This window comes from Acinetobacter courvalinii (assembly GCF_014635545.1).
GTDB classification, from domain to species: Bacteria; Pseudomonadota; Gammaproteobacteria; order Pseudomonadales; family Moraxellaceae; genus Acinetobacter; species Acinetobacter courvalinii.
Map to the genome: position 1 here is coordinate 230,686 of NZ_BMDA01000002.1, position 57,671 is coordinate 288,356.

Consider the following 57,671-nt stretch of genomic DNA (forward strand, 5'->3'; position numbering starts at 1 on the left):
AGACATCATCCATTCTCAATTTTGCTTTTCATTGGGTATGGATTTTAGCGCTAAAACATGAAAAGTGGATTGAAATAAGGCTAAGGTCTAATACAGCTGCATACGCTTTATTCACTTGTATTTCAGCCTATTTTAAAGCTGTAATCTAGCTGTTTGAATTTATGAAGAAAAAAATAAATATATGTGAAGTAAAACAGGATGTATCTGTGCGACTGAATGGGCAGAAAGTCGCCGATTGTGTGGTGATTAAATAGGCGACTTTAGTCTAAATCAACCGGAGACAGGCGGTTGATTCAGGAATTTTGCTTTAGAAATGGCCTGTCAGGGTCTGTTTGATCTTATCAATTGCATTGTTGGCCGGTTCGCTAGCTTCCACTGTTGGAATAGGTAAGGAGATCACTACTTCCAGTCCACCCTGTTCACGATTGCGAATACTGATCTGGCCCTGATGAATATCGACAATACGTTTCACAATGGCCAGTCCAAGGCCGCTCCCTTGGATGGTACGGGCAGAATTACCGCGAACAAACGGTTGCATCAGTTCTTCGACCTGATCCGGTGGAATCCCTTCACCATGATCTGCCACGGTAATCAGGATGTGATCATCAACATGGCTGGCGGACAATTCAATCGGTTCTGCACCATAACGTTTGGCATTATTGATCAGATTGGCAATCAGACGTTTCAGCGACAAACTGCGTGCAGCAATAATCGGAAGTTCCTGCGCCTCAAAACGAATATCCAGTGGCTTGAACTGCACCACCAGTTCTTGCAGCAGGCTATTCAGATTGGTCTCTGTGAGCTCTTCGTCAGAACCGTCACGCATATAGGAAATGAACTGATTCAGAATCGCGTCCATATCGTCGACATCGTAGATCAGGCCTTCGCGAAAAAACTCGTCAGGCAGCATTTCAGCCGTTAAACGAATACGGGTCAGCGGTGTACGTAAATCATGGGAAATACCCGCCAGCATGATTTGACGGTCACGCTCGGTTTGCTCCAGCGTATACACCATATGGTTAAAGGCCTGATTGACCTGACGGATTTCCAGTGGTCCGTGATTGGTATCGAGATAAGGGGCTTTACCGGTTTTACTGTAATTATTCGCAGTATTTTGCAGCCGACGCAAAGGCCGGTTCATTTGTCGCACCAGAATTAAAATAATAATGGACGATACAATCGGAACACCAAACAGCCAGCCAGCAATCAGCTCAACACTATAGTTGGTATAGGTTTTGAGTGGTTCTCTGACCCAGTTGCCATTCATTTCAGGCGTTTGAATCCAGATACGCGGTATCGGCTTGAATTTAAAATAAACCGTGACGTCTTTAACACCGAGTTCTTTGGCCAGCTTCTCTTCAATCTGGTTGGTAAAGAGTTCAGCCAGGAATTTATCTTCAACCCGGGGAAACTCTTTTGGATCGGTGACGTATTCAATCCCGATCCGGTTTTTCAACCAGGTATCCACATCGACTTCACTATCACGATGCAAAATCCGGATATCCGGATTATTCACCAGTTCCAGTTCAATCGCGAGATAGCGGGCATGTTGCTGTAATTCAGGAAGATAAAGGGTTCGCCAAAAGAACCACAAGGACATAAACAGACTGAAAAACACCATGAACAAGACCAGAATGGTAGTGCGCATGGCAGCGGAACGTGGTTTGATTTTATCTAAAAAACGTTCCCATTTGGTTCGGGGCCTTTCGGAATAAGCCGCGAACTCGGTAAACTCTTGTGGATCAATGGGTTCAAGTTTCAACGTTTAATTTCCCGAACTTACTCTGCACCATCTGGAACAAATACATAACCCACACCCCAAACGGTCTGGATGTAACGTGCACGGGCAGGGTTGTCTTCAATTAAACGGCGTAAGCGAGAGACTTGCACATCAATTGAGCGCTCCATTGCACCCCATTCACGGCCACGCGCCAGATTCATCAATTTATCGCGGGTTAAGGGTTCACGAGGATGCTGGACCAGTGCTTTCAATACTGCAAATTCGCCTGTCGTTAAGGTCACGACTTGGCCTTCACGGGTCAAGGTACGTGTCGAAAGGTCGAGTGACCATGGGCCAAAGCTGACCACTTCAACTTGCTGGCTTGGGGCACCTGGGACTTCACGCACTTGGCGACGTAACACGGCACGGATACGGGCCAGTAATTCATTTGGATTGAACGGTTTTGGCAGATAATCGTCAGCGCCTGCTTCCAGACCGGCAATACGGTCAGAATCGCTACCGCGTGCAGTGAGCATGATAATCGGAGTATCGATATTGGATTGGCGTAGGCGACGACAAATACTTAAACCATCTTCGACAGGGAGCATAAAGTCGAGCACGATTAAAGAGAACAGTTCACGTTGCAGTAAACGATCCATTTGTGTCGCATCATGAGCAGTTTTTACCACGAAACCCTTATCTTCGAGGAAGCGTTGTAAAAGCGTACGCAAGCGCACATCGTCATCGACCACTAAAATGCGTTCGACCCGGTCTGTCTCATGGTGTACGGTTTCCGTCGATTCAGCAGGTACAACTAAACTCATGATTGTGCTCCTTTATCGTTTATTGTCATCGTCTTTATGCAATGCGAATGTGAAATATCAATAGACCTTTGAGTATACGATTCATTGCACAGTTTTGGCTATGTTATAAAGCAACAAATATTGCCAATAAAATCAAGAGATAGATACCAAATATATACAGGCAGAATTATGACAAACAACCTATTTTTTCAATATTTAGGCAGAAAAAACAGCTGATTTGAGAAATATGCGACGATTTGCATAAAAGATTGAGTCCAGAGATTGTTGTCGAAGGGCGGGCCAATACTGCAATTAATCGCCTGTGAATAAAATTTATACAGGAATAAAACACAATATTCAAAAAAACAATGGTGGATTTTATAGCCATGAACTTTATAATCAGTGCTTTTAGAATTAACCCTTGTGGAATCAATCACGATGACTGACTTAGTTCAGCAGTTGGCAAATGAACTTGCCGTACGTCCAAACCAAGTAGAAGCTGCTATTCGTTTAATTGATGAAGGTGCTAGCGTTCCTTTTATTGCACGTTACCGTAAAGAAGTCACGCAAGGCTTAGACGATACGCAATTACGTCAACTCGATACACGTTTAACCTATTTACGTGATTTATTCGAGCGTCGTGAGAAGGTGATTCAATCTTTACAAGAACAAGATAAATTAAGCGATGATTTATTGGCACGCGTCAATGCGGCTGAAACGAAAAATGCATTAGAAGAAATTTATGCACCTTATCGTCCAAAACGCACCAGCAAATCATTTAAAGCCAAAGAAGCTGGTTTAGGTCCGATTGCTGAAAAAATTATTGCAGATCAAATTGATCCTGCAGAAGCACTGGCTGGTTTTAGTCATGAAGACTATCCTGATGTTGAAAGCCAGCTCGATGCGATCCAGCACATCCTGATTGATGACTGGGCACAAAATATCGCCTTAACCACTGAATTAAAACAAAATTTTGCTAAAACTGCAGTGTTGAAAAGTGCAGTCGCTTCTGATGAGAAAAAAGAAGTGGGCAAGAAATTCCGTGATTATTTTGACTTTTCGGAAAATCTCAATAAAGTCCCTTCACACCGTTTATTGGCAATGTTACGTGGCCGCCAGGAAAATGTACTGGGTCTAAAAGTAGATGGTGAAGACGATGCTCCATTGGCACGTATCGAGACAGAATATAATCTTGAGCAACTTCAGCCACAAAGCCGTCAGGATTATTTAAAGCAAACTGCTAAATTATTCTGGCTGGGTAAAGTTCGTCCGCAAATCGAACATTCATTATTAACAGATAAGCGTTTAGCTGCTGAAGCTGAAGCGATGGATGTGTTTGCTGAAAACTTGCGTCATTTATTGCTTTCTGCACCTGCAGGTAGCCGTACCACGTTAGGTGTAGATCCTGGTATCCGCACGGGCGTGAAACTTGCAGTGGTAAGCGATGCAGGGGATGTACTGGCGCATAGCACCATTTATCCATTTGCACCAAAAGAAGATAAAGAAGGTTCGCTGGCAGAACTTGCGCGTTTATGCCGAGAGTTCCACGTGGAACTTATTGCGATTGGTAACGGTACGGCAAGCCGTGAAACTGAAGCTTTGGTTGCAGAAATGATGGCAGCCAATGCAGATTTGAAATTGACACGTATCACCGTCAGTGAAGCAGGCGCATCGGTTTATTCTGCAAGTGAATTGGCATCACAAGAACTTCCTGAGCTTGATGTGTCGATTCGTGGCGCTGTGTCAATTGCACGCCGCCTACAAGATCCATTGGCTGAACTGGTTAAAATTGATCCGAAATCAATTGGTGTGGGTCAATATCAGCATGACGTGAACCAGACCGGTTTGGCAAAAACACTGGATGCTGTGGTTGAAGATTGTGTGAATGCCGTTGGTGTAGATGTGAATACGGCTTCTCCTGCAATTCTGGCTTATATTGCCGGTTTGAATAAGTCGATTGCGCAGCAAATCGTGGAATACCGTAAAGAAAATGGTCGCTTTGATAACCGTCAGGCCTTGAAAAAAGTACCACGTTTAGGCGAGCGTACCTTTGAACAGTCAGCAGGTTTCTTACGTGTTCAAAAGGGTTCAGAGCCGTTGGATGCTTCTGCGGTTCACCCGGAAAGTTATGGCTTGGTAGAAAAGATTGTTGCAGCAAAAGCAACGACGGTGAAAGACATTATTGGCAACACTGAAATCATTCGCCAAGTGAAGGCAGATGAGTTTGTTGATGACAAATTTGGTTTACCGACTATTCAGGACGTTCTGGCTGAATTGGAAAAACCGGGCCGTGATCCACGTCCAGAGTTCCGTACAGCCAAGTTCCGTGAAGACATTACTGAAGTTGCGCAACTGACCGAAGGCATGCAGCTTGAAGGTGTGGTGACCAATGTGACCAACTTTGGTGCCTTTGTCGATGTAGGTGTACACCAGGATGGTTTAGTACACATTTCTGAGTTGGCGAATGAATTTGTCTCTGATCCGCATAAAGTGGTGAAACCGGGCCAAATCGTACAGGTCCGTGTCATGCAGGTTGATGTGGAACGTAATCGTGTCAACTTGAGTATGCGTGCAGAAGGTTCTGCGCCAGCGAAGGCTTCACGTCCACAACGTGCAGCACAAGACCGTACCGAACGTGCAGAGCGTAAACCACAAGGCCAACGTCCTCCACGTAAAGAAGGTGACTTTAAGCGTCCGCAACAGAACAAGCCAAAAACTGAAAAACCACAAGAGCAAAAAATTGGTGGTTTAGGTGCCTTGTTATTACAAGCCGGGATTAAAGGTTCTAAATAAATTGATAATTCCTAAAAACCTCCTTCGGGAGGTTTTTTATTGCTGTTATTTATTTGTGAGCCGAATTATGGCAGATCTGACCTCTGCGGACATACAAGATGAGGCGAATCTTAAGATCAACAAAAATAGGCTGAAATCGATAAATAAATATACAACGTTATAACGTAACCAAACTTTAAACCTTGCACTTTGTCGGACAATATCATTCAAGCCTCGAAGTAGGGAAAACGCTTTCAGGCAGTAAAAATTAATTATTTTTTTATTATAAATGGTTACTTCATGACAAGTTTAGCACTGAAAAATAGATTCCATTTAAATGACCTCCTCTCCGGAGTTGTTGTTTTTCTCGTGGCCTTACCCTTATGTTTAGGGATTGCTTTAGCCTCCGGAGTACCGATTATTTCAGGCATTATTGCCGGAATTGTTGGCGGTATTATTGTCGGGCTGCTGAGTGGCTCTCACATTAGCGTTTCAGGTCCGGCGGCAGGACTGACTGCAGTCATTCTTGTGCAACTGGATCAATTAGGCGGCAATTATGCCGCTTTTTTATTGTGTATTGTCTTTGCCGGGATTTTACAGATTTTATTTGGGCTGTTTAAATTGGGCTTCTTTGCGAATTTTATTCCCAATAATGTGATTCTGGGATTACTGGCGGCCATTGGCGCAATTTTGATCGTAACCCAATTACCTTACTTATTCGGTTTATCCAGCTTCTCTTGGGACATGTTGTGGACCAGTACACCGAGCGCCTTGGTTCAGCATTTTGATCTGGGTGCGGCCTTAATTGGCCTGCTCAGTTTGTTTCTGATTCTGGCCTGGGATAGCAGTCCGCTTAAAAAGTTGGCCTTACCCTCGGCCCTGATCGCAGTTGTACTGGCTGCGGGTCTCAATTTTATTTTAATCAGTATCGGTTCGCCGTGGGCCGTACAAACCGATAACCTGATTCAGTTACCCAATATCCTGGAGGCGCCTCAGGAGGTGCTGGTTTTTCCTGACTTTGCTTATCTGGCGGAGCCGCTGATCTACACTGGAGCAGTCACTTTGGCCATCGTGGCCTCCCTGGAAACCTTACTCAATCTGGAAGCTGCCGATAAACTGGATTCACAAAAAAGATCGTCTCCACCCAATCGTGAACTATGGGCACAAGGAGCAGGCAATATCGTATCGGGTTTAATTGGTGGTATGCCCGTGACATCGGTGATTGTGCGTAGTTCAGTCAATGCCAATACAGGTGCACGTAGCAAATGTTCCACTATTTTTCATGGGATACTCCTGTTGCTGGCAATTTTGTTCTTCGTGCCATTGATGAACATGATTCCATTGTCTGCGCTGGCTGCTATCTTGATTGTAACGGGTTTTAAACTCACGCATCCCAAATTATTCAAACAGTTATATCAAAAAGGCTGGAAGCAGTTTTTACCGTTTATTATTACGCTGGTTGCAATTTTACTGACAGATTTGTTGACGGGCATCGTGATCGGCTTGCTCACCAGTAGCGGCTTCATTCTGTATGGTAATTTTAATAAAGGGGTGCGAGTCTATAAAGAGAAGCATTTGCATGGTATCGTGACGCGAATTGAACTACCTTCACAAGTGACCTTTCTGAACCGTTCTGCATTGATTTCAGCCTTGGAGCATGTACATAAACACCAGCAGCTGATTATTGATGCAACCCAGTGTGATTCGATTGATCCCGATATTTATCAAGTGATTCAGGACTATCAGAATGAAACTGCCAGTAAGCGTCAGATCGATCTAAAACTCATCGGATTTAAGCAACATTATCAGGATGTCGATGAGGCAGCGCTGGATATTTATATCAGTACCCGGGAACTGCAACGTAAATTAAGCCCGCAACAGGTCATCACCTTACTCAAAGAGGGCAATGAGCGTTTTGTCAAAAATGAACGCCTGCAACGGGATGTTTATCGCCAGATCCGGGTCACTGCGGATGAAGGACAACATCCGATAGCAGCGGTACTGGGCTGTATGGATTCGCGTGCACCAACCGAGATGATCTTTGATGTCGGGATTGGCGATTTATTCAGTTTAAGGATTGCAGGAAATATTGCGGGACAAAAAGTACTGGGTTCGCTTGAGTTTGCCTGTCAGGCCAAAGGCTCCAAGGTGATTCTGGTTTTGGGTCATACCGATTGTGGTGCTGTTACCAGTGCCTGCCAGTTACGTTTACAGCAGAAACGGGTTTCTGATGTGCAAGAGATGCCCCATATCCAGTATGTACTGGGGCCGTTGATGCATTCAGTTGATAGTGTCTATGACATTATGCAACCGCGCGATTTAAGTCGGGCTTTTATCAATCAGGTCACGGCAATGAATGTGCATTACAATATTCAATACATTACGGCGCATAGTCCGGTATTGAAAGACCTGCTGGATCGAGGCGAAATTGCAATAGTCGGTGCAATTTATGATGTGAAGACCGGACAGGTCGAGTTTCTGGATCGTTGATGCTTCATCTAAAAAAGCGCCTGTTCTCAGGCGCTTTTTTATTGATGCCATGATCAATCGATTGCATATACTGGATAAGACGTTTATTTGTTGAAAAGCAGAATAAACCCTGACCTACTGCTGTCATCGGCGTAGAATAGCCGGTATAAACAGCAATTTTATTCTATAAATTTCATGCAATCGCGCTAACCTGACATGATGCAAAAAATTCAAAGGAGGTCGTAATGTCGCGTAGACCTCGTGAACAAGTTGATTACCTCCATCTGGAAGAACTGGGTGGTCTGGAAATGTTGAAAGCAAGTTACTATCAGCAGGAATTTTCACGACATGTTCATGAAGGATTTTGTATTGGCGTGATCGAAGAGGGCGCACAGCGCTTTTATCGAACCGGTGGCAATCATGTGGCACCACAGGGCGATATTATTCTGGTCAATGCCGATGAAGTGCATACCGGATCTTCGGCGGTAGACACCGGCTGGCGCTATCGCGCAATCTATCCAACACCTGAAGTATTTAATGAACTCACCCGCGATCTGACGACGGTACACGGCACTGCACCTTGGTTCAGAGAAGCGGTATTGCATGATGAAGGATTGGCCCAGCAATTCCGTTTATTGTTTGATTTACTGGAACAACCGAACAATAGCTTGTTAAAACAGACCTTATTCTTGTCGACGATTGCATGGCTGGTGTCCAAATACAGTCAGGTCAAGCCGCATGTGACCGATTTGAGCAATGCCAAACAGCGAATCCTTAATATAAAAGAACTGATGGCAACGATGCCTGAGCAAGAGTTTTCCTTGGCTGAGCTAGCAGAAATGGCCAATCTGAGTCAGTGGCATTTCTTGAGACAATTTAAAAAACATGTCGGGTTGTCGCCGCATGCATGGCTGGTACAGGCACGGTTGCAGAAATCGCAAAGATTGTTAAGACAAGGACTGAATTTATCCGAAGTCTCACAACAATGTGGTTTCTCGGATCAGAGCCATTTTAGCCGTCATTTCCGTCAGACCTTTGGCATTACGCCCGGCGGTTATATTACCTATCTCAAATAAAACAGCAATTTTATGCAATTCTCCTGATGCAAATTTTGGCATAGTCATACGGTCTTTTATTAACCCTTGTGATTTTGATGTTAAGTGACAGCGTAACTGATGATACCCCCATGACCGTAACGCGGGCATTTTTTAATGGTGTCGTCAAAATACTACCGCTGTGTTTTGCGGTGTTACCGTGGGGCTTACTCGCGGGCTCTATGGCAATTCAGGCTGGGCTGACCACCTTACAGGCGGTGGGCATGTCTGCGCTGGTTTTTGCGGGTGCAGCACAGTTGATGACTTTGGGGCTGGTCATGGCAGGAACACCTGCTTTAACCATTATTATCTCCGTATTTTTAATCACCACCCAGCATTATCTGTATGCGCTCTATCTCCGTGAAGATATTTCCAGACAGCCATTGAAACATCGCTTAATGTTGGGATTTCTACTGACAGATGAACTGTTTGCGGTGAGTATTAAAAAGCAGCAGCATTATATTTATTATTTGCTGGGTGCAGGCAGTTGCTTTTATCTATGCTGGGTGTTGTTCAGCCTGTGTGGCGTATTGCTGGCAGCTTCAGTGCCCAATCTGGATCAATATCATCTCGATTTTTCCATTGTTGCGACCTTTATCGCCATCGTGATTCCATTTATTAAAAACCTGAATACGCTGGTCGGTGTGCTGGTCTCGGTTATGCTGACGGTTGTGTTCTTGAGTCTGGGCATTAAAAGTGCCGCCATCTTGGCGGGGGTGATTGGTATGTTAACTGCGACCTGTTTGCAGAATCTGCGGGAGCGTGCGGCATGAGTTGGTTTCTGCTGATTATTCTGGCCATTGTAGTTTTCATGAATCGCTATATTCTGCTGGAACCGAATATTCCATTACGCTTACCGAAATGGTTCCAGCAATCCTTGCAGTATTCTGCACCGTGTTTATTGACCGCGATTGCCACGCCGATTGTATTTATGGATGAGCATGGGGCTTTCCGTAGTACTTTACTCAACCCCTATTTTCTGGCGACGCTGCTGACCATTGTAATTGCCTACAAGGTCAAGCATACCTTGTTGACCATTATCCTGAGTCTGGCCTGTTTTTACGGGTTGGTATTTTGGTTGCATTAAACGCTTGGGCTGTTAAATAAAGTGCCCAAGCGTTTCATTTTGGGAATTAACGGGTGGTATAACCGCCATTGGCGAAAATGGTTTGGCCTGTAATCCACCAGCCCTCTGTGACCAGAAAGCGAACCAGCGGTTCAATATCTTCAATTTGGGTCAGTCCACCTAAAGCGGAAGCAGATTGATGATAGGCCACGGCTTCAGGTGCTTCCTGACCATAGAAAAATGGCGTATCCATCGGACCCGGCGCAACCGCAGTCACTGAAATGCCACGTTCACCAAACTCTTTGGATGCGGCTCGGGTGTAATGTTCTACCGGTGCTTTCAGACCTTCATAGGTGGAATAGAGACCGGTATAGGCAGCCAGTAAACTGGTCACAATACTACAGATTTTTCCGTGCGGATTGAGATGACGGCCTGCAGACTGAATGAAGAAATAGGCAATCTTGTTATTAATCTCATTCATCCCGTCAAATTCCTGTTCAGTCGTCTCCAGATACGGTTTTTTGAGCACGCGACCGACGGTATTGATGGCAATATCCACCCCGCCAAAGTTTTCTTTGGCAGTGATAAACAGGTGTTCAATATTCTGAATATCGGATAAATCTGCTTGCACCAAAACCGCTTTTGCCCCGAATGCCTGTACGGCTTTTAAGGTTTCTTCTGCATCTGCCTGTGTGGCTGCACTATTATAATGAATGAGCAAGTTTGCTCCTTGTTCTGCAAACTTGCGTGAAATCAAGCCTCCCAGGTTTTTAGCGCCGCCCGTAATCAAGACGGTTTTTCCGGCTAGCGTATGTTGTGACATCTCTCTCTCCTGATTGTTGTGTATGAAAATCATGCTAATGCAATTTATTTGTTTGAAATAGTTGTTAGTATTGAACTGATTGTGCAGAAAAGTTGAATAATAAAATGGATAAGATTGAGCGCTTAAAAATCTTTTGTTTAGTGGCAGAGAAGCAATCTTTTGCACAAGCTGCACTGCAACTGGGATTGCCCCGCTCCAATGTGACCTATGCCATACAGGCGCTTGAAAAAGAATATGAAGTACTGCTGTTCTATCGCACCACTCGTAAAGTCGCTTTAACCCATGAGGGGAGTCTGTTTTATCAGGAAGCCATGCGTCTGGTGACGCAATTAAAAGAGCTGAATCGCTTTAAGACGCATGTGCGTAGTACGGAAGGCAAGATTAGCATTGGCATGCCGAAACGCTTGGCCACTCAGCTGTTGATTCCGCATTTAGGTTCTTTTTATCAGCGCTATCCCAAGGTCAAAGTACTGGTGAATGGTAGTGATGACTTTTCCAATCTGATTGAACAGCAACTGGATTGTGTGGTGCGGGTGGGACAGGTACAAGACCAATATCTGCTGATCAGGCCCATCACACAAACCCATATCTGGACACTGGCAGCACCTGCTTATCTAGCCGAATTTGGTGAACCCAAAAGCGTTGAGGAACTGCAGCAGCATTATGCCGTGGACTACCATGTGGCGAAACATTATCGGGAATGGAGTGAATTGGTATTTCGGGATCAGCGTCTGAGAATGCCTTACCGTTTACTGATTGAAAATACCGAAGCCTATATTCAGGCAGGCTTAGCAGGGATCGGGATTATCCAGATTCCTGAATTTGATGCTGCACCCTATGTACGGCAAGGTGTGTTACAGCGTTTATTTGTAGAGGTTCCGGACTTGCAATTACCGGTCAATATTTTATTGACGGATCGCCAGTATCGTCCTCAATATTTTCAGGATTTTATTGATTGGTTAGAGGAATTATTAAAGCAGCAGCTATAGGCATTGATCTGCTCACGATAAAAATTCATAAGACATAAAAAAAGCATACCTGAGTATGCTCTTTTTATTTTGGCAAAGATTAATAGAGACCGAGCAAGAAACCAACACCTAAAGTGAAGAAGCTAAATAGCCAGATCCAGCCAAACGAGTAACGTAAATGACGTCCCATATCCGTCCCGGCCAGACCCATGGCCAGCCATGTTGCTGGTGAGAATGGGCTAACGAAGGTACCGGCATTATTGCCAATGGCCATGGCATACACCACTGAATCGGCAGTCACACCAGCGGTTGCAGTCACTTCCTGAACAATCGGCAAGAGGGCAAAATAGTAAGCATCGGTGCTGGTAAACAGGTCCATTGGCACACCTAGGATACCGACCAGAATATGCAGGCTACCGACCCAAGTCGTTGGTAAAATATGAATCAGATCCAGTGCGATTGACTTCAACATGCCTGATTCGGAGAGAATTCCCAAAAAGGCGCCAGCAGCAAAAATAATCGCAACCATGCTTAAGGCTTGAGGTGCATGTCGGCTGATCACCGCCATTTGTTCTCTTGGTTTAGGGAAGTTCACCAATAATACGAGCGATAAGGCAATCATAAAGACGTAGGGTGCCGAGAACAGACCAAACGCCAGACAGATAACCGCAAGAATAACCAGAGCGATGTTAAACCAGAACTTTTTAGGTTTGACTTGTTCTTGTACATCTTCCGCCATATCGGCTGCCATGCAGTCCTGTTCAAAAGGTGTGGTACCTAAGGCTTGTGCTGCCAGGATACGTTTTTTTTCACGTAAGCCCATCAATACGGCAAAGCCCATCATACCCAGAATACCAATTACCTGTACCGGGATCAGGCTCTGCCAGAGTGCGGCGGCTTCAATGCCAGTCACGGCAGATGCACGACCTAAAGGGCCACCCCACGGCACCATATTCATAATGCCCATACTGCCGGCCATGAGTAACAGCATCAGATAAGGACTCATCCCCAGTTTGCGATAGAGCGGCAGTAAGGCAGGAATAATAATCAGAAAAGTGGCCGCCCCGGAACCGTCCAGATGCACGATAGCAGCAATCAAGGTGGTCATCACCGCAACAATCACCACATTACCGCGGGTCAGACGCACCATGTTGCGGATCATGGGATCAAAAACATGTAACTCTTTTAAAATACTGAAAAACAAAATGGCAAATAAAAACATGGTGGCCACTTTGCTGACTTTTAATAAACCTGCTTCAAAGAAGCCGGAAATCTCGCTAATCGAAAAGCCAGCAATGAGTGCCCCAATAAGCGGAACAATCGACATTGCAACAATTGGACTGGTTTTACCCGACATGAGTAACGCGACAATCGTTACAATAATTAGAATACCTATCAGCGTAAGCATTATTTACTCCCTTAAGTCGTAACCTCTTGCCATAAAAAAAGTGTTAAAAGTACACCAAAAAATAAAAAACAAAGCGCCGTCCATTATGCATAAAAACTTAAATTACGCTTAAACTTCAGCAGAAAAACTAAACGAAATGCTGGATAAGTGAGCAAATTGTTTAATTTTATCTAAAAATAGTTGTAAAGGAAACTGGAAAACTGACTGAAAAGTAGTGGAGTTTTTATCATTTTTTGCGCTTATTCAGCAGCGAAAAATGTCGGAAGAGGGGGAGAAAAAGCCAAAGTTGATCCAGGCTTCATGGCTGTCTTGTTTAAACCAGCTCAGGTCGAGAAAGGAAAAGACTTTGACAGATTCAATGCGTTGCTTTAAAAATTAGAGTAATTACTCTAATTTTAGAAAATACGATGCAGATTGGTCGACAGCACTGGATGAACCGGACTTCTGGTGATTTAGGATTAAAAGATCGCATAACCTTGCTGAGTCACAGTTTACTGCCAGTCATTCAGCAAACCATTAAAAGCTATGCTCTAGCCCACCATAAACAGCGCAACAGAATGCAACAATTGAGTATCGAAGATCTGGTATTGCCCGATAGCTCAGATGTACAACAGGCCTTGGCCCAGATGCAGTCTTGTAGTGCTGAGGCCTTACAGAATCACTGTCTGCGTACATGGTGTTACGCCATTGCCTTTGCCAAAATGCAACGACTGCAATGTGATGCTGAGCTGTTGGCAGTTTCATGCCTGTTACACGATTTGGGAATGACAACACAACATTATCAGCATCATGCACATTGCCGTTGCTTTGCCGGGCAAGGAGCCTATGCTGCGAAAGACTGGTCAATTCAACAAGGCTGGGACATGGGGCGCGCTGATCAGCTGTTTGATGTGATCAGTCTGCATATGAACCCCCATGTCGCCCTTGAGCAGGGGCTTGAGGCTCATTTATTACAACAGGCTGCCAGCTGCGACGTCATTGGTAGCCGTGGTTTTGAATTTTCCAAACAGTTTAGACAGCAATTACAGCAACATTATCCGCGCCTCGATTTTAACCGGATCATGATTGAATTTACCCAGCGGGAAGCTGAACAGCGACCCCGTTCTCGCACCGCCATGCTGGTCCAGAGTGGATTTAAGCAGTTGGTAAATTCAAATCCTTATTTAAAATAAGTCCAAAATAAAAAACCACTTTTGCCTGAACAAAAGTGGTTTTGCTAGTTAAGCTTGAATGTAGTTAGTGGTCATGTTCCAGATATTCAGGCTTTTTCGGTAAGGCCCAGCTACAGAAGAAACAGATCATCAGCATGATAATCACATAAATAAAGAAGATGTTTTCAATACCTGCATCTTTAAATAGCAACGCCACCGATGGTGCTGAACCACCAAACAAGGCATTACCGACGGCATAAGAGAAACCGACACCTAAGGCACGCACATGTGGAGGGAACATTTCTGCTTTGACCAAACCACTGATTGAGGTGTAGAAGCTCAGCAGCATCATCAGGAAAATCAGTAATAAGGTGATAATGACAGGCGAGTCAGCAAAGCTACGCATACCGGTGACCATCACCGGATAGATAAAGATCGCGCTGAGTAAACTGAAAGCCAGCATGGATGCACGACGGCCAATACGGTCTGAAAGCATCCCAAACAACGGTTGCGCCAACATAAACACAAACAAGGCTGTGGTCATAATGAAACCGACAGTTTTGCCATCCATCCCGATGTTGGTGAGATAGGTTTTAGAATACACCGTAACCACATAGAAGGTCAGTGAACCTGCAGAGGTATAACCGACTACCAGCAAGAAGGTTTTCCAGTGCTGTTTCAGTAAGGCAACCAGACTACCGGATTCCTCACGTTCCGCATCTTCATGCGATAAAGTTTCTTCTAAACGGCTTCGTGCCAGTAAAGACAAGATTGCCGCAATACCCCCAATCACGAATGGAATACGCCAGCCGCCATCATTCAATTGCTGTTCGGTCATAAAGCCAAGCAGGATGACCCCGAGTAAGCTGGCGAGTAGCTGACCACCGGATAAGGTGACGTATTGAAACGAAGCAAAGAAACCGCGTTGACCTTTTAAGCCCAGTTCACTCATATAGGTAGCGACGGCACCATATTCACCACCGACCGAAAGGCCTTGTAATAAACGAACCATCAGTAGCAGGAAAGGGGCCCACATACCCACCTGATCATAGGTCGGCAAGGCTGCAAACAGGAATGAACTCAGTGCCATCAGACAGATTGAAATCACCATGGACTGTTTGCGACCGTGACGGTCAGCGATCCGTCCGAATAACCAGCTGCCGATTGGTCGCATAAAGAAGCTGGCTGCAAATACACCCCATACATAAATCGCTTTAGTGGTTGGATCCATATCCGGTGCAGTTAATGCATGCGTAAAATAAGCAGCAAAGACGGCATAGATATAGAAATCAAACCATTCAACCAAGTTCCCTGATGCCGCACCGACGATACCTTTGATACGACTTCTTCTTTCTTCCTTGCTATATACCTGACTCATATACGTTCCTTTTCACCAAGCAAGATTCTGTAACTGAATCTTTACAGAATGTTATATACCGCTAAAGAAGCATGAAAATGACACTATTTTGTATGTTTTTTATGAATATATTTTTATCTAGAGAGAATAACTATGATTCTGAGCTAACTCATTGACAGATATACATTGTCAGAATGGTCAATGTATAGGTTTTAATCTTTTTAAAAGCAGAGAATTAAGTATTTATAAGAGACAATATTTGCATTCGCCTGATTCAGTTTATGTAAATGATCTGTAATAGAGCCATTTTGGTGCAATCTATCTTGAGCATTTTTTTAGATGATTGGATGGCTGTGTGGAGATTAAATCTTGATCGATGCATTAAGACATGAATATCCATTCATTAAGCTATAAACAGGCCGAGTCGTTAGAACTGATGATTAAAGCAGCAAAGCTGTGGATAAGTTTCAGTTTATACACACAGTCAATCCGTGTTGTTTTTAATCGTATTTTCACCCGTCCTGATTTTTTGCTTTTGGCTTATGCCGTCCTAGAGCAGCAAGCTATTTTGGAATAACACTTAGTCCAGCACTGGAATAATGCAGTCTGCTCTGAATGGACAGGGCTCTCCCTGCGTAAATTGAGTCAGCATGCTTCTGATCTGATAAAGCTGGGCAATTTTTTCATCAATCAAGTTGAGCTTTTCTTGAAGAAGGGTCTGGACCTGTGCCGCAGGAATTTCCTCTTGCGCCGTCATATTTAAAATTTGCTTGATTTCATTCAGGGTGTAGCCCAGATTTTTGGCAGAACGAATCAGTTGTAGCTGTTGCAGCGTCTGTTCCGGATAATCTTTATAGCCATTATTACAGGTCATGGACTGGATCAGCTGCATCTTTTCATAAAAGCGAATGGTGTCCCGGCTTAGGTTTGCCTGTTTTGCCAACTGTCCAATCAACATCTTGCGTATCCTTTATTGTTATAAAAAAAGCGGTATTAACCCCTTGACCATTGAGTGTACTCCATCCTTTAACCTGTGCCTACAGTCAATCAAATAGGCATAAAAAATGGACCATAATCACTTAAAAAATCAACAATATTGTCAAGTTGCACTGGTTGCTGGCGCGACAGGTTTTATTGGCCGCTATCTGATTCTGCAACTTTTGCAACAGGGACATTCAGTTTTCGCCCTGATCCGTAATCCGCTGGAGCAACAACAGGCCCTGATTCAATGGCTGCAACAAAAAAATGTTTCTTTGCAGCAACTGACTTTTATTCAAGGGGATGTGACTCAGGTAAATCTTGGTATTCAGCCGCAAGACTGGGAGAAATTAAAGTCCGTCAATACTTTATATAATAGTAGTGCCTTGTTTGCCTGGAATCTGGAGATGCAGCAGGCACGGGCAGTCAATGTTGATGGCGCACTGAATTTACTGGCCTGTGTACATCAGCATTGTGATTTAAAACGCGCTGTACATATGTCAGGATATATGCTGACGCTGCTTGATCACTTACGCCAGGCAGGCGTTTGTCTTGAACAGCCCGACCAGACTGACTGGCTCGCGGTATATCAGCGCTTAGGTGCCTATGAGGCCTCAAAGATAGAGGCTCATTTTGCCTGGATCCGCGCCGCACAACGCTTGTCGGTGGACTGGACCATTATCCATCCAGCAACGGTGTTGGGTGATGATGTCTCTGGCGAGATTCCGTTGAACCAGCCGATTGCGCAAATGATTGATTTGCTAAAACGCAAGAAAATGAGTGCACTGCCGGCAACCGCACAGCATTATCTGCCTTTGATCCGGGTCGATGATTTATGTCAGATCATGGTCAAGGCTTCGATGGATCAGGCGTTAGTAAATCAGTCGATGCTGGTAGTCAGCGAGCATGATCTGGCCCTACCGCAATTGACGGGCCTGATTGCAGCGCAGTTGCAGGTCAAGGCGCCTACACGCCATGTTCCGGTCGCTTTATTGAAACTGATTTTAAAGTGGCAATGGCTGGCGAAGAAGCTGGAAATGTCTCGGGAAATGTTAGATTTCCTTAGAACCGAACCTTTAGAACAAGCAGTGTTACAGCAGTTCAAACAGCGCTGGCAGCTTGCAACGGGTGATCTGGAAGGCGCAATTCGTAAAACCACGGATTGGGTCAGTCAGGCCCGTTAAACAGAGCTTTATTCAAAATAAAAACAGCCAGTCAAAGGACGGGCTGTTTTCTTAATGAACCGGCTAGAGGCTTACCAGTGTTCACCTGGGAACAGGCGGGCATAGGCACGTTGCACCAGATTAAGTTTTTCCTGTTTGCCCACAGATGCGGTAGAGCTTGGGAACAGGTTATAGCCAATCGACATCAGGATATTGTTGATGTCTGGTGCGATTGCATAGGTAATCGAAGCCAGGCGACCAAGATTGGTGGCGATTTTCTTCGGACGTTTCACGATGGCATAAGCAATCAGATCGGCAGCTTCTTCTGGTGAAAGCGTTGGGACATATTTATAGATTTTGGTCGGCGCAATCATTGGCGTACGGACCAAAGGCATATAAATAGAGGTAATCGCAATTTTATGTGCATGTACTTCTGCGGATAAGCAGCGGCTGAATGCATCTAAAGCTGCTTTTGATGCAACATAAGCCGAGAAGCGGGTCGCATTGGCAAGTACCCCGATCGAGCTGATATTGATGATCTGGCCATCTTTGCGCTGCATCATATGCGGCAGGATATTCAGAACCAGACGTACTGCACCGAAGTAGTTAAGCTGCATGGTGCGCTCGAAGTCATGAAAACGGTCAACCGATTCATGGACCGCTCGGCGGATGGAACGACCGGCATTATTTACAAGAATGTCGATGTGATCCACTGCAGCCAGAATTTCTTTTGAAACCGCATCAATGGATTCCATCTCGTTGAGATCACATGGAAACACAGACGCCTTTCCACCTTCAGCCTCGATCTCTGCTTTGACCTCATCTAACTTCTCCTTGGTGCGAGCGAGCAATAAGACATGGGCCCCAGCTTGCGCCAGGTATTTTGAAACCGTTAAACCAATACCACTTGATGCACCAGTGACAATGATTGTTTTACCGTCGACTTTTTGCTGAAAAAGTTTTTTGAGTTTTGCATTCATGTAAGTATCCTACATTCATCACGAATCATGCTGTTGTGTGCAATGCTGTCCTATACCGCTTAACACTGCAATTTATTTTGGTCTAATATTAACCGATCTTTTTTGTTTGTCTAGTGTAAATGTTTGAAAAATAATATCTTTTTTAGAGTAAAAGCTCTAAAACAAGGTGTTGTATTAGTTGAAAAATCGAGCATATTTTTTTAGTTTTGCACAAAAAATAAGCCCCATTTTCGGGGCTCATTGATTTCATTAAAATTAAACTTGGGCGAGGGCTTGTTCGAGATCGGCAATCAGGTCATCCACATGTTCGATACCAATCGACAAACGCACTAAATCTTCACTGACACCCGCTGATTTTAGCTCTTCTGCATTGAGTTGGCGGTGAGTTGTGGTCGCAGGATGGCAGGCCAGACTTTTGGCGTCGCCAATGTTGACCAGACGGGTAAACAGTTGCAAGGCATCAATAAAGCGAGTACCGCCTTTTAAGCCATCTTGCACACCAAAGGACAGGATGGCAGAAGGTTTACCTTTCACATACTTTTGCGCCAAATGGTGCTGTGGATGATCTTTCAGACCCGCATAATTGACCCATTTTACTTTTGGATGCTGTTTTAAATATTCAGCAATCTTGATGGCATTTTCAGTATGTCGTTCCATGCGCAAGTTTAAAGTTTCCAGTCCTTGCAGGATCAGGAATACGCTCAGCGGACTAATGGCTGCGCCAGTATTGCGTAATGGTACTACCCGCGCACGGGCAATATAAGCAGCTTCTCCCAATACTTCGACATAATTGACACCATGATAGCTTGGGTCTGGCGTGTTTAATGCTTTGAAGCGTTCAGGATATTTGCCCCAAGGAAATTTACCGCTATCGACAATCACACCACCGATGCTATTGCCGTGACCGCCGATATATTTGGTCAGGGAATGAATCACAATATCTGCACCAAATTCAAAAGGTTTAAGCAGTGCAGGTGTTGCTACCGTATTATCGACAATCACAGGCACACCATACTCATGCGCAATCTTGGCAATGGCTTCAAGATCGATGATATTGCCGAGCGGATTACCGATCGATTCCACAAACACCAGTTTGGTTTTGTCATCAATAATTTGACGCAGCGCTTCCGGATTCTGATAGTCAAAGAAACGCACTTCAATGCCTTGCTTCGGCAAGGTGTGGGCAAATAGGTTATAGGTTCCGCCATATAAGGTGGAGACCGAGGCGATATTGTCGCCTGCTTCGGCAATGGTCTGAATTGCGTAGGTAATCGCAGCCATGCCTGAGGCCAGCGCCAACGCCCCAATCCCGCCCTCCAGTGCTGCAATACGTTGTTCAAGCACGGCAGTGGTCGGGTTCATAATCCGGGTATAGATATTACCCTGAACTTTTAAATCAAATAGGTCTGCACCATGCTGTGTATTATCAAAGGCATAAGAGGTGGTTTGATAGATCGGCACGGCCACAGCCTTAGTGGTAGCCTCTGGTGAATATCCCGCATGAATGGTTAAAGTTTCATCTTTATAGGTCATGATGACTTCATCTACGTGAGTTAAATAATCATCGAGTCTAGCCGATATTTTATCCAGAAGGGTGCATAAATTTTGCGCTGTATAGCATTTTTAGTGATATAGCAGGATTAATCCAGAGCAGATCAATTTTTTATCTGCTGTAAATCATTCAAGACTGTAATGTCTTGAAAAAGAAAATCCTTTGTTGAAGCCAAACAAATGTCAACTTAACTTCAAGTCAAGGGGGTTTCAGCGTATAATATGCCAGATATTTTTTCGCTTATTTGCGATGTACTGGTTTTTCAATTGAGGAGTCCTGCGTGGCCCAATATATTTATACGATGAACCGAGTGTCTAAAATGGTTCCGCCGAAGCGCGAAATCTTAAAAGACATCTCTTTATCATTTTTCCCAGGCGCAAAGATTGGTGTGCTTGGTTTGAACGGTGCAGGTAAGTCAACCCTTCTCCGTATTATGGCTGGCGTAGATAAAGATTTCTCAGGTGAAGCTCGTGCACAACCAGGAATCAAAATCGGTTACTTAGAACAAGAGCCACCACTTGATCCGACCAAAGACGTTCGTGGTAACGTTGAAGATGGTGTACGTGAAGCACTTGACGCTTTAGAACGTCTTGATCAGGTTTTTGCTGAATATGCTGAACCGGATGCAGATTTTGATGCACTTGCGAAAGAGCAAGAAAAATTGGAATCCATCATCCATGCATGGGATGCACATAACCTCAATAACCAGCTTGAAATTGCTGCGGATGCATTGAACCTTCCAGCATGGGATGCTGATGTATCCTTGCTTTCAGGTGGTGAGCGTCGTCGTGTTGCATTGTGCCGTTTATTGCTTTCCAAGCCAGACATGTTGCTTCTCGACGAACCGACCAACCATTTGGATGCTGAATCAGTATCTTGGTTAGAACGTTTCTTGAAAGATTTCCCTGGTACCATCGTTGCGATTACGCATGACCGTTATTTCTTGGATAACGTGGCTGAGTGGATTCTTGAACTTGACCGTGGACATGGTATTCCTTACCAAGGTAACTATTCTTCTTGGTTGGAACAAAAGAATGCCCGTCTAGAGCAGGAACAGAAACAAGAAGAATCTTTTGCTAAAGCATTGAAAAAAGAACTTGAATGGGTTCGTTCAAATGCCAAAGGCCAGCAAAAGAAAAACAAAGCGCGTATGGAACGTTTTGAAGAGCTTAACTCTAAAGAATTCCAGCAACGTAATGAAACCTCTGAAATCTACATTCCACCTGGCCCACGTCTGGGTAACAAGGTTGTGGAAGTGGAAGGGATCAGTAAATCATTCGATGGTCGCTTACTCTATGAAAACCTGACGTTCACTGTACCGCCTACAGCGATCGTGGGTATTGTTGGTCCAAACGGTGCGGGTAAAACCACCTTATTCCGTATGATGACGGGCGAACAGCAACCGGATACCGGTACTGTGACTTTAGGTGAGTCGGTTAAAGTGGCTTACGTAGGTCAGATTCGTGACACCTTGGATAACAACAAAACCGTTTGGGAAGAAGTTTCTGGCGGTTTAGATATCCTGAAAATCGGTGATTACGAAATTGCATCACGTGCTTATATCGGTCGCTTTAACTTTAAAGGTCAGGATCAGCAAAAACGTGTAGGTGAATTGTCGGGTGGTGAGCGTAACCGTTTACAACTTGCCAAGATCTTGCAGATGGGCGCAAACGTGATCTTACTGGATGAGCCATCGAACGACTTGGACATCGAAACTTTACGTGCACTTGAGGATGCCATTCTGGTATTCCCGGGTACGGTTATGGTGGTATCGCATGACCGTTGGTTCCTTGACCGTATTGCAACGCACATCTTATCGTTTGAGAACGAACAGCCAGAATTCTACACAGGTAACTATGCAGAATACGAAGCTTACCGTCAGTCACGTTTAGGTGATGATGCATCTCAAAAACGCACCAAATACAAAAAAATTACCGGTTAATTTCGGGTAAATCAAAAAACCAGCCTCCGGGCTGGTTTTTTATGGATAAAATCTCAAAAAATATTAAGAAATAGAAGTTAAAATTTTTATAAAGTGTTTGAATTTATACTTATATTTTTAATGTATTAAGATTAATATTATGTCTCCTTTTATTAAAAGGTAAATTTACCTTTCTGGAAAATCATGAAAAAAATTAAACTTTATACAATTGCTTTAGGGGTAGCTGTTGCTACGCAACTTACTGGATGCCTTTCAGTAAAATCTTATGTTGATCCTGCTTATAAGTCTGTGACCTATTCAGATATTAAAAGGCCCGCTCAACCTATTCCTGTGGTTTTAACGACCGAATTTCAGAGAAATGGCGTCGTCATCCCCAAAGCGGGTAAAGAACTACAATCAGCGGTTGAGCGTAGTTTAAGAGCAACCGGCATGTTTTCTCCAACGGCTCAGTTGAACGGCGAGAAGCAAGCAAAATTACAGTTAACCGCGAATAACGTGGCTGATTTAGGTGAGGCCGCTGGTAAGGGGGTTTTAACAGGACTGACTTTTGGTGCTGTTGGTAATGCGATTGCTGATAAATATGAATTTAAATTTAATTATATTGATGCTCAAGGTAAAGAAACGTCTCAACGTTATCCGCACATGATTTTAACAACAGTTGGAAATAAGAAAGCACCTGTTGAAAACGTACAACCAATGTCGATCAATGAAGCATTCAATAAAGTTGTTGATGATGTTGTAATACGTTTTTCTTCTGATTTACAAAAACAGCAATAAAAATCTGGCTTAAATAAATAAGTCTGTTGGAAGAATTTATTAGACAATTTTTAGATAAAAACCAGCCTGAGGGCTGGTTTTTTTATGTTCATTAAAAGTTGAGTGGATCAGCAGGGCATATAAAAAAAGCCAATGCTCAACGTTTAATTATTAAACTCACCCCGTAAATCGGCCCACATCAATGATGGAACCACTGTAATCACATCGAAAGTCATGGCAAAGGGATAAAGCACCATGCGGGTGGCTTTTTTTACCGGATGCTTTTTGGTAATTTTATTTTCCTGTTGCAGGATAATTGGATAAGGCTGCGCTAAGGTTTTCTGGATCTTGCGTGCTTCCGGTGCCTGATAGAGCTGGCCTTTAAAGAAAATATTAATATACGGATAAGGCGCGGTTTGCTGGTTATAAATGGTATTGAAATTCTGTCTAAAGCCCAGGGATTTTAATAGGTCCTTTTGTGTGTCATTCAAATCGACCATTCGCGTGTTATAGCGAATCTGTAACACACCCTGAAAATGACTTGGATCATCCATAGTCAGTACCAATGGCGAAGGGCTGGTCAGACTGCGTTGATCTGCTGGAATTGCATGTAGCAGTTTGGATAGCTCTGCGCTTCCGTCGGTCATTAAATAACTGAAATCCTTACCTACAAATACAATACCTTGTGCCTGCTGGTTTTGAACAGCTTGCCCTATGGCAATGATTTGATCTTTTGCTAAAGTCACTGTTTCGGTTCTTGTGGTTTCGTTCGGAAGTGCCTGTGACAGCAATGTCGTGGCACAGCCACTCAAATTTAGACAGGCGATTGCGATGAGGGCGGAACATAGTTTATGCATGGCAGGAACTCAAATCTGAAATTCATTTTTCTAAAGAAAAAACTTTTTTAAATCAGTCATAAATTGACCAAAAATTGTTTTGTAATTTTATTACATCGGCATGGCTTGCTATAGTGGCTTTATGCAATTTACTGTAAGGGTGTGCTGTTGCAACGTCCGCTGACTTTTATGACCCTGCTGTTAAGCTTGTTCATGTTCCAAGGTTTCTGGAATGTGGCAGCGGCTTTCTGCGAGCATGAAAAGTCGGGCCAGTACAGTGAGCTCAAGCATTTTGGGCATCATGCCCCTGAAAAGCGTCATGTTTCCGCAACGCATTCAGCTTCTGCTATTGAAGCGGATAACAATGTCGCCGCCTCTTTAAACTTGCAAGATCATCATGATCATTTACCGTCCTGTTCCTACGTGATGGTGATGCAAACACAGCAGCAGTGGCATGCCCCTGTTGTACGGATCCATGAAATCGAACACCACTATGACTGGTTTAACGCTTACCAGTCCCCGCATTTATCCGGCTTAAACCCACCTCCGATATTGACCTCGCTATAAGTGAGGTAGCCTAAAAACAACTCACTGGAAATATATCTATTTCAATGGGTTATTTGTCCTTAATCAAACGCTTGGCAAATTTGAACTTGCCTCGATAAATCATAGCTTCTTGAGATCTTCAGAATTTTTAGAACAGCGGTTTGGAATCAGGCGTTTATTGAAGATGAATTCACCCACACTCCATTTCTTAATGCTGGAAATGGAACATGAATCAACAGATTTAAATCAGGTGAATGTTATGTCTTTTAAATTAAATACAGTGCTATGTTTTTTGGTTTTATTCGTTTCAGCAAGCTGGGCCAATGCCGATGGTGGTTTGATTTTTCTGGAAAAGAATCTTAATTCTCAGCAGCAGGCCAAGGCCAAGGCCAAGCTTGAACAGACGCTTGAGCACAAGCATCCTCAAAAGTGTAAATAAGTTAATTTAAACTGGAGGGAAACGGCTGAATGAGCAGGGCCGTTTCCTGTTTTAAACCTTTATCGTAGTCTGCTTTGATCTTAAGCTGGGATTTTGTAGCTAAATCCAGACATGTAATTTTATTACATCTGCTTTACTTGCTATAGTTCATCCGAGCAATTTTTGTCTAAAGAGTAAACTTTGCATCGTTCCGCAATTTTCATCACCGTCTTGCTGAGTTTGTTCATGTTTCAGGGTTTCTGGAATGTGGCGGCGGCTTTTTGTGCGCATGAAAAGTCTGGCGAGTATAGTTCACTCAATCATTTTGGACATCATGTTCCAGAAAAGTCCCAAGTTTCTGCCCAGCCTGCCATTGCGGTTGACCAGGACGCTTCTGATTTACCTATGCCCTTAAGTCTGCAGGATCATCATGATCATTTGCCTTCCTGTTTTCATGTGGTGGTGACCGAAGCCCAGCAACAACTGGATCAACCAGTTTTAGGGATGCATCAGGCAGAACATAAATATTACTGGTCCAACTCCTACCAATCCCCCCATCTCTCTGGATTAAATCCGCCCCCTGTATTGACCCCGCTATAGGTGGGGTAGCCGAAAAATAGCCCACCGCAACCTTATTATTTGCGGGGCTTTATATGTCTTTAAATTTAAATCAGCGTATCCATGCATTTCAGAACAATGCATCAAATCCTCATACGCATCCATCGTCATTGAAATGGTCGGCCTTGGCAATTGCGCTAACGGCTGTGCTTTTTAGTCAATCTGTAGCAGCAGCGTCCTTGCTAGATGCAAATCATGCTTCGACCCAAGCGCTGCAACGGCAGCTAAATTTTGAACAAATCCTGCAAGATGTGAAACAGCATCAGGCCGGTATCGGTGTTTGGCAAACCCAGCAAAGCATTGCTGAGGCCAATGTGAAACAGGCCGGTTTATGGACAAATCCAAGTGTTTCGATTCAGCAAACCGAGTTCCGCTCAGGTAAAGATAAAGAACTGGAATTTGGTCTTTCACAAAAACTCGATGTGTTTGGTGAACGCCGTGCGGCAGTGAAACTCGCTGATGTCCAAGCGACTCAGGTCGGTCTTAATCAAGCCTTATACGATGCCCAACTTGAACTCGCAGTGAAATATCTGTGGTCGCAAGTGGTGGTTCTTGAGCTAGAGCATGACGTGGTTCAGGCACAATTAAAAACCAGTCAGGCGACCTTGGACGCAACACGCCTACGACTCAAGGCAGGCAGTATTGCCCAGGTCGATCTAGACCGCACCCTGATGGCACATATTGAAAATCAGCGTTTATTCCAGCAAACCGAACTGGCGCTGGCGACAGCAAAACGCCAACTGGCCAATTTATGGGGTGGTACGGACAACCGCTTCTCTGCGCAGGCAAGCAATGTCTGGCCGCAGCAACAGGACTGGCAAAGCTATATGCAGAACAATTTATTCGAGCGCGCGATCCAGCTCGATATTGCACGGCAAAAGGCCAATATTGACTATTTAAAAGTGTCGAACCGCCCGAATCCGACCGTTAATTTAGGCATGGTGCAAAGTAAAACAGCAGACACCAACTCGACTGACAACAAGTTGCGGGTAGGTATCGAGATTCCGTTAAATATTTTTAATCGTCAGCAGTATTCATTGCGCATTGCCAATGCCAAACAAGATTTGCTGGTTAAGCAGCAACAGTTCTATAAGCAACAAAACTTGAATGCGATCCAGACCTTAACTGCAGAGTTGGCAGGATTGAAACAACAGTTCGATTTAGTCAATCAACGACAAATTCCATTATCTGAAACCGTACAAGAGAAAATGCTGCTCGGTTTTAAGGTCGGTAAATATGCCATTACCGATGTGCAGCAAGCCACCATGCAATTGCAAGAGCAACGCTTAAATAAAGTCCAGTTACTTAAAAGTGCATGGCAGAAACAGATTGAGGCAGAGAGTTTAGCACTCGGAATTGAACCGAGTATGGTGAGTTCAAGTGATGCCTTAAACCAGATCAATCAGACCCTGTGGAAAGAGACCAATAACCTTCCCACTGTTGTAGGAGCAGAATAATGTCGACGAATCAATCTAAGAAACAGTGGTTTTGGGTCATCCTTGTTGTGGTGGCTGGTCTGATATTGAGTGCATTGCTCTTTTTTACAGGGAAAAACAAAACCAGTCGTGATACTGCTACGGCTGATAGCCATGGTGAAGAAGGACATGCTGAAGATGAAGCTGGTCATGGCAGTGAAACTGAGGAAGGCAGTTTAAACCTGACGCCAAAACAGATGGCGGAATACGGCGTGAAACTGGCTCAGGTAGGTGTCGGAGAAGTATCGCAGCAATATGCCTATCCTGCCAAGCTGGTACCGAATACCGATCAACAAGCGCATGTGTCTGCAACTTTTGCCGGACGGGTGGAAAGTGTCAATGCAGCACTGGGCGAGCAGGTGAAGAAGGGGCAGGTACTTGCTACCCTGTTTATTCCGGATCTGGTCGATCAACAAGCCAATTTAAGTATTGCACAGGAAGCCTTGACTCTGGCGCAGCAAGATTATCAGCGCGAAAAGCAACTCTGGGAACAGGGCGTATCTGCACGTCAGGATTATCAGCGTGCTTATAATGCGTATCGTCAGGCCCAGATTCAGGTGCAAGCCGCACGCAGCCGTTTATCTGCTTTAGGTGCATCTACAGGGAGTCAGGGGCGCTATGTGCTGACCGCACCATTAAGCGGAATCGTGAGTCTGAAAGATATTGTGGTGGGCGAGCAGATTACCCCGGATAAACAATTGTTCGTAATTGATCAGCTGGATCAGCTCTGGATTGAATTTATTTTACCAAGCGTCAATAACATCAATGTCCAGCCGGATCAGCAGATCGAGTTTAAGTCGCTGCAAACCAGCAATACCTTTAAGGCGCAAATTCAGACCTTAACCACAGCGGCCGATACCCAAACCGGTCGTTTGCAAGTACGTGCCAAAGTCCTGACACCGGCTAAAGAACTACGACCTAACTTGATGGTCAATGTGCTGTTAGAAGGCACAGACAAGAAACCTGTGCTACGCGTTGCCAAAGCGGCGATTCAGCAGATTGAAGGCAAAGCCACGGTTTTCGTAGCCAAGCAAGAAAAAGATCAATTGCATTTCACCCCGACACCAGTCCAACTAGGTAATTACTCCAGTGATGGACAATGGGTGGAAATCCGGTCTGGTCTGACTGAAAAACAGCAGTATGTCAGTCAGGGCAGTTTCCTTCTGAAATCGGAGATGGAGAAGGGAGAGGCTGAACATGGACACTAAGGAGAATGTAGGGCTTCCCCCTGCGGAAGGCCTGTTTGACCGTATTATTCAATTTTCCATTCGTAATGCGATTTGGGTGATACTATTTGTGGTGGCCTGGATTGGGGTCGGGATTTATAGCTATCAGAAGCTTTCGATTGATGCCGTCCCTGACATTACCAATGTTCAGGTGCAAATTAACAGTCAGGCAGGGGGATTCACGGCCCCTGAAGTTGAGCAACGGATTACCTATCCAATTGAAAATGCGATGTCGGGTATTCCGAATCTGGAGCAAACCCGTTCAATTTCCCGTTATGGCCTGTCACAGGTTACGGTGATTTTTAAAGATGGCACCGATATCTATTGGGCACGTCAGCTGATCAACCAGCGTTTACAGGAAGCCAAGAGTGCTTTGCCTGATGATATTGATCCGCAAATGTCACCGATTTCCACAGGTTTGGGCGAGATCTATCAATGGGTGATCAAGGCTGAACCGAATGCTAAAAAGGCAGATGGCACGCCGTATCAAGCCATGGACCTGCGTGAAATTCAGGACTGGATTGTTCGCCCTCAATTGCAACGTGTGCCCGGTGTCGCCGAAATCAACAGTATTGGAGGGTATAACAAGACCTATGTAGTTGCTCCAGATCTGAAACGTTTGCAACAACTGCAAATTCCGTTAACTGACTTGCAAACGGTATTATCTGAAAACAACGAAAACCGTGGTGCAGGTTTTATTGAAGAAAATGGGCAGCAACTGACGGTTCGTATTCCGGGAATGCTCAAGACCGTACAGGATATCGAAAATATTACGGTCAGTACCAAAAACGGTTTACCGATCCGGGTGGCCGATGTGGCAACGGTTTCGATTGGTCATGACCTCAGAACTGGTGGTGCCACCTATAACGGTGAAGAAACGGTACTGGGGATCGCCATGATGATGATGGGCGAGAACAGTAAATCTATCGCTCAGGCCTTAGATAGCAAGATGCAGGAAATCAAGCGCTCATTGCCAGAAGGCGTGGTGGTTGAAACGGTGTATAACCGGAGTGATCTGGTGGATAAAGCCATTAAGACGGTGGCCAAAAACCTGATTGAAGGCGCAATTCTGGTGATTGTGATCCTGTTTGTGTTCCTCGGCAATTTCCGAGCTGCATTGATTACTGCCTGTATTATTCCGCTGTCGATGCTGTTTACCCTGACAGGGATGGCAGAGCAGAAAATCAGTGCCAACCTGATGAGTCTGGGTGCACTGGATTTCGGGATTATCGTGGATGGTGCAGTGGTGATTGTGGAGAACTGTATCCGACGGCTGGCAGAGGCTCAACACCATAAAGGACGATTACTGACCCGTTCCGAACGCTTCACCGAAGTATTTCTGGCAGCAAAACAGGCGAGACGTCCGCTGATCTTCGGGCAAATCATCATCATGGTGGTGTACTTGCCGATCTTTGCACTGGCGGGCGTGGAAGCGAAAATGTTCCATCCTATGGCGATGACCGTGGTGCTTGCATTGATTGGGGCCATCATTTTATCGGTGACTTTTGTTCCGGCGGCGGTGGCATTATTTGTCACAGGTGAGGTGAAGGAGAAGGAAAGTCGCTGGATGGCGGCCCTGAAACGCAATTATGAGGCACTCCTTGATCGAGCGTATGCCTTCCGATATGTCGTACTGGCAGGTGCTGTGACAATTTTAATGTTAACGGCTGCGATTGGTACACGTGTCGGGAGTGAATTTGCACCTCAACTCAGTGAAGGCGATTTTGCGTTGCAGTTGATGCGTGCGCCAAGTACCGGGATTGAGGAATCACTCAAGATTCAGGAAAGTGTTGAAAAACAGCTTATGGCAGAATTTCCTGAAATCAAGGCAATCTTTGCGCGTACCGGGACTGCTGAAGTGGCAACCGATGTCATGCCACCGAATATTTCCGATGCAGTGGTGCTGTTAAAGCCTCGTGATCAATGGCCGGATAAATCGGAAACTATCGACGAGCTTCGAACTAAAATGTTGGCGTATGTAGAGAAGATCCCAGGGAATAACAGTGAGTTTTCGCAGCCGATTGAACTCCGTTTCAATGAGCTAATCTCAGGTGTGCGGAGTGATATTGGGGTCAAGATCTTTGGTGATGATATGCAGGTGCTGAACCAGGAGGCTGAGAAAGTTGCTCAAACCCTGAGAACCATTCCGGGGGCCAGCGAAGTCAAAGTCGAACAGACCGATGGCTTACCGTTACTCAATGTCGATATCGATCATGCACTGGCTGCGCAATATGGTTTATCGGTCAAATCCATTCAGGATCTGGTGGCTGCCAGTATTGGTGGTCAAAGTGTTGGACAGATTTTACAGGGTGACCGTCGATTTGATTTTGTGGTGCGTTTGGATGATGTCATGCGTACGCCACAGCAATTGGCGATGCTGCCGATTCAATTGCCGAATGGTGGTCTGATCAAACTGCAAGATGTGGCAAAAGTGGAGAATATCTTAGGTCTGGCACAGGTCAGCCGTGAAAATGGCAAGCGCCGTGTGGTGGTGACGACCAACGTACGTGACCGTGATCTGGGCTCGTTCGTGGCTGAGATGCAGCAGAAACTGGCCCAGCAAAAATTACCAAGCGGTTATTGGCTCGGTTATGGCGGGCAATTTGAAAATCTGGCATCGGCAAAAGCCAGAATGCAAATTGTGGTGCCGCTGGCATTGCTGATGATCTTTATTCTGCTGATGGCAGTGTTCAATAACTTTAAAGAGAGCTTGCTGGTGTTTAGTGGTGTGCCGTTTGCCCTGTCCGGTGGTTTGGTCGCGCTGTGGTTACGCGATATTCCCTTGTCCATGTCGGCAGGTGTGGGTTTTATTGCCCTGTCGGGTGTTGCGGTGTTGAATGGTCTGGTGATGCTGAGCTTTATCAAAGAGTTGAGAGAACAATTTGATATTCATTATGCCACTTGGCATGGCGCGGTATTGCGCTTGCGTCCTGTACTGATGACGGCCTGTGTCGCATCGCTGGGCTTTATTCCCATGGCCATTGCCACAGGTACAGGCGCAGAAGTGCAGCGTCCACTGGCGACAGTGGTGATTGGCGGGATTATTTCTTCGACCTTGCTGACCTTGCTGATTTTGCCGGTGGTTTATCGCTGGATGAATGAAAAGTCCTCTGAACAATAATCAGGCATTTACCAGTGAGGGGATTGGATTTACTTACTTTTGAAGGATCAAAAGTAAGTAAATCCTTTGTTGGTCTGACGGCACTTCCATGATGCCGCAGACCAACAGGCGGCATCCATGCTGCCACCACGATTGTAAATGTAGGTTAGAGGTCGGATAGCGAAAGATTTTAGGACAATTCGTTGCACTTCACTCATCATATTCATCGATGATTTGAGATAGTGTAGAAAGAAAGTTGAATTTTAAAATTATAAGGAGTCCAACATGAGTGGACATCAAGGGCATGATCATAGTCATGCAGTCGTTACCGAAGGCAATGCCAAAAAACTTACGATTGCGTTGGTATTGACCACAACATTTCTGATTGTTGAATTTGTTGCCGGTTTAATTACCCAAAGTCTGGCCTTATTGTCTGATGCAGCGCATATGTTTACCGACGCCGCCGCACTGGCCATTGCATTGGTTGCGATCCAGATTGCCAAACGTCCAGCAGACAATAAGCGAACCTTTGGTTATCAACGCTTTGAAATTCTGGCGGCATTGTTTAATGCTTCCATGCTGTTTTTTGTGGCGATGTATATTCTTTACGAAGCCTATCAACGTTTTACCCAGCCGCCTGAAATCCAGAGTTTGGGTATGTTGATCGTGGCTTCAATCGGTCTGGTGATTAACCTGATCTCGATGAAGATTTTAATGTCGAGTGCTGCTGAAAGCCTGAATATGAAAGGCGCATATTTAGAAGTATTGAGCGATGCCCTGGGTTCGGTTGGCGTGATTATTGGTGCGGTGATTATTTATTTCACCAACTGGTATTGGGTCGATACTATTATTGCGGTTGCAATCGGTTTCTGGGTCTTGCCAAGAACGTGGATTTTACTCAAACAGAGTATCAATATCCTGTTGGAAGGCGTGCCTGAAGAAGTTGATGTCGAGAAACTACGCAATGACTTGCTGGCACTCGATGGTGTGGAAAGCATTCACCAGTTGAAGGTATGGGCGATTACCTCAAAGAATATTCATCTGACGGTGCATCTGTTTGCACCCAAGGCGGATCGTAATCAGTTGCATCGGACGGCCACAGAAATGCTGTCACATGAACATGGTATTGCCGAAGTGACCTTGCAAATTGAAGATGATGCAGAGATGAACTGCCAGCATACGCATCAACATACCGACCATGAAGCACATGACCATTCACATCAGCATTAAGCTGATGTGAATCTTACTGCTGTTACCGGATTAATTCTGCCATTCATGATTGCAGTCACGGCATTTCCAATGTTTTTGCGCTTGCATAAACGCCTGCATTGAAATTTTGAAATCGGGTAGATCACGCCAGAATAAAACTCCTGCAATCACACAGACTGCAAAAACCACAACCGTCGCGATTTGCAGGCTTTGTCCTGCACCATTACCGAAAATCCACATGCCAATGCTGATCAGCACCAAAAACAATAAAATAAAAATTGCAGGCACTAAAAGCACCAGACTTTTTGGCACGTTAGGGCGAGGGCTGTTGGTACCCTGGCTGACAGGCATAATTTTCACGCTTTGACATTTAGGGCAGCGGTATTGCATAAGGATTTCCTATAGTGTTTTGGCTATTTTAGCGAAAATTATGCAAAAGCAAAAATGCTGAGCGTTTCAAATACATAACTTTACTTATTTATGAGTTTATAGCTCTGCGCTAGCCGCAGTGATGAGCTTTAAAAATGTGAGGCTACAGCTCGTCTAAAGCTATTCGCAAAAGCAGAGGCAGTCATGCTAATTTGCAGGATGAGTTGGCTGAATAATGCGAAAGGATACGCATGTTACCCACCAAAATTTTAAAGTTACGTTTATCTCGCATTCACAAGGGAAAACAGCATCTGTCCACACAAGATCAATTGATGCTGGTAACTTCGGAAAACCCTGACCTGAGTGCCAATTTTTTATTGCGGCTTTTTAAATTAACTTTGCCCAAGCAATGGCAATTTCATCACGAGAATGATGAAGATATTCTCTATGCTACCCAATTGATTCAGCTGATTGAAGATCAGTTTATTGCTGCCTATAGCACGCATGCACGAAAATATGGCTGGTATGAGCAATGCCTGATGTATCAGCTTAATTTTGTCGTCCCGCAACCGACCCAACAGCAAATCAATGGCTATTTACGCCAGCTGGAGCAATGTCTGGATCAGCCGCCGAAAATTGAGCTACTTCATTATTTTCAGCAGTATTCTCCCTGTGCACTGCATGCGAATGCGCTGGCCAAAGCATATGCCGGTGCCGGCCAACATACCCAGGCGATTGTGTATTTTGAATGGGCGGCACAGCATGCAGCTCAATTTAATGAAGTGGCTTTTTATGCCTATATTGAATGTTTGCTCAAGCGCCATCAGCCCGAATATCAACCTCAGGTCAGTGATATCGAATATGCGCTTGATTTACTCATACGCTACCAGAAGCCGATTGATCAGAAAGCCTATCGCATTATCTTACGGCAGGCGGTGAGCTTGCTGTTGCCAGAATCCATTCTAGATACGCGTGCGACAGCAACCAGTGTAATGGCTGATGCCGGACGCAGCTTAAATGCTTTGGGTAAAACACTGAATAGCTTATGGGGTGGTCGGGAGCATCATCTGCCTTTTAGTCAGGAGGTGATCGCCAGTGCACCACAGCTTTTGACCGAGCAAAGTGCATTGGAAAGTCTGGCGCAGTCCGAAGCAATGCAACATGCTTTACAGCGCTGTCTTGCAACACAGCATGCGAGTGTATTGAGCGATGATCCAACTTTACTTCAATCCTTATGGCAAGTGATGCAACACGATCCAGCAATTCTGGAATTATTGGTGCAGCCAGCTCAATATGATCAATTGATGGAGAGGCTTCAGCAGCGCACATCACAACGCAAAGATGCAACACGTTCTGAAAATATTCAGCTCATTCTGCAACAGGGCTTGATGGCTTATTTGGGCGAGCTGCGGTTGGATAAACAGCATCCACAGCGAGACGCCTTATATACCCAGCGTGATCAGGTGGTCACTGAGATGACTGCTTTTGCCAGATGGTTCTATGCCGACTTGTTGTTGCCTGATCTTGAGCAACAGATTCAGTTGTTTCAACAGGTCCATGATTTGTGTTTGCCATTGAAAGAAACTGCATTGAGTAGCGGACTGTTTGCATTACAGTTTGAAATGCAACAGCGGGTACAGGATATTGCAAGCTGGATGCAGCCCAAACTGGAAAAAGGTAATACTTTTGAACTGATGCAGGTGGCGTGGGTGGCCTTGCGAGAATTACCGAATTTTGAGCAGCCATTGGCCCAAGAGAAAGTACAGCAGATTGAGCTGGCATTGGAACAGTATAAACGTATCCGTTTTAGCCAGATACAACACTTACCACCTGTCGACGCGGTCGTACCTGCTCGCAAAGACCCTGATTAATTCATGGGACAAGCGCTAAAGCGGGGGCAGAAATAAATTAAAACTGTGCAACAAAAATACGCAAATTGTCTGGTAGAGCGTGATAATCTACAGAAAAAAGGCGAATAAGTTCGGCACACAGATCGTTGCTCATAAGAAGTGAGCCAGTAGCAAAGGGAAGAGGGAGAGCATCTTGAATCGACAAGATGATAAAAAGGCGATGTTCGATATTATGCCGGCAGATACGGAATTCTCTGCTGTGAAACCATCATTATCACGTCGGCTCATTAATAAGACCTTGCAACATGCACAAGATGCAGTGGAATTTGCCAGTGATACCTCACGCAATATTGCCGGTGTGGCGGATGCGGCGCTGGATGCACTGGATCAGGTGACGCATCATACCAAGCGTGGTGTGGAAGGCATGCGCAATACGGTTCGGGACATGGTCTCGGAAACCAGTGAGGCGGCACGTCAGGTGGCATTGGCGATGGCAAGGGCTTCTTTGGGCAAAAGTAGTCTGACCCTGTATTTGCCGGAAATGCTGCTGAATAACCAGATTCGCAAGCGCATGGATCGCTCTGAAATTGATGATATTAAAATTGAATGCGGCAATGACCGTTTTCATATTGAACTGGATGGGCATTACCGTCGCTTTTTATACCGGCTTTCACTGGAATTTAATGTGTTGGAATGTCGGATCGGTCAGGAAAAATATTTACGCTTACGTCAGGTCGATGAACATCTTGATCTGCAAATCCGTCATGGTGGAACCCTGACCAACTGGGCAGCGCGTCGTGTTGGCAATGCCAGTTTTGAACTGATCAATTCCCTGCCGATTCCTTTTCTGATTAATCACCTGATTCGTGATGTGCCGGGCATCCAGAAAGAAGGGCATCGCTTATGGTATATCGATCTGGAAGAAGCGGGTTTTATCGACTTCATCAATAACCGCTCGTGGATGGTCGATAAACTGCTCAGCCTGACTGATTTTAGTATTTTGCCGGGTTTGAATATCTTGCAGGAAAGTCGTGAACTGGTACAGCAACTGGTGGATCAGTTTGAGATTCGTGGTTTACGCGTGCAATCGGGCCGTCTGGAAGTGCAGGTCGGGATTGGCACGGATTACGAAAATAAAAGCAGATAAGAAAAAAGCCACTGTCAATGCAGTGGCTTTTTAGAATTTGGCGTCCCTACGGGGATTCGAACCCCGGTTACCGCCGTGAAAGGGCGATGTCCTAGGCCTCTAGACGATAGGGACTTATCGGAGGAGATTTACTTACAGAATATGAAACATATTGCTTGTAAGCCTAAATTCTCAGCAAGGATGATTCATCTTTGCCTTTCCTCGAATTTAGTGGCGTCCCTACGGGGATTCGAACCCCGGTTACCGCCGTGAAAGGGCGATGTCCTAGGCCTCTAGACGATAGGGACGTTTCAGAGGTGGGCGTATATTAGGGTGAATCGGGTGGGGTGTCAAACACTTTTCTCAAGAAAAATTAAAAAAACCAAACAAGTGTTTAAAAATAAAACATATCGAGGAATAAATAATCAAAAATAAGCAGTTAAGCTCAAAAATATGAAAAAAAGGGCTTTGCTCCAGATATAAAAAATGCAGCTTAAGCTGCATTTTTTATGGAACAAATTATTGGCGATGACGATAGAAAATGTAATGGCTCACATAACATGCGGCAATAAACAGCAAGCACCCAATAAAACCTGCTTGCATTTCCGGATCGGCTGCCATACTCAGCCCTGTAATCAAACAGAAGATAAAACCCAAGATTGGGACGATCGGGTAAAGCGGCGCAGCAAATTTTAAATCTTTTGCAGTATGTCCGGCCTTGTACCATTGACGTCTGAAGTTAAATTGACTCCAGCAGATACTCATCCACACGATCACCATGGTGAATGCAGCCACCCCAAGTAAATTTTTGAAAATAGTCTCAGGTGCAAAGTGTTCTGATAACAACCCTGGAATTGCACCAAACATGGTGACGACCAGTGCAATGATAGGCGTACCACTCTTTGACAAGCGAGAGAAAACGCTGGGTAGCTGACGCTGATCGGACAAAGACCACATCATACGTGATGCCGCATACAGGCCTGAGTTGGCCGCTGAAAGTAGTGCGGTGATAATCACGAAGCGGATAATATCGTCGGCATAAGGAATACCGATGTAATTAAACACGGTCACGAACGGACTGCTACTCACGCCTTCACCGCCTAAACCTGCCACCTGGAAAGGAAGCAGTGCACTAATCACGATGATGGTACCGACAAAGAAAATCAATAAACGCCAGATCGCGGCATTAATGGCTTTGGGTACATTTTCAGCAGGGTCTTTGGTTTCACCGGCGGCAACACCGATTAACTCAGTGCCCGAGAAAGCAAAGTTCACGATCAGCATGGTGGTGAAGATGGGAATTAAGCCTTGCGGGAACCAGCCATGGGCGGTCAGGTTGTGGAATAGCGGTGCCGATTCATAACCATGGAACGGGATCAGACCAAAAATAGCCATCAAGCCTAGAATGATAAAGGCAATCACGGTCACCACTTTGACCAGCGCTAGCCAGAATTCAGATTCGGCAAACATACGGGTTGAGGTTAAATTCAGACCCAGAATGGTAACGGCAAAGATAATGGTCCAGATCCACATGGAAATATGGGGAAACCATTCCTGCATCAGCAGGGCAGCAGCGGTGAACTCGGTTCCTAAGGTCGCAGTCCAGGTGAGCCAGTACACCCAAGAAATCATGTAACCTGTGCCTGGACCAATATATTTTCGAGCGTATGCACCAAAAGATCCAGCAACAGGCATATGTACTGCAAGTTCACCTAGACAGAGCATGACCATATAGGCAATCAGACCGCCGAGAATATAGGCAATAATTGCACCAATCGGTCCGGTTTGCGCGATAACTTCACCAGAACCTAAAAACAGGCCAGTACCAATTGCGCCGCCTAAAGAAAGCATGACTAAATGGCGGGTGCTCATGGCACGCTTTAGCGTTTTGGGTTCTGTATTCGCATTTGAGTTGGAAGATTGCATACGACAATTTGTCCAAGCATAGAGAAGCGGCTATTTTATGGAAAATTCGAAAATGTGCAATCTGCTTGAGGCAAGATTGTAAGAAAAATATAATTATTATCAGACAGAATATGGCGTCCCTACGGGGATTCGAACCCCGGTTACCGCCGTGAAAGGGCGATGTCCTAGGCCTCTAGACGATAGGGACAGATGAGGCAATACACAAAGATTTGAGCATAACTATGCTTCACGCTTCCTATTCGGAAACGGTGGTGGAGCCAAGCAGGATCGAACTGCTGACCTCTACAATGCCATTGTAGCGCTCTACCAACTGAGCTATGACCCCAGAATGTGTGAGCGCAATATTAGGGGGAATGCGCTCACACGTCAATCATTAAACTGAATTAAGTCTCACTATTTGCATCATTTTTCGGCAATTTTAGGGATTCATTCAATTTTTCCCAGACTTTCAGTTCTTTCTTGCTCGGCGCACCCACAATTTCCAGGGCATGACGTAAGCGGGCAAAGGTCAAATCAGGTCCAAGAGTAACCATGGCCTGCATCACTGGGGTTGAACTGGTTGATCCGGCAATGGCAATAAAGAAGGCCGGCATGAAGTCGCGTAGTTTGACTTCCATCTGGTTGGCCAGATCCATCAGGGTTTGACTGACGGTGTCATTATTCCATGTGAACTGGCTTTCTAAACGCCAGATGGCAAACTGTAAACTTTGACGAACCTGTTCTTCGCTCAGTTTCTTGCTTTCGAACTGTTCTTTGCTGATTTGTGGCATATGGTTGAAGTAGAAACCGGCCCAGTTCACTGCTTCAGAGAGCAGGTTAATACGCGGTTGAATTGCAGCCGCAATATCTTCAAGGGTTTGACGGTCGCTCTTCCATGCCAGTAAACGGTCTAGCAGTTGTCCCGGTGTCAGGCCTTTAATCCACTGACCGTTGAGCCAGTTGAGTTTCTCCACATCAAAGATTGGGCCACCAAGAGAAACACGTTGCACGTCAAAATTCTCAATCATGTCTTTTAAGGTAAAGATTTCACGTTCATCCGGCATTGACCAGCCCATGCGACCCAGATAGTTCAACAGGGCTTCTGGCAAGACGCCGATGTCACGATAGTAGTTGATTGAGGTTGGGTTTTTACGTTTAGACAGTTTTGATTTGTCCGGATTACGCAATAACGGCATATGGCACAGTGTTGGCATGTCCCAACCGAAATATTGATAAAGCAGCTGGTGTTTGGGTGCAGAAGGCAACCATTCTTCACCACGTAATACATGGGTGATTTCCATTAAATGGTCATCTACCACGTTCGCAAGGTGATAGGTTGGCAAACCATCGGTTTTTAGCAGGACTTGCATATCCACTTGTGCCCATGGAATCTCGACTTCACCGCGGAGTAGGTCATTGATTTTACAAATGCCTTCTTCTGGTACTTTCATACGGATAACATGAGGTTCGCCTGCTGCAAGACGACGTTGTACTTCTTCTTGAGATAATTTTAAACCGCGACCGTCATATTTTGGTGTTTCGCCACGTGCCTGTTGTTCTGCACGCATTTGATCTAATTCTTCTGCTGTTGCGAAACAATAAAAAGCATGTCCTTTTTCAACCAGCTCAAGCGCATATTGCTTATAAATGCCCATCCGTTCTGACTGGCGGTAAGGCGCATGTGGGCCACCCACATCCGGGCCTTCAGACCAGTTCAGACCCAGCCAGCGCAAAGAATCCAGAATCATTTTTTCAGATTCTGGCGTAGAGCGAAGCTGGTCGGTATCTTCAATACGTAAAATGAATTCACCGCCATGTTGCTTGGCAAAACATAAATTAAACAACGCGATATAGGCGGTGCCTACATGCGGAAATCCTGTCGGAGAAGGGGCAATACGGGTACGGACTTTCATAAATGATCGGAGGTTAAATTAAAATTGAAACTATTATAACGAAAAAGCCTAGTCACAACAGGACTAGGCTTCATTTAAACATGTGAGGGGCACATATTTAAAAATTATGAGCTATGCGGCTGGAATATGGTTTGAACGAAACGTGAAAAACGCTCATGTTGACTGGCAAAAAAAGTCTGGGTTGGCGTGGTACGAATGGTATTTAGCATTTTTAGCTCGTCATCTGTTGACGGTAGCATGCTGGTATTGCGTTTTTGCTGATCCAGTGCTTTGACGATCAAGCTTGAAGAAGATTTATCAAGCGTTTTTATGTTATTGCTTTCTTTAATTGCAGCTGCATGTCCAGCTTGAACAGAACATAGCAAAAATAAACTTATATATACTGTTTTCTTCAATTTTAATGTTGGCATCGCTAACATTCCCCTCTTGAATTTGAGTCTATAAGACTACCAAACTACTATACTATTGCTTTAATAATACGATTTAAACATAAATCTTAATGAAAAAGTAGAACTAAGTCACACTTTTTACAAAAATCTTAAAATTCAACACATCCTTCTCTAGAATTATAGCATTCTGGCTACTTTGTATACACGCGCAATTTAGCAAGCAAATGTGTAGAAAAAGTGGAGAATGATAATTTTTCTCATTTTTGCTTCTAGGTGTTGTTTTGGCGGCTTTTTATCCAGCCTATCCATTGCAACCTTAGCTTAAAAACTGAAAAGCAATAAATTTATTTATATAACTATATGATTGTAAATTATTTTTAAATAAATATAGTGATTACAAATGGGGTGGACTGGATCAATAAACAATGAAAACAGTGATTGCAGCAGCATTATTGGCGCTGGGCTTAAATGGGGTGGCGCAAGCCGCGACGACATTTTTAAACGTGTCTTATGACCCGACTCGGGAATTTTATCAGGAATATAATCAGGCCTTTGGTCAATACTGGAAACAACGAACCGGTCAGGAGGTAGATTTTAAACAGTCTCATGGCGGCTCGGGTAAACAGGCACGTTCCGTGATTGATGGCTTGCAAGCCGATGTGGTGACTTTAGCGCTGGCAAATGATATTGATGAAATTACCAATGCCGGCTTAATCCGTAAAGACTGGCAAAAACAGTTTAAGGATAACTCTGCACCCTATACGTCGACCGTGGTTTTTCTGGTACGTAAAGGTAATCCTAAAAATATTCGCGACTGGAATGATCTGACCAAAGACGGGGTGGAGATCATTACGCCAAATCCAAAAACCGGTGGGGCGCCGCGCTGGATCTACTTATCGGCTTGGGGCTATGCCTTGAAACAGCCGGGTGGAAATGATGCCAAAGCCCGTGAGCTGGTGAAAAAGCTTTATCAGAATGTCAAAGTCCTGGACTCTGGTGCACGCGGTTCCCTGACCACCTTTGCTGAGCGTGGCATTGGTGATGTATTGCTGTCCTGGGAGAACGAAGCATTATTGGCAACGCAAGGCTTAGGCAAAGATAAGTTTGACATCGTCTATCCTTCAATTTCAATTCTGGCGGAGCCTTCAGTGGCAATCGTGGATAAAACGGTAGATAAGAATGGTAACCGTCAATTGGCACGTGGTTATTTGAACTTTCTTTATTCGCCGCTCGGTCAGGAACTGGCAGCAAAACATTATTTCCGTCCACGCAATCCTCAGGTGGCAGCCAAATATGCCAAACAATTCCCCAAGATCAAATTATTCGATATAAATGACGTGTTTGGCGGCTGGGCAAAAGCGCAAAAAACCCATTTTGTAAATGGGGCGATTTTTGACCAGATTTATGCAGAAAAACCATAAGTTTAGTCTTCATTCAGATCAACACAAAAGATTGAAAAGCAAATACCGAAGGTGTTTGCTTTTTTATTGCATGAAAAATGACAAGAAAACGGTTTTATCTATGAAAAGTTAAGAATTCTCTACAAAAAGTCGTTTGGTGCTGGCGTAAAACAAGGTGATAATGTGCAGTTACATTTTCAGCTGTTGATTCAATTCTTATGTCGCATATTTCTGTCTTACTTCATGAAACCGTTGATGGCGTATTGGCAGGTCGCGATACTGGTATTTTTGTCGATGCCACCTTTGGTCGTGGGGGGCATACCAAGCTTTTATTGTCAAAACTTGATCAGAATGCGCGTGTCTATGCCTTTGATAAAGATCCTCAAGCGCTTGAAGTTGCAGCACAATTAGAACAAGAAGATCCACGCTTTAAAATTATTCATGCCAGCTTTGCCGATCTGCAGGCTGAGCTTGCCAAGATTGGCATTAGCGAAGTTGATGGCATTATGGCTGACTTGGGCGTGTCGTCACCACAGCTCGACCAGGCAGAACGTGGTTTCAGTTTTATGCAAAATGGGCCACTGGATATGCGTATGGATAATTCGCAAGGCCCAACTGCTGCAGAATGGCTGCTTGATATTGAAGAAGAAAAACTTGCAAACATTATTTACCAATATGGTGAAGAACGTTATAGCCGCCGTATTGCCAAAGCCATTAAACTGGCAGGCGAAATGACAACAACAGCTCAACTGGCAGAAGTGGTTAAAACAGCACATCCAAAATGGGAAAAACATAAGCATCCGGCCACACGGACTTTTCAGGCCATCCGGATTGCCATCAATAAAGAACTCGATGATATCGAGACATTCTTGCCGCAAGCGGTTGCCTTGTTAAAACCGACGGCGCAACTGGCGGTGATTAGCTTCCATTCTTTGGAAGATCGTCTGATCAAGCAATTTATTCAAAAAGAATCGAGTCTGGCCGAAGATTCAGGTTGGGGCATGCCTCAAGCGCAGGTTGATACTCGACGTTTAAAGAAAGTTTCTCGTATTCGTGCGAGTGAAGCAGAAGTAAAAGCAAATCCTCGCTCGCGTAGTGCATGGCTACGTGTGGCGGAGCGTTTAGAGCAAAAAGGCTAACAATGAACAACAAGAATGACGACGACGTTTTACCAAGCAGCAAAAAGGGACTGAAAAAAGTCGTTGTATATGCTGTACTCGTTGCATTGGTCTTTACCAGTGCAATGATGGTGGTGTTTCAGGTCTTTGAATATCGTCATGATTATCGTGACTTAAGCGCCTACATGCGTGAACGTGATGATCTGAATGCAGAGTGGGGCCGCTTACTGATCGAGCAGCAAACCTTTGGTGCTACAGCACAGATCGGTTCTCGAGCCGTGACCCAACTGCGTATGTTCTCGCCACCCGCTACGCAAACTGTAGTGATTTCTTTACCTATGACTTCAAAGCAAGATAAATAAGGCATGCTGTATGGCAGATAAAAGAAGCAAACCAATACGAAAAAAACAGCAGTCGATTTCGGAAAGACCAACACTTGCTTTGGACATGTGGCGATTTTATTTGCTGTGGGGCACGGTGCTGCTTTGCTTTGTGGTCTTGGTCGCACGCGCCTTCTATGTGCAAGTGGTTAATAAGGACTTTTTACAAAATAAGGCCAATGCCAATATCTTGCGTACCGAACGTCTTGAGGCGATGCGTGGCGTGATCAGTGATCGTCATGGCGTGCCGTTGGCGATTAGTACCCCGATCATGAAAATCGTGATCGACCCACGAGATTACTGGGAAACCAAACAGCAGTTTGATGAAATTACAGCTGAACTGAAAAAAGATCCGAATAACCGTAAATTAAAACGTCAATTGCCCGATAAAAACCTGAATCTGGATGAACTGGCCGATGCGGTTGGTGTTGATCGTGCAGATTTAAAGAAACAGATGCAGGCACGCCCTCGTTCACGTTATCTGGTACTACAAAAAGAAATTCCACCCCAGCAGGCTGACCTGATTACCAAACGTAATTTTCAGGGCGTTTATGCCGAGAAGAGCTATAAGCGTTACTATCCGCAACCTCAGCCTAATGCACAGATTATCGGTCTGACCAATAGTGAAGGGGTGGGCATCGAAGGTCTGGAAATGCAGCTGAACAAACAGTTGTCGGGTGTCGATGGTGAGCAAAAAATCATTCGGGATAAAAAAGGTAACCGTCTTAAAGTTTCTGAAGTGATTAAAGAAGTCGAATCAGGCGAAAATATTACCCTGAGTATCGACTCGCGTTTGCAATACATCATGTATCGCGAGCTGACCGCAGCAGGTGTGGCCAATAATGCGCGCTCTGCCACCGCAATTGCTGTTGATGTCAAAACCGGTGAAATTCTGGCGATGACCAGTTGGCCGTCTTATAACCCGAATGACAAAAACGGTCTCAGCAACAAAGATGCCATGCGTAACCGTGGTGCGATTGACATGTTTGAGCCAGGCTCGACCATGAAGCCGTTTACCGTGGCTGCAGCCTTGGAAAGTGGTAAATATACACCGTCGACTATTGTCAATACTTCACCAGGTTCGATGCGTTTAGGCTGGCATACTATCCGCGATACGCATAACTACGGTGCCTTGACGGTGTCTGGCGTGATTATTAAGTCGTCAAACGTCGGTTCAGCCAAGATTGCCTTGTCGCTGCCAAAAGATACCGTTCCTTCTTTCTTTAGACGGGCAGGTTTCGGGCAACGCTCAGCAGTCAAGTTCCCGGGCGAAAGTGCGGGTCTGCTCTATTCCGGTAACAAGCTGAATCCTTCACAACTGGGAACCATGGCTTATGGTTATGGTCTGAATGCGACTATTTTACAGGTGGCCCAAGGCTATGCCATGCTGGCGAATCATGGTGTGCAAATGCCGTTGAGCTTGCGCAAACTGGATAAGGCGCCTGAAGGCACACAAGTGCTGGCACCTAAAATTGCCGATCAGGTCCTCACCATGCTGGAGCAAGTCACCATGCCGGGCGGTACTGCCAAGCAGGCCGTAATTCCGGGTTACCGTGTCGGGGGTAAAACAGGGACTGCACATAAACTGCGTGCAGACCGTAAAGGCTACTCCAACAGTGAATACCGTGCCTTGTTTGCAGGGGTTGCGCCGATCAGTGATCCGCGTCTGGCCATCATTGTGGTCGTTGAAAACCCGCAAGGCCGTTATTATGGTGGTCTGGTCGCTGCCCCCGTGTTTGCACGCATCATGCAGGAATCATTACGTCTCCTGAACGTACCTTTAGATAAACCACTTGATACTTCTATAAAATCCAATCCGTAGGTAGATTATGTCGATTAGTTTTCAACAGATACATCCGATCAGCATTGATGCGGCTTGGTCTACCCAACCTTTTCAGGGCTTTTCTCTGGATAGTCGTAAGATTGAAAAGGGGCAGATTTTTATTGCCCTGAGCAGTTATAGCCAGCCAGAAAAAACTCGCCAGTTTGCCCAGAATGCCTTAGATGCCGGGGCATTGGCGATCATTAGTGAAACGGCTTTAGGCTTTGCCAATGAGTGGGTATGTCCTGAGGTTCGCTATCACATGGGCGAATGGCAAAAGCAATATTTGCAGGCAGTCGATCCGGTAGCGTCATTACGCGGTATTGCGGTGACGGGTACCAATGGTAAAACCACGATTTCTCGTCTGATTGCCGAGCTGATTAGCTCGCAAGGTCAAGGCTGTGCGGTGATGGGTACCACCGGTAACGGGATTTTACCCAACTTAACCCCATCTACACATACCACTTTAGATGCTTTGCAATTGCAACATGCGCTGCATGATTATGCCAAACAGGGTGCACGTTTTGTCGCCCTGGAAGCCAGTTCACATGGTCTGGAGCAAGGCCGTCTCAACGGTTGTGAGCTTGAAATTGCGGTCTATAGTAATTTAAGCCGCGACCATCTGGATTATCACGGTACGCTTGAGGCCTATGCTGAAGCAAAAGCCTTGCTGTTCAAATTTACGACTTTAAAAACTGTTGTAATTAATCTGGATGATGCGCATGCCCAAATCATGCTGGATGCAGCGAAAGCCAACCCGTCACAACCCAAAATTCTGACCTACTCTTTGATCCAAACGTCGGCTGATTATCATATTGCTGATTTGCAGTATCGTTTAAGCGGGGCAAGTTTTACCCTGATCAGCCCAGCCGGTGCTTATACGGTACACAGCCCACTGCTGGGGCATTTTAATGTTGAAAACTTATTGGCCAGCCTGATTGCTGCCGAATATGCAGGTTTCGCACTGGCAGATCTGGTGCAGTTTGTACCGCAACTGCAAGGTGCACCAGGTCGTATGCAGGTGATTCAGGACGCCGAGCGTCTATTTGTGGTGGATTATGCCCACACACCGGATGCCTTGATTCAGGTATTGACCACATTAAAACGTCATGTAACTGGACAGTTGTGGGCGGTATTTGGTTGTGGTGGTGATCGTGATCGTGGCAAACGTCCGCTCATGACGCAGGCCGCGCTTGATCATGCCAATCCGGTCATGCTGACCTCGGATAACCCACGGACTGAAAATCCTCAACAGATTTTTGCCGATATGAAACAGGGCATTGATTTTAGTGCACACGTCATACATGAAATTCATGACCGCCGTGAAGCAATTAAATTTGCCGTAGCCCAAGCCCAGGCCGGAGATATCGTGGTGATTGCGGGCAAAGGCCATGAAAACTATCAGGAAATCGATGGCGTGCGGCATTGGTTTGATGATGTGGTTGAAGTACAGTCTGCCATTGCTGCGCAACCGCATTCGCTACATTCTGCTTATCCTGCGCAATAGTGTGAAAAAAGGTAAATAAAAAACCATGCATACCTCAACAACCAGTACTGTCCCATTAGAAGCGTGGACAGCAGAACAATTACAACAAGCCACCCAAGGGCAGTGGTATCAGCAGAATATTCCGCAGGGTGAAATTAAGCGTATTTTGACTGACTCACGTCATGCCGAGGCTGGTGATGCATTTCTTGCATTAAAGGGCGAGCGTTTTGATGCACATGACTTTGTCGCGCAAGTCGCTGCACAAGGTTGTCAGATTGCCATCGTTGAGCATCCTGTTGAGGCTGATATTGCACAGCTTGTCGTAAAAGATACACGCTTGGCATTAGGACATCTTGGAGCCTATCGCCGTCAGCAAAACCAACAGTTGAAAGTGATTGCCTTAACGGGCAGTAGTGGTAAAACCACCACCAAAGAAATGTTGGGCAGTATTTTATCGCGTTTAGCACCGACCCTGATTACCCGTGGCAACCTGAATAATGATTTGGGTGTGCCGATGATGTTGCTGGAACTACGTCAGCAACATCAATATGCGGTGATGGAACTGGGTGCCAGCCACCAAGGTGAAATTGATTACACCTCCAATCTGGTGCAGCCGCATGTCGCCGGCATTTTGAATATCGGTACAGCACATTTGGGTGAGTTCGGTGGCCGCGAGGGCATTTGCCGCGCTAAATCAGAAATCTATGCGCATATTTTGCCGCAAGGCACCGCAATTGTGCCTGCACAAGATGATTATGCAGTTACTATTCGTGAAAATGCACAGGCACATCCGATTCTGAGTTTTGGTGAAGGCGGCGATGTCTTTGCGACCGATATTCAACTTCATCCTCAATCGGCACAATTTAATTTGCATACGCCACAAGGTGTTCGTGCAGTGAACTTGCCATTTGCAGGGGCGCATAATGTACAGAATGCCGCAGCAGCTACAGCATTTGCTCTAGCACTGGGTATTGCACTGGATGATATTGTCCAGGGACTAGAACAAGCACAAGGTGCCAAAGGTCGTCTGAACTTTATCCAGCAGCACAATTACCTGTTTATTGATGACACCTATAATGCCAACCCGACCTCGATGCGTGCAGCCGCGCAGGTGCTCTTGCAGCAGCAGGGCTTGAAAGTCATGGTCATGGGTGATATTGGCGAACTGGGTGACAGTAGCTGGCAGGAACATCATGATCTGGGACGTGAGTTATCGGCCTTGCCACTTGATCAATTGGTGGTGGTGGGTGAGTTTGCTGCCGCAGCGCAACAAGGTTCATCTCATTCAGCAAAGCTACATGCCTTTGCAACACAGGCAGAAGCCTTACCGTTTTTAATTAATTTAGTCCAAACACATCAACCCCAGTCAATGAGTTTCCTGTTCAAAGGGTCTCGTTATACCCATATGGAAACGTTGATGGCTGACTTGATGGAGAAAATTTAAATGTTGTTATGGTTATTTGAACAATTGGCGGACTATAACAGTTCGTTTCAGGTTGTTCGTTATTTAACATTGCGCTCTTTGTTGAGCTTACTGACTGCCCTGACGATTGGTCTGGCCTTAGGCCCGGTCATGATTCGTAAATTACAGGCACTCAAGTATGGTCAGGCAGTCAGCTCTTTTGCGCCAGAAAACCATGCCAAAAAAATGGGAACCCCAACCATGGGCGGGATCCTGATTTTACTCTCTATCGGGATCAGTACCTTATTGTGGGCGGATTTATCCAATCCTTACGTCTGGATCGTGCTTGGCGTGATGGTGGTGTTTGGTGCGGTAGGTTGGGCTGATGACTGGATTAAGGTGCGTTATAAAGACAATGCGGGCTTACCTGCGCGCAAGAAGTTTTTCTGGACTTCGGTGGCGTCTCTAGGAGCAGGTATTGCCTTATATGTGATTGCAAAACAGCAAGATAGCGCCGTGCATACCGCGAATATGCTGGACTTACTGATTCCTTTCTTTAAGAATCTTTCAATTCCTTTATCTGTATTCCCATTAGGTTTGGCATTTATTGTCTTTACTTATCTGGTGATTAACGGCGCATCAAATGCAGTGAACCTGACCGATGGTCTGGATGGTCTGGCGATCATGCCGATCGTGATGGTAGCAGCGGGTTTAGGCGTATTTGCTTATTTATCGGGTGATATCCGTTTCGCTGAATATTTACATATTCCTTATGTTAAATATACCTCTGAGCTGGTGGTGATCTGTTCGGCAATGGTCGGTGCCGGTCTGGCCTTCCTCTGGTACAATGCACATCCGGCACAAGTCTTCATGGGTGATGTCGGTGCGTTGGCACTCGGAGCGATGCTCGGTACCATTGCGGTGATGGTGCGTCAGGAAATTGTCTTTGCGATTATGGGCGGTGTCTTTGTAATGGAAGCCATTTCGGTATTCTTGCAGATCGGTTCATTGCGTATGCGTAACAAACGTGTGTTCTTGATGGCACCTCTGCATCACCATTATGAAAAACAGGGCTGGAAAGAAACCCAGGTGGTCATCCGTTTCTGGATTATCACGATTTTCCTGGTCGTGTTAGGCTTAATGACCTTAAAATTACGTTAAACCAAGATTCAAGAAAGAAGCTGGTATTGACCAGCTTTTTTTATGTTTGGAGAAAATAGATGAGTTTGTTGATGTGTCCTGTTTGTCGCCAATCATTGAATTTGGTAGAGAACTCATGGCGTTGTGAACAAGGACATCACTATGATGTCGCAAAACAGGGCTATGTCAATTTACATGTGGTGCAACATAAACATAGCAAGTCACCGGGTGATACACCTGAATCGGTACTGGCACGTCGTGAGTTTCTGCAAGCCGGTTTTTACCAGCCTTTACAGCAGGCGGTGGTCGAGATACTGCAACAGCTTCAACCTGAAGCGGTACTGGACATTGGCTGTGGTGAGGGCTACTACACCAGTGCCATGCAGGCGCAGACCAAGCAATGTATCGGGGTGGATATTGCCAAGACAGCGGTACAGCGAGCAGCCAAGCTGAATGCAAAAGTGACCTGGGTGGTGGGAACGGGGGCCACTTTACCTGTTCAGGACCATTGCATTGATCTGTGTACCAGTCTGTTTAGTCCAATTCCTCAAGATGAAATCATGCGGGTGCTACAACAGGATGGATATCTGATTGTAGTCACGCCTGCGCCACGTCATTTATATGATTTGCGTGCTGCCTTGTTTGAGCAGGTGAACCTGCATGAACCACAGAAGTTTGTGGAGCAGCTAGAAGCACAGTTTGAGCTCAAACAGGAGCAGGTGGTGGAGAGTATCATGTCGCTGGATCAGCAGGCTTTAAAAAACCTGATCGCCATGACACCCTATGCTTATAAGGCCAATCCCGAACGACGCAAACTACTGGAGCAGTCGCCACAATTCGCAGCAACGGCAGCCTTCCAGATTTATCTGTTCCAGAAAAAAAACAAGCCATCAATTTGATGGCTTGATTTTTTTCTTATTGAATCTGATTAATCAGATTCTCAATTCCGTCACGCTCTTTTTGAGGTGCCGGATTGTTTGAGCCCATTGCCGGAGGCTGCTTCTTCGCAGGCGTGATTGGACGTTCCTCACCGACACTTGGTGCTGTGGTGCCAGGCAAGTCAGAAAAGTCATTTTCGGTTGAACGCGTTGGCGCTGGTGGTGCTGGGCGATACATTGGACGAGCCAGCGGTGGCGAAGCACGATATTCTTTTTTGTCTTCGCTTTGTTGGATCTGTAACTTATCGCGAGAAATCGGATCTTTGGCATCTTTATCCAGACGTACCCATGCTGATGGTGTGTCTTTTAAAGACTGGCCCATGAAGTTGGTCCAGATCGGAAGCGCAGCAACGCCACCATACTCACGACGACCCAGGGTGCGCGGCTGGTCAAAGCCAACCCAGGCCACAGCAACTAACTTGCCGTTAAAGCCTGCAAACCAGGCATCTTTGGCGTCATTGGTGGTCCCTGTTTTACCGCCCAGATCATCACGGCCGATTTTCATCGCTGCACGTCCAGTACCGTGCTGGATTACATCACGAAGAATGTTGGCCATATCATAGGCCGAGCTTGATTTCAGGATGCGTTGCGCCTGACGGTAGTCACCATTTGGTTTGCTGGCCTGTGCAGTATCGGCAGCAGTCAGTTGAACGTCAGATGCCGCATTGACATCATCCAGTGTCTCATTGGTAATTTCTTTAACGTCATCTTTTTTGCTTGCATCCGCCGTTGCTTGCTTCGCACTGTTATTTGCCGTGGCAATACATGGAATACATGCATATTCAGGCTTGGCTTCATAAATCACTTTGCCATACGCATCTTCAATACGGGTGATAAAGTGTGGCTGGATACGGTAACCGCCATTGGCAAATGTGGCATAACCAGTTGCCATCTGGATCGGTAATACCTGTGGCGTACCTAAGGCAATGGTGTAGTTACGTGGAATCTGGTCATCTTGTAAACCAAAATCCATAAACAGTTGGCGGGCACGCTCGATGCCGACATTTTGTAATAAACGCACAGAAACCGAATTTCGTGACAAATACAGCGCACGGCGTAATGGAATCATACCAAGATAACGACCATCGGCGTTTCTTGGTGACCATTTACCAATGGTGATCGGACTGTCGTTGACCATGCTGTATGGCGTCATACCACGTTCTAAAGCCAATGCATACACGAAAGGCTTAATGGTCGAACCAGGTTGTCTCCAACCCTGTAAGGCACGGTTAAATTTTGATTGATAGAAGTTATAGCCACCTACAACCGCTTCAATTGCACCGTCATTGGGATTAATGGCAATGAGCTGGCCCTGTACTTTAGGTACTTGAGTCAAAGCCCATACCGTTTTGCCTTCATTTGGACGTAGACGCACAATATCTTTAACTTTAACAATCTGCGAAGCATTGGATGGCGCACCACCGACGCTATTGGCATTGCGATATGGACGTACCCAAGACATGCCTGACCAGTTCACGGTTACGGTTGAACCATCCTGCATCAAGGCTTCAAAGGAATTATTATTCACTTTGGTGACTTGCGCAGGGTAGGTGTTGGCATAGGCCATGAACTGTTTTAACGGTTTGTCATGTGCTTCTGGACCGCGCCAGCCATGACGACGGTCATAGGCTTCCAGTCCGTTTTGAATCGCCTGTTCTGCATAGCGCTGGCGGTTGCTGTCAATGGTGGTATAAACCTTATAGCCCGAATCAATCGCTTGTTCACCAAAATGCTCAACTAATTCGGAACGGACCATTTCTCCGACATAGGGAAAAACGTTACTGACAGAGCGATCCACCATGTTGAGATTGATCGGCTCGGCAACAGCTTGCTGATACTGGTTCTGGTTGAGATAACCCAGTTGTAGCATACGGCCCAAAATCCAGTTACGGCGCTCAAGCGCACGGTCTGGATTCACCACCGGATTATATTTTGATGGCGCTTTTGGTAAGCCTGCAATCATGGCCATTTGTGCGGTGGTCAGTTCATTCAGGTTTTTGTTGTAATAGATACGAGCCGCCGCAGCGATACCATAGGCATTTTTACCCAGGAAAATTTTGTTGACATAGGCCGTCAAGATTTCCTGTTTGGTCAAGTTCTGTTCGATTTTTCGTGCCAGAAACACTTCCGTCAGTTTACGTCTAAGCGTACGGTCCGGACTTAAATAATAGTTTTTCGCAACCTGCATGGTAATGGTTGAGCCGCCAGTCTGCACATCAGAGCCCGTAACAGATTCAGTTAAAGCTCGCCCCAAGCCTTTAAAACTGATGCCGTTATGCTCAAAAAATGAGGAGTCTTCTGCTGCAAGGAAACCATGAATGAAGGTTGGAGGAATCTGTTCATACTTAACAGGAATGGAGAGTTTTCCGCCGTATTCCGCAATCAACTTATTATCAGCCGTATAGACCTGCAATGGTTTTAATAAAGGCGCTTTTTTTAATGAACTCATATCTGGCAATGATGGCGCGAGATAGAGATACATGCCATAAAATCCCATTGGAAGTGAGACTAAGATAATAATAATGATCAAAAAAAATGGGCGAACAATACCAGAACTGGATAGCTTTTTCATAATAAGTAAGTTTTAATAAGAGCGAATGGCAAACTAATTGTGGTCAGTATATCCTTTAGACATGCGGATTGTTAGATGAGTTATTGTATCCGTATCAATTAAAGACCAAAACAAAATTAGTATGTTGTATTTTTGGGGATAAAAAAATAAATAGGAAAGTACTGTGCTCAGGTTATATCGTAAACCAAATAAGGGGTTAGTGGGTGTCGATATTAGTTCGACAACTGTTAAGTTATTGGAGCTCTCTGTAAAGAACGGTAGATATTGGGTTGAAAGTTATGCGGTGATGCCATTACCTGAAAACAGTGTAGTGGAAAAAAGCATTCTGAACCCAGAGGCGGTGGGGGATGCGTTAGAGAGAGTGGTGAACCTTGCCAATCCTCACACCACCAATGTTGCAATCGCAGTGCCTACGTCTATGGTCATTAACAAGATCATAGAAATGGATGCTGACATGTCGGATGAAGAACGTGAAGTTCAGATCCGTATGGATGCTGAGCAATACATTCCGTTCCCATTAGATGAAGTGAGTCTGGATTTTGAAGTTTTACCGGATCGTTTGGCCAATCCAAACCGGGTAAACGTCCTGCTCGTGGCAACACGGACAGAAAATGTAGACACGCGCGTCGAAGTGCTTGAGCTGGCTGGCCTCACCGCGAAAATTGCAGAAGTGGAAAGTTATGCCATGGAGCGTGCTTTCAGCGTCTTTGCCGATACCTTGCCGATGGGTGCCAATACCGTGGGTATTCTGGATATCGGGCATACCATGACCACGCTGTCTGTAATGCAGAAAGGCAAAATTATCTATACCCGTGAGCAGGTCTTTGGTGGTCGTCAACTGACTCAGGATGTCCAAAGTCGCTATGGCTTGTCTTTTGAGGAAGCCGGTCGTGCCAAAAAAGAAAGAACCCTGCCAGACGATTATGATACCGAGGTGCTTGAGCCTTTTCTTGATGCCGTTGTTCAGCAAGCGGCACGTTCACTGCAGTTCTTCTTTTCATCTTCTCAGTTCAATGAGATTGATCATATTCTGCTTGCTGGCGGGAATGCCAATATTCCTGGTCTGGCCAAGCTATTACAACAAAAGCTCGGTTACCGGGTGACCATTGCCAATCCATTTTTACAAATGGGTTTTTCTCCCCAAATTGATATTAAAAAAATTGAAAATGATGCCTCTTCATTAATGGTGGCATGCGGTTTGGCAATGAGGAGTTTTGATTAATGGCAAAGATTAACTTACTCCCTTGGCGTGATGAGCTAAGAGAACAACGAAAGAAACAGTTTGTCGCTTTTTGTGTTGGGGTTGCTGCATTAGGGGTTGCTTCGGTCTTTTCAGGCTGGATGTATTTTGATCATAAACTCAGTGATCAGGAACAAGCTAATCAGCTGATTGTGAGTACCAACCAGAATCTGGATACTCAACTGAAAGCACTGGATGGCTTGCAAGAACGCCGTAACGCGATTATCGAGCGTATGAAGCTGATTCAGGGTTTACAAGGACAGCGTCCGGTTACCGTGCGTCTGGTGGATGAGCTGGTCCGGGTCACACCACCGACCATGTACTTAACCAAGTTCACACGCACCGGTGATAAATTTACGATTGAAGGGAAAGCAGAAAGCCCGAATACCGTGGCTGAGCTGTTGCGTAATCTGGAAGCTTCGCCATGGTATCGCAATGCTTTCATGAATTCATTCCTGGCAGTGGATGAAAATAAAAACAAAGATAAAGCAGCAAGTTCGCTGATTCCTCGGGTTGAGGAAAATTATGGCAGTTTTATTGTCACTGTCGATTTGGGTGAGATTGGTACAACGGCTGAAGCTGCACCCGCATCAGAACAGGCAGCATCAGGGGCAGTAGCAGTGGGGGCCGCGAAATGAACCAAGATGAATTGAATCAAGACAGCGTTGCGGTGAAGAAAAAGAAAATGACGGTCGAGCAGTTCTTCCAGCAATTTAATACACTGGATATGAACAATTACGGTAGTTGGCCTTTATCCGTCAAAATTACCTGCTGGATATTTGTATTTTTAGCTGTGCTGGCGCTGGGTTATTTTGTGGTGATTAAATCTCAGCTTGAATCTATTGAAAATGAACAGGCGAAAGAGCAGAGTCTACTCAACGAGTTTAAAGAAAAAGATTCCAAGCTGCGTAATTTGCAGCAATATCAAGCGCAGCTGCAAGAAATGGAAGCGAACTTTAATCAACAATTAGAGCAACTGCCAAAAGAAACAGAAATTCCAAGTCTGGTTGAAGACATTAACCTGACCGGAGTGAATTCGGGCCTGAAATTTAAAAATATCCGTCTGGAAAATGAAGTCAAGCAAGAGTTCTTTATTGAGCAACCGATCAGTATTGATGCAACTGGTGACTACCATGCCTTTGGTGCATTCGTTACCGGTATTGCGGCTTTGCCTCGTATTGTTACCTTGCATGACTTTACCGTAGAAGCAAAAGAAGATACCCAGAAAAAATCGGATATTCCGGTGGTGAATTATACCGTGAAAGCCAAAACCTACCGCTATGTAGGTGCGGATGATCAGGCCAATGCCGCTGCGGCAGCGACAAATAATCCACCTGCTGCAGGAGGAAAATAAGCCATGAATAATTATAAATTACTGCTGAGCTTGTTGCTTGGATTGGGGCTGGTTGGATGTGACTCGCGTATTGATGCAGTCAACCAGAAGATGGCTGAAATTCGCAATCAGCCGCCTTTACCGATTGAGCCTGCACCGGTATTTACGCCTGTACCTTTATTTAACTATTCGGCACATCAGCTGAAAAGCCCGTTTATGCCAAGCTCCTTGGCGGCCGAGTTAAAGATTATGGCCGGTAAACGTGTATATCCGAACTTCAACCGTCAGCCGCAACCACTGGAAAGTTATGCCCTCGAATCCTTAAATATGAAGGGCAGTATGCGTGGTAGAACCAATGCCACTATTGCTTTGATTCAAACGCCGGATGGTCAAATCGAGCGCGTACAAGTGGGGAGTTATTTGGGGATGAATCAGGGGCGCATCATTAAAATTAGCCCAACGCAGATAGATTTGGTGGAAATCGTACCGGATGGACGAGAAGGTTATGTGGAAAGACCACGAACACTCGTTCTGATCGGACCAGCACCATAAGATTAAAGGAATAACAATGAAAAAACAGTTTAAAGATTCTTTATTTGGGGAAGCGAAGACCATGAATCATGCATTCCGTCAATTTTCTATGGCTGCGATTACGCTTGCAGTGATGCAGGTGGCTTCGGCACAAGTCAGCATGACCAACATTGTGCCGATGAATTTGGCTGAACAAGGGACCGAGATCCGTGTCATGTTTAACGGGTTACCGCCGCAGCCACAAGCTTATCAGCTGGAACAGCCTGCCCGCTTGATTCTGGATTTTGATAAGGCACAACAGAGTTTAAAACAGACCTCTATTCCTGTATCTACCAATGAAGCAAGCTCTGTGGAAGTCGCGGCTGATGATCAGCGTTCCCGTGTGATTGTAAATTTAAAAGATGCAGGTGCCTTTACCACCCGTGTTGAAGGCAATACTTTTGTACTGAAAATCAATTCAGCCAAACCTGCTATGGCAACGCCGGTCACTGCTGTTCGTCAGGTTCAACAAGGGATTTCCAATATTGGTTTCCAGCGTGGCAATCAGGGTGAAGGTCTGGTAGTAATTGATTTGCTTGGCAATAACACGCCGGTCGATGTGCAACAGCAAGGCAGTAAGATTGTTGTGCGGACCATGGGCAATAAAATCCCGACTCATTTGGCGCGTCGTTTAAATACCAATGACTTTGCAACACCTGTTGCCAGTATCGATGCCTATAACGATAAAGGCAATGGCGTGGTGACCATTCAGTCTGCTGGCAGCTATGAATATATGGCCTATCAGGCAGAGAATAAACTGACCATCAGTTTAAAACGTCCTGAAGACAAGTCACCAACCAAGGCCAAGACCCAAACCTATACTGGCAATAAGATTTCTTTAGATTTCCAAGATATTGAAGTACGGCGTGTCTTGCAGTTACTGGCTGACTTTACCGGTATCAATATGGTCGCCGCAGATACCGTACAGGGGAATATCACCTTACGTCTTAAAGATGTGCCATGGGATCAGGCTTTGGATATTGTTCTGAAAACCAAGAATCTGGACAAACGTCGTAATGGCAATGTGATCTGGATTGCACCAGTTTCAGAATTGATTAAGGCAGAGGAAGAAGAAGCCAAAGCGCAGGCGCAAAGCGTGAAACTGGCGCCGCTGCAAACCGAATATATTACCTTAAGCTATGCAAAAGCAGCCGATATTGAAAAGCTGATTACTCAAGGCAAAAATGCCAATACCAACAACGGTAATTCTTCTAATTCTATCAGTAATGACACCTTGGCGGGTGGCCTGTTAAGTCCACGGGGAACCATCTCGATTGATCCGCGGACCAATACCCTAATTGTGAATGATACTTCACAAAAGATTGACCAGATCCGTAAGATGGTTGATCTGCTGGATGTGTCGGTGAAACAGGTGATGATTGAAGCACGTATTGTCAGCGCTAGTACCGATTTTACCAAAGAGATGGGGGTGAAATGGGGCATCCTGTCGCAGGGGATTACCAATAATAATGATCTGTTAGTCGGTGGTAGCGATAAGACCTTATGGAATCTACGTGATCCCAAAAAAGATAGTGACACAGGTGGCTGGAAATACGATATCGAACGCCCTGATAACCTGAATGTCGACTTGGGTGCTGTTACCCCTGGGGCAAGCCGTATTGCCTTTGGCTTGATCAGTCTTTCTGACTTTATGCTGGACTTGGAACTTTCAGCAGTACAGGCTGATGGTTATGGTGAAGTGATCTCGACACCGAAAGTCATGACAGCAGACAAGCAGGCGGCAAAAATTGAATCAGGTAAGAAAATTCCGTATACCTCATCAACGGGTGGCGGTGCGAATGCGGTGCCTAAAACAGAATTTATTGACGCGACCTTGAGTCTGGATGTAACGCCAAGCATTACTCCTGATGGTAAGGTGATGATGAAACTGAACATTACTAAAGACTCGCAAAGCACCCCGACACCGACAGGCCAGCTCACTATCAATAAAAACCAGATTGATACCAATGTACTGGTGGATAATGGTGAAACCGTGGTGCTCGGCGGTATTTTTGAGCAGGAAAATATCAGTTCTCAGGTCAAAGTACCGTTTCTCGGTGACTTGCCTTATGTCGGGCGTTTATTCCGTCGTGACCTGAAAACAGACAATAAACGTGAGCTGCTTATTTTTATTACGCCGAGAATTGTTAATGACACTTTGACCAGAAATCATTAATATATTTTCAATAATCGCAATTCATATAGGTGGCGCGTTGCCAAGCAAAGCGTTTGAAACCCTACCAAATATTTATTTGGTAGGGCCAATGGGGGCAGGAAAAACAACAGTT

48 protein-coding genes, 4 tRNA genes and 1 pseudogene (2 of these 53 only partly in view) are annotated in these 57,671 nt (G+C 45.3%); 34 read left to right on the forward strand and 19 right to left on the reverse strand.

Translation table 11 applies throughout. The annotated features are described in order from the left end of the window. From scpC to ompR, 3 genes are all read right to left on the reverse strand, one after another. Positions 1-6: the start of a succinyl-CoA:acetate CoA-transferase ScpC gene (gene scpC / locus IEV39_RS10675; protein WP_005282608.1), read on the reverse strand. It extends 1,509 nt beyond the left edge of the window; only the first 6 of its 1,515 coding nucleotides appear in the window; it begins with the start codon at positions 4-6; the stop codon falls past the left edge of the window. 301 nt (positions 7-307) lie between these two features. Then, entirely contained in the window at positions 308-1,762 is a 1,455-nt protein-coding gene (locus IEV39_RS10680) for an ATP-binding protein (RefSeq protein ID WP_005282612.1), read from the reverse strand. A gap of 17 nt (positions 1,763-1,779) precedes the next feature. Further along, the gene (gene ompR, locus IEV39_RS10685) at positions 1,780-2,544 is read right to left on the reverse strand and encodes an osmolarity response regulator transcription factor OmpR (RefSeq protein WP_004657337.1); all 765 of its coding nucleotides are present in this window, start codon (positions 2,542-2,544) and stop codon (positions 1,780-1,782) included. A gap of 417 nt (positions 2,545-2,961) precedes the next feature. Here ompR and IEV39_RS10690 point away from each other — a divergent pair, with 417 nt between their 5' ends. From IEV39_RS10690 to IEV39_RS10710, 5 genes are all read left to right on the forward strand, one after another. Next, positions 2,962-5,316 (forward strand): Tex family protein, encoded by a 2,355-nt coding sequence (locus IEV39_RS10690; RefSeq protein ID WP_005282613.1) that lies wholly within the window; start codon positions 2,962-2,964, stop codon positions 5,314-5,316. Positions 5,317-5,595: 279 nt separating this feature from the next. Continuing rightward, entirely contained in the window at positions 5,596-7,785 is a 2,190-nt protein-coding gene (locus IEV39_RS10695; protein WP_005282616.1) for a bifunctional SulP family inorganic anion transporter/carbonic anhydrase, read from the forward strand. 224 nt (positions 7,786-8,009) lie between these two features. Beyond that, positions 8,010-8,840 carry an AraC family transcriptional regulator gene (locus IEV39_RS10700; RefSeq protein ID WP_005282618.1) on the forward strand — a complete coding sequence of 277 codons (831 nt, stop codon included), beginning with the start codon at positions 8,010-8,012 and terminating at the stop codon, positions 8,838-8,840. Between the two features lie 77 nt (positions 8,841-8,917). Continuing rightward, complete coding sequence (locus tag IEV39_RS10705) at positions 8,918-9,631, forward strand: AzlC family ABC transporter permease (protein ID WP_005282620.1); 714 nt, start codon at positions 8,918-8,920, stop codon at positions 9,629-9,631. Next, positions 9,628-9,945, forward strand: coding sequence for an AzlD domain-containing protein (locus IEV39_RS10710; protein ID WP_004776114.1), 318 nt, complete (start codon positions 9,628-9,630; stop codon positions 9,943-9,945). Before IEV39_RS10705 ends, IEV39_RS10710 begins: the two co-directional genes overlap by 4 nt. A gap of 46 nt (positions 9,946-9,991) precedes the next feature. Here IEV39_RS10710 and IEV39_RS10715 read toward each other — a convergent pair whose 3' ends face one another. After that, on the reverse strand, positions 9,992-10,747 hold the full coding sequence (locus IEV39_RS10715) for an SDR family oxidoreductase (protein ID WP_005282622.1): 756 nt from the start codon (positions 10,745-10,747) through the stop codon (positions 9,992-9,994). 104 nt (positions 10,748-10,851) lie between these two features. Between IEV39_RS10715 and IEV39_RS10720 the strand changes: the two genes are divergently transcribed. Further along, complete coding sequence (locus IEV39_RS10720; RefSeq protein WP_005282624.1) at positions 10,852-11,736, forward strand: LysR family transcriptional regulator; 885 nt, start codon at positions 10,852-10,854, stop codon at positions 11,734-11,736. A gap of 79 nt (positions 11,737-11,815) precedes the next feature. On the opposite strand, the gene IEV39_RS10725 is transcribed toward IEV39_RS10720, so the two are convergent. Next, positions 11,816-13,123 carry a CitMHS family transporter gene (locus IEV39_RS10725; protein ID WP_005282627.1) on the reverse strand — a complete coding sequence of 436 codons (1,308 nt, stop codon included), beginning with the start codon at positions 13,121-13,123 and terminating at the stop codon, positions 11,816-11,818. Between the two features lie 407 nt (positions 13,124-13,530). On the opposite strand from IEV39_RS10725, the gene IEV39_RS10730 reads away from it, so the two are divergent. Beyond that, positions 13,531-14,295 carry an HD domain-containing protein gene (locus tag IEV39_RS10730; protein ID WP_005227718.1) on the forward strand — a complete coding sequence of 255 codons (765 nt, stop codon included), beginning with the start codon at positions 13,531-13,533 and terminating at the stop codon, positions 14,293-14,295. A gap of 64 nt (positions 14,296-14,359) precedes the next feature. On the opposite strand, the gene IEV39_RS10735 is transcribed toward IEV39_RS10730, so the two are convergent. After that, a complete protein-coding gene (locus IEV39_RS10735) occupies positions 14,360-15,652 on the reverse strand; it encodes an MFS transporter (RefSeq protein WP_005227716.1) in 1,293 nt (430 codons plus the stop codon). A 367-nt stretch (positions 15,653-16,019) separates the two neighbouring features. Between IEV39_RS10735 and IEV39_RS10740 the strand changes: the two genes are divergently transcribed. Continuing rightward, entirely contained in the window at positions 16,020-16,208 is a 189-nt protein-coding gene (locus IEV39_RS10740; protein ID WP_005227713.1) for a hypothetical protein, read from the forward strand. A gap of 3 nt (positions 16,209-16,211) precedes the next feature. On the opposite strand, the gene IEV39_RS10745 is transcribed toward IEV39_RS10740, so the two are convergent. After that, positions 16,212-16,589 carry a MerR family DNA-binding protein gene (locus tag IEV39_RS10745; RefSeq protein WP_005227712.1) on the reverse strand — a complete coding sequence of 126 codons (378 nt, stop codon included), beginning with the start codon at positions 16,587-16,589 and terminating at the stop codon, positions 16,212-16,214. A 106-nt stretch (positions 16,590-16,695) separates the two neighbouring features. Between IEV39_RS10745 and IEV39_RS10750 the strand changes: the two genes are divergently transcribed. Next, complete coding sequence (locus IEV39_RS10750; RefSeq protein WP_005282630.1) at positions 16,696-17,793, forward strand: SDR family oxidoreductase; 1,098 nt, start codon at positions 16,696-16,698, stop codon at positions 17,791-17,793. Positions 17,794-17,864: 71 nt separating this feature from the next. On the opposite strand, the gene IEV39_RS10755 is transcribed toward IEV39_RS10750, so the two are convergent. Together IEV39_RS10755 and IEV39_RS10760 are read right to left on the reverse strand one after the other, a co-directional pair. Further along, positions 17,865-18,752 (reverse strand): SDR family NAD(P)-dependent oxidoreductase, encoded by an 888-nt coding sequence (locus tag IEV39_RS10755; RefSeq protein WP_005282632.1) that lies wholly within the window; start codon positions 18,750-18,752, stop codon positions 17,865-17,867. 255 nt (positions 18,753-19,007) lie between these two features. Further along, entirely contained in the window at positions 19,008-20,285 is a 1,278-nt protein-coding gene (locus IEV39_RS10760) for an O-acetylhomoserine aminocarboxypropyltransferase/cysteine synthase family protein (protein ID WP_005282634.1), read from the reverse strand. 299 nt (positions 20,286-20,584) lie between these two features. Between IEV39_RS10760 and ettA the strand changes: the two genes are divergently transcribed. After that, complete coding sequence (ettA, locus tag IEV39_RS10765; protein WP_004776096.1) at positions 20,585-22,246, forward strand: energy-dependent translational throttle protein EttA; 1,662 nt, start codon at positions 20,585-20,587, stop codon at positions 22,244-22,246. A gap of 183 nt (positions 22,247-22,429) precedes the next feature. After that, complete coding sequence (locus IEV39_RS10770; RefSeq protein ID WP_005282636.1) at positions 22,430-23,023, forward strand: hypothetical protein; 594 nt, start codon at positions 22,430-22,432, stop codon at positions 23,021-23,023. A 143-nt stretch (positions 23,024-23,166) separates the two neighbouring features. Here the strand turns inward: IEV39_RS10770 and IEV39_RS10775 are convergent, their stop codons facing one another. Next, entirely contained in the window at positions 23,167-23,859 is a 693-nt protein-coding gene (locus IEV39_RS10775; protein WP_005282638.1) for a YidX family protein, read from the reverse strand. A gap of 147 nt (positions 23,860-24,006) precedes the next feature. Here IEV39_RS10775 and IEV39_RS10780 point away from each other — a divergent pair, with 147 nt between their 5' ends. The 7 genes from IEV39_RS10780 to IEV39_RS10810 all read left to right on the forward strand — a co-directional run bounded on the left by IEV39_RS10780 (position 24,007) and on the right by IEV39_RS10810 (position 32,451). Beyond that, positions 24,007-24,405 (forward strand): cation efflux protein, CzcI-like, encoded by a 399-nt coding sequence (locus IEV39_RS10780; protein ID WP_005282639.1) that lies wholly within the window; start codon positions 24,007-24,009, stop codon positions 24,403-24,405. A gap of 238 nt (positions 24,406-24,643) precedes the next feature. Continuing rightward, positions 24,644-24,823 carry a hypothetical protein gene (locus tag IEV39_RS10785; protein ID WP_032883213.1) on the forward strand — a complete coding sequence of 60 codons (180 nt, stop codon included), beginning with the start codon at positions 24,644-24,646 and terminating at the stop codon, positions 24,821-24,823. 180 nt (positions 24,824-25,003) lie between these two features. Beyond that, complete coding sequence (locus tag IEV39_RS10790; RefSeq protein ID WP_212749901.1) at positions 25,004-25,402, forward strand: cation efflux protein, CzcI-like; 399 nt, start codon at positions 25,004-25,006, stop codon at positions 25,400-25,402. Positions 25,403-25,455: 53 nt separating this feature from the next. Beyond that, entirely contained in the window at positions 25,456-26,877 is a 1,422-nt protein-coding gene (locus IEV39_RS10795) for a TolC family protein (RefSeq protein ID WP_005282642.1), read from the forward strand. Next, positions 26,877-28,103: an efflux RND transporter periplasmic adaptor subunit gene (locus IEV39_RS10800; protein WP_005282643.1), complete on the forward strand. Its 1,227-nt coding sequence runs from the start codon at positions 26,877-26,879 to the stop codon at positions 28,101-28,103. Before IEV39_RS10795 ends, IEV39_RS10800 begins: the two co-directional genes overlap by 1 nt. Next, positions 28,093-31,242 (forward strand): efflux RND transporter permease subunit, encoded by a 3,150-nt coding sequence (locus IEV39_RS10805; protein WP_005282645.1) that lies wholly within the window; start codon positions 28,093-28,095, stop codon positions 31,240-31,242. Before IEV39_RS10800 ends, IEV39_RS10805 begins: the two co-directional genes overlap by 11 nt. A gap of 264 nt (positions 31,243-31,506) precedes the next feature. Further along, on the forward strand, positions 31,507-32,451 hold the full coding sequence (locus IEV39_RS10810) for a cation diffusion facilitator family transporter (protein ID WP_005282647.1): 945 nt from the start codon (positions 31,507-31,509) through the stop codon (positions 32,449-32,451). A 30-nt stretch (positions 32,452-32,481) separates the two neighbouring features. Here IEV39_RS10810 and IEV39_RS10815 read toward each other — a convergent pair whose 3' ends face one another. Next, on the reverse strand, positions 32,482-32,820 hold the full coding sequence (locus IEV39_RS10815; RefSeq protein ID WP_005227693.1) for a zinc-ribbon domain-containing protein: 339 nt from the start codon (positions 32,818-32,820) through the stop codon (positions 32,482-32,484). 230 nt (positions 32,821-33,050) lie between these two features. Here IEV39_RS10815 and IEV39_RS10820 point away from each other — a divergent pair, with 230 nt between their 5' ends. Both IEV39_RS10820 and IEV39_RS10825 read left to right on the forward strand, forming a co-directional pair. Then, positions 33,051-34,670 carry a hypothetical protein gene (locus IEV39_RS10820; RefSeq protein WP_005282649.1) on the forward strand — a complete coding sequence of 540 codons (1,620 nt, stop codon included), beginning with the start codon at positions 33,051-33,053 and terminating at the stop codon, positions 34,668-34,670. A 172-nt stretch (positions 34,671-34,842) separates the two neighbouring features. Next, positions 34,843-35,796: a hypothetical protein gene (locus IEV39_RS10825; RefSeq protein WP_005282654.1), complete on the forward strand. Its 954-nt coding sequence runs from the start codon at positions 34,843-34,845 to the stop codon at positions 35,794-35,796. A gap of 38 nt (positions 35,797-35,834) precedes the next feature. Here the strand turns inward: IEV39_RS10825 and IEV39_RS10830 are convergent. The 7 genes from IEV39_RS10830 to IEV39_RS10860 all read right to left on the reverse strand — a co-directional run bounded on the left by IEV39_RS10830 (position 35,835) and on the right by IEV39_RS10860 (position 40,003). Then, a tRNA-Glu gene (locus IEV39_RS10830) sits at positions 35,835-35,910 on the reverse strand. A gap of 97 nt (positions 35,911-36,007) precedes the next feature. Beyond that, positions 36,008-36,083 (reverse strand) — tRNA-Glu (locus IEV39_RS10835). A gap of 211 nt (positions 36,084-36,294) precedes the next feature. Continuing rightward, the gene (locus tag IEV39_RS10840) at positions 36,295-37,701 is read right to left on the reverse strand and encodes an amino acid permease (protein WP_005227689.1); all 1,407 of its coding nucleotides are present in this window, start codon (positions 37,699-37,701) and stop codon (positions 36,295-36,297) included. Between the two features lie 111 nt (positions 37,702-37,812). After that, a tRNA-Glu gene (locus IEV39_RS10845) sits at positions 37,813-37,888 on the reverse strand. Positions 37,889-37,950: 62 nt separating this feature from the next. Beyond that, a tRNA-Ala gene (locus tag IEV39_RS10850) sits at positions 37,951-38,026 on the reverse strand. A 58-nt stretch (positions 38,027-38,084) separates the two neighbouring features. Then, complete coding sequence (gene gltX, locus IEV39_RS10855) at positions 38,085-39,593, reverse strand: glutamate--tRNA ligase (RefSeq protein ID WP_005227688.1); 1,509 nt, start codon at positions 39,591-39,593, stop codon at positions 38,085-38,087. Between the two features lie 104 nt (positions 39,594-39,697). Then, positions 39,698-40,003: a hypothetical protein gene (locus tag IEV39_RS10860; RefSeq protein WP_005227687.1), complete on the reverse strand. Its 306-nt coding sequence runs from the start codon at positions 40,001-40,003 to the stop codon at positions 39,698-39,700. Positions 40,004-40,407: 404 nt separating this feature from the next. Between IEV39_RS10860 and IEV39_RS10865 the strand changes: the two genes are divergently transcribed. The 8 genes and pseudogenes from IEV39_RS10865 (at position 40,408) to IEV39_RS10900 (ending at position 49,629) form a co-directional block, all read left to right on the forward strand. After that, on the forward strand, positions 40,408-41,403 hold the full coding sequence (locus tag IEV39_RS10865) for a sulfate ABC transporter substrate-binding protein (protein ID WP_005282659.1): 996 nt from the start codon (positions 40,408-40,410) through the stop codon (positions 41,401-41,403). Between the two features lie 197 nt (positions 41,404-41,600). Further along, a complete protein-coding gene (rsmH, locus tag IEV39_RS10870; RefSeq protein ID WP_005282660.1) occupies positions 41,601-42,521 on the forward strand; it encodes a 16S rRNA (cytosine(1402)-N(4))-methyltransferase RsmH in 921 nt (306 codons plus the stop codon). 2 nt (positions 42,522-42,523) lie between these two features. Then, a complete protein-coding gene (gene ftsL / locus IEV39_RS10875; RefSeq protein ID WP_005227681.1) occupies positions 42,524-42,862 on the forward strand; it encodes a cell division protein FtsL in 339 nt (112 codons plus the stop codon). 10 nt (positions 42,863-42,872) lie between these two features. Next, positions 42,873-44,706, forward strand: a pseudogene (gene ftsI, locus IEV39_RS10880) (penicillin-binding protein PBP3). 3 nt (positions 44,707-44,709) lie between these two features. Then, the gene (locus IEV39_RS10885; protein ID WP_005282663.1) at positions 44,710-46,209 is read left to right on the forward strand and encodes a UDP-N-acetylmuramoyl-L-alanyl-D-glutamate--2,6-diaminopimelate ligase; all 1,500 of its coding nucleotides are present in this window, start codon (positions 44,710-44,712) and stop codon (positions 46,207-46,209) included. 25 nt (positions 46,210-46,234) lie between these two features. Then, the gene (locus tag IEV39_RS10890) at positions 46,235-47,632 is read left to right on the forward strand and encodes a UDP-N-acetylmuramoyl-tripeptide--D-alanyl-D-alanine ligase (protein WP_005282665.1); all 1,398 of its coding nucleotides are present in this window, start codon (positions 46,235-46,237) and stop codon (positions 47,630-47,632) included. Next, positions 47,633-48,751 (forward strand): phospho-N-acetylmuramoyl-pentapeptide-transferase, encoded by a 1,119-nt coding sequence (mraY, locus tag IEV39_RS10895; protein ID WP_005227668.1) that lies wholly within the window; start codon positions 47,633-47,635, stop codon positions 48,749-48,751. It begins immediately after the preceding gene. A gap of 59 nt (positions 48,752-48,810) precedes the next feature. After that, complete coding sequence (locus IEV39_RS10900) at positions 48,811-49,629, forward strand: methyltransferase (protein WP_005282667.1); 819 nt, start codon at positions 48,811-48,813, stop codon at positions 49,627-49,629. A 16-nt stretch (positions 49,630-49,645) separates the two neighbouring features. Here IEV39_RS10900 and ponA read toward each other — a convergent pair whose 3' ends face one another. Next, positions 49,646-52,240 (reverse strand): penicillin-binding protein PBP1a, encoded by a 2,595-nt coding sequence (gene ponA / locus IEV39_RS10905; RefSeq protein ID WP_081401870.1) that lies wholly within the window; start codon positions 52,238-52,240, stop codon positions 49,646-49,648. Between the two features lie 163 nt (positions 52,241-52,403). On the opposite strand from ponA, the gene IEV39_RS10910 reads away from it, so the two are divergent. From IEV39_RS10910 to aroK, 6 genes are all read left to right on the forward strand, one after another. Further along, positions 52,404-53,462 (forward strand): pilus assembly protein PilM, encoded by a 1,059-nt coding sequence (locus tag IEV39_RS10910; RefSeq protein WP_005227665.1) that lies wholly within the window; start codon positions 52,404-52,406, stop codon positions 53,460-53,462. Then, positions 53,462-54,118: a PilN domain-containing protein gene (locus tag IEV39_RS10915; RefSeq protein ID WP_005282678.1), complete on the forward strand. Its 657-nt coding sequence runs from the start codon at positions 53,462-53,464 to the stop codon at positions 54,116-54,118. The genes IEV39_RS10910 and IEV39_RS10915 overlap by 1 nt, the downstream gene beginning before the upstream one ends. Then, on the forward strand, positions 54,115-54,834 hold the full coding sequence (locus tag IEV39_RS10920; RefSeq protein ID WP_005282679.1) for a type IV pilus inner membrane component PilO: 720 nt from the start codon (positions 54,115-54,117) through the stop codon (positions 54,832-54,834). The genes IEV39_RS10915 and IEV39_RS10920 overlap by 4 nt, the downstream gene beginning before the upstream one ends. Positions 54,835-54,837: 3 nt before the next feature. After that, positions 54,838-55,365 (forward strand): pilus assembly protein PilP, encoded by a 528-nt coding sequence (locus IEV39_RS10925; RefSeq protein ID WP_005227658.1) that lies wholly within the window; start codon positions 54,838-54,840, stop codon positions 55,363-55,365. A 61-nt stretch (positions 55,366-55,426) separates the two neighbouring features. Further along, positions 55,427-57,559, forward strand: coding sequence for a type IV pilus secretin PilQ (locus tag IEV39_RS10930; protein ID WP_167510585.1), 2,133 nt, complete (start codon positions 55,427-55,429; stop codon positions 57,557-57,559). A 10-nt stretch (positions 57,560-57,569) separates the two neighbouring features. After that, on the forward strand, positions 57,570-57,671 hold the start of the coding sequence (gene aroK / locus IEV39_RS10935) for a shikimate kinase AroK (protein ID WP_104021896.1). It continues 468 nt past the right edge of the window; the window shows 102 of its 570 coding nt (coding positions 1-102); it begins with the start codon at positions 57,570-57,572; the stop codon falls past the right edge of the window.

Coding starts and splice junctions, on each gene's coding strand:
- ompR (WP_004657337.1), bottom strand. CDS start 2,544: ATGAGTTTAGTTGTACCTGCTGAATCGACGGAAACCGTACACCATGAG.
- IEV39_RS10690 (WP_005282613.1), top strand. CDS start 2,962: ATGACTGACTTAGTTCAGCAGTTGGCAAATGAACTTGCCGTACGTCCA.
- IEV39_RS10695 (WP_005282616.1), top strand. CDS start 5,596: ATGACAAGTTTAGCACTGAAAAATAGATTCCATTTAAATGACCTCCTC.
- IEV39_RS10700 (WP_005282618.1), top strand. CDS start 8,010: ATGTCGCGTAGACCTCGTGAACAAGTTGATTACCTCCATCTGGAAGAA.
- IEV39_RS10705 (WP_005282620.1), top strand. CDS start 8,918: ATGTTAAGTGACAGCGTAACTGATGATACCCCCATGACCGTAACGCGG.
- IEV39_RS10710 (WP_004776114.1), top strand. CDS start 9,628: ATGAGTTGGTTTCTGCTGATTATTCTGGCCATTGTAGTTTTCATGAAT.
- IEV39_RS10715 (WP_005282622.1), bottom strand. CDS start 10,747: ATGTCACAACATACGCTAGCCGGAAAAACCGTCTTGATTACGGGCGGC.
- IEV39_RS10720 (WP_005282624.1), top strand. CDS start 10,852: ATGGATAAGATTGAGCGCTTAAAAATCTTTTGTTTAGTGGCAGAGAAG.
- IEV39_RS10725 (WP_005282627.1), bottom strand. CDS start 13,123: ATGCTTACGCTGATAGGTATTCTAATTATTGTAACGATTGTCGCGTTA.
- IEV39_RS10730 (WP_005227718.1), top strand. CDS start 13,531: ATGCAGATTGGTCGACAGCACTGGATGAACCGGACTTCTGGTGATTTA.
- IEV39_RS10735 (WP_005227716.1), bottom strand. CDS start 15,652: ATGAGTCAGGTATATAGCAAGGAAGAAAGAAGAAGTCGTATCAAAGGT.
- IEV39_RS10740 (WP_005227713.1), top strand. CDS start 16,020: ATGAATATCCATTCATTAAGCTATAAACAGGCCGAGTCGTTAGAACTG.
- IEV39_RS10745 (WP_005227712.1), bottom strand. CDS start 16,589: ATGTTGATTGGACAGTTGGCAAAACAGGCAAACCTAAGCCGGGACACC.
- IEV39_RS10750 (WP_005282630.1), top strand. CDS start 16,696: ATGGACCATAATCACTTAAAAAATCAACAATATTGTCAAGTTGCACTG.
- IEV39_RS10755 (WP_005282632.1), bottom strand. CDS start 18,752: ATGAATGCAAAACTCAAAAAACTTTTTCAGCAAAAAGTCGACGGTAAA.
- IEV39_RS10760 (WP_005282634.1), bottom strand. CDS start 20,285: ATGACCTATAAAGATGAAACTTTAACCATTCATGCGGGATATTCACCA.
- IEV39_RS10770 (WP_005282636.1), top strand. CDS start 22,430: ATGAAAAAAATTAAACTTTATACAATTGCTTTAGGGGTAGCTGTTGCT.
- IEV39_RS10775 (WP_005282638.1), bottom strand. CDS start 23,859: ATGCATAAACTATGTTCCGCCCTCATCGCAATCGCCTGTCTAAATTTG.
- IEV39_RS10785 (WP_032883213.1), top strand. CDS start 24,644: ATGTCTTTTAAATTAAATACAGTGCTATGTTTTTTGGTTTTATTCGTT.
- IEV39_RS10795 (WP_005282642.1), top strand. CDS start 25,456: ATGTCTTTAAATTTAAATCAGCGTATCCATGCATTTCAGAACAATGCA.
- IEV39_RS10800 (WP_005282643.1), top strand. CDS start 26,877: ATGTCGACGAATCAATCTAAGAAACAGTGGTTTTGGGTCATCCTTGTT.
- IEV39_RS10805 (WP_005282645.1), top strand. CDS start 28,093: ATGGACACTAAGGAGAATGTAGGGCTTCCCCCTGCGGAAGGCCTGTTT.
- IEV39_RS10810 (WP_005282647.1), top strand. CDS start 31,507: ATGAGTGGACATCAAGGGCATGATCATAGTCATGCAGTCGTTACCGAA.
- IEV39_RS10815 (WP_005227693.1), bottom strand. CDS start 32,820: ATGCAATACCGCTGCCCTAAATGTCAAAGCGTGAAAATTATGCCTGTC.
- IEV39_RS10820 (WP_005282649.1), top strand. CDS start 33,051: ATGTTACCCACCAAAATTTTAAAGTTACGTTTATCTCGCATTCACAAG.
- IEV39_RS10840 (WP_005227689.1), bottom strand. CDS start 37,701: ATGCAATCTTCCAACTCAAATGCGAATACAGAACCCAAAACGCTAAAG.
- gltX (WP_005227688.1), bottom strand. CDS start 39,593: ATGAAAGTCCGTACCCGTATTGCCCCTTCTCCGACAGGATTTCCGCAT.
- IEV39_RS10860 (WP_005227687.1), bottom strand. CDS start 40,003: ATGCCAACATTAAAATTGAAGAAAACAGTATATATAAGTTTATTTTTG.
- IEV39_RS10865 (WP_005282659.1), top strand. CDS start 40,408: ATGAAAACAGTGATTGCAGCAGCATTATTGGCGCTGGGCTTAAATGGG.
- rsmH (WP_005282660.1), top strand. CDS start 41,601: ATGTCGCATATTTCTGTCTTACTTCATGAAACCGTTGATGGCGTATTG.
- ftsL (WP_005227681.1), top strand. CDS start 42,524: ATGAACAACAAGAATGACGACGACGTTTTACCAAGCAGCAAAAAGGGA.
- IEV39_RS10885 (WP_005282663.1), top strand. CDS start 44,710: ATGTCGATTAGTTTTCAACAGATACATCCGATCAGCATTGATGCGGCT.
- IEV39_RS10890 (WP_005282665.1), top strand. CDS start 46,235: ATGCATACCTCAACAACCAGTACTGTCCCATTAGAAGCGTGGACAGCA.
- mraY (WP_005227668.1), top strand. CDS start 47,633: ATGTTGTTATGGTTATTTGAACAATTGGCGGACTATAACAGTTCGTTT.
- IEV39_RS10900 (WP_005282667.1), top strand. CDS start 48,811: ATGAGTTTGTTGATGTGTCCTGTTTGTCGCCAATCATTGAATTTGGTA.
- ponA (WP_081401870.1), bottom strand. CDS start 52,240: ATGAAAAAGCTATCCAGTTCTGGTATTGTTCGCCCATTTTTTTTGATC.
- IEV39_RS10915 (WP_005282678.1), top strand. CDS start 53,462: ATGGCAAAGATTAACTTACTCCCTTGGCGTGATGAGCTAAGAGAACAA.
- IEV39_RS10920 (WP_005282679.1), top strand. CDS start 54,115: ATGAACCAAGATGAATTGAATCAAGACAGCGTTGCGGTGAAGAAAAAG.
- IEV39_RS10925 (WP_005227658.1), top strand. CDS start 54,838: ATGAATAATTATAAATTACTGCTGAGCTTGTTGCTTGGATTGGGGCTG.
- IEV39_RS10930 (WP_167510585.1), top strand. CDS start 55,427: ATGAATCATGCATTCCGTCAATTTTCTATGGCTGCGATTACGCTTGCA.